The organism is Paenibacillus sp. JT22N12, from assembly GCF_056269365.1.
On the sequence record NZ_JBWDNU010000001.1, the window covers coordinates 115,344 to 173,014 of the forward strand.

40 protein-coding genes (1 of these 40 only partly in view) are annotated in these 57,671 nt (G+C 53.6%); 6 read left to right on the forward strand and 34 right to left on the reverse strand.

Annotation, left to right across the window (positions count from 1 at the left end; translation table 11 throughout):
• From AC0YOA_RS00475 to AC0YOA_RS00525, 11 genes are all read right to left on the reverse strand, one after another.
• Entirely contained in the window at positions 1 to 1,092 is a 1,092-nt protein-coding gene (locus AC0YOA_RS00475; RefSeq protein ID WP_475784928.1) for a Gfo/Idh/MocA family protein, read from the reverse strand.
• Positions 1,093 to 1,119: 27 nt separating this feature from the next.
• Complete coding sequence (locus AC0YOA_RS00480) at positions 1,120 to 2,103, reverse strand: aldose epimerase family protein (RefSeq protein ID WP_475784929.1); 984 nt, start codon at positions 2,101 to 2,103, stop codon at positions 1,120 to 1,122.
• Between the two features lie 27 nt (positions 2,104 to 2,130).
• On the reverse strand, positions 2,131 to 2,454 hold the full coding sequence (locus tag AC0YOA_RS00485; protein WP_210040264.1) for a MocE family 2Fe-2S type ferredoxin: 324 nt from the start codon (positions 2,452 to 2,454) through the stop codon (positions 2,131 to 2,133).
• Between the two features lie 75 nt (positions 2,455 to 2,529).
• Positions 2,530 to 3,549 (reverse strand): LacI family DNA-binding transcriptional regulator, encoded by a 1,020-nt coding sequence (locus AC0YOA_RS00490; RefSeq protein ID WP_210040265.1) that lies wholly within the window; start codon positions 3,547 to 3,549, stop codon positions 2,530 to 2,532.
• A 217-nt stretch (positions 3,550 to 3,766) separates the two neighbouring features.
• Positions 3,767 to 4,840 carry a glycoside hydrolase family 88/105 protein gene (locus AC0YOA_RS00495; protein WP_475784930.1) on the reverse strand — a complete coding sequence of 358 codons (1,074 nt, stop codon included), beginning with the start codon at positions 4,838 to 4,840 and terminating at the stop codon, positions 3,767 to 3,769.
• 47 nt (positions 4,841 to 4,887) lie between these two features.
• On the reverse strand, positions 4,888 to 6,060 hold the full coding sequence (locus tag AC0YOA_RS00500; RefSeq protein WP_475766890.1) for an oligogalacturonate lyase family protein: 1,173 nt from the start codon (positions 6,058 to 6,060) through the stop codon (positions 4,888 to 4,890).
• 45 nt (positions 6,061 to 6,105) lie between these two features.
• Entirely contained in the window at positions 6,106 to 7,680 is a 1,575-nt protein-coding gene (locus AC0YOA_RS00505; protein ID WP_475784931.1) for an extracellular solute-binding protein, read from the reverse strand.
• A 48-nt stretch (positions 7,681 to 7,728) separates the two neighbouring features.
• On the reverse strand, positions 7,729 to 8,604 hold the full coding sequence (locus tag AC0YOA_RS00510) for a carbohydrate ABC transporter permease (protein ID WP_475784932.1): 876 nt from the start codon (positions 8,602 to 8,604) through the stop codon (positions 7,729 to 7,731).
• A gap of 17 nt (positions 8,605 to 8,621) precedes the next feature.
• The gene (locus AC0YOA_RS00515; protein ID WP_475785774.1) at positions 8,622 to 9,566 is read right to left on the reverse strand and encodes an ABC transporter permease; all 945 of its coding nucleotides are present in this window, start codon (positions 9,564 to 9,566) and stop codon (positions 8,622 to 8,624) included.
• A 184-nt stretch (positions 9,567 to 9,750) separates the two neighbouring features.
• On the reverse strand, positions 9,751 to 12,048 hold the full coding sequence (locus AC0YOA_RS00520) for a helix-turn-helix domain-containing protein (RefSeq protein ID WP_475784933.1): 2,298 nt from the start codon (positions 12,046 to 12,048) through the stop codon (positions 9,751 to 9,753).
• A 453-nt stretch (positions 12,049 to 12,501) separates the two neighbouring features.
• Entirely contained in the window at positions 12,502 to 13,494 is a 993-nt protein-coding gene (locus AC0YOA_RS00525) for a D-2-hydroxyacid dehydrogenase (protein WP_475784934.1), read from the reverse strand.
• A gap of 485 nt (positions 13,495 to 13,979) precedes the next feature.
• Between AC0YOA_RS00525 and AC0YOA_RS00530 the strand changes: the two genes are divergently transcribed.
• The 4 genes from AC0YOA_RS00530 (at position 13,980) to AC0YOA_RS00545 (ending at position 19,626) form a co-directional block, all read left to right on the forward strand.
• A complete protein-coding gene (locus AC0YOA_RS00530) occupies positions 13,980 to 16,010 on the forward strand; it encodes an alpha-amylase family protein (RefSeq protein ID WP_475784935.1) in 2,031 nt (676 codons plus the stop codon).
• Positions 16,011 to 16,138: 128 nt separating this feature from the next.
• Positions 16,139 to 17,665: an extracellular solute-binding protein gene (locus tag AC0YOA_RS00535; protein WP_475784936.1), complete on the forward strand. Its 1,527-nt coding sequence runs from the start codon at positions 16,139 to 16,141 to the stop codon at positions 17,663 to 17,665.
• A 122-nt stretch (positions 17,666 to 17,787) separates the two neighbouring features.
• On the forward strand, positions 17,788 to 18,711 hold the full coding sequence (locus AC0YOA_RS00540) for an ABC transporter permease (RefSeq protein ID WP_475784937.1): 924 nt from the start codon (positions 17,788 to 17,790) through the stop codon (positions 18,709 to 18,711).
• A gap of 6 nt (positions 18,712 to 18,717) precedes the next feature.
• Positions 18,718 to 19,626 carry a carbohydrate ABC transporter permease gene (locus AC0YOA_RS00545; RefSeq protein ID WP_475784938.1) on the forward strand — a complete coding sequence of 303 codons (909 nt, stop codon included), beginning with the start codon at positions 18,718 to 18,720 and terminating at the stop codon, positions 19,624 to 19,626.
• Positions 19,627 to 19,633: 7 nt separating this feature from the next.
• Here the strand turns inward: AC0YOA_RS00545 and AC0YOA_RS00550 are convergent, their stop codons facing one another.
• The 8 genes from AC0YOA_RS00550 to AC0YOA_RS00585 form a co-directional block, all read right to left on the reverse strand.
• Positions 19,634 to 21,886 (reverse strand): helix-turn-helix domain-containing protein, encoded by a 2,253-nt coding sequence (locus AC0YOA_RS00550; RefSeq protein WP_475784939.1) that lies wholly within the window; start codon positions 21,884 to 21,886, stop codon positions 19,634 to 19,636.
• A 168-nt stretch (positions 21,887 to 22,054) separates the two neighbouring features.
• Positions 22,055 to 23,479: an MFS transporter gene (locus AC0YOA_RS00555; protein WP_475784940.1), complete on the reverse strand. Its 1,425-nt coding sequence runs from the start codon at positions 23,477 to 23,479 to the stop codon at positions 22,055 to 22,057.
• Positions 23,480 to 23,593: 114 nt separating this feature from the next.
• The gene (locus AC0YOA_RS00560) at positions 23,594 to 25,153 is read right to left on the reverse strand and encodes an extracellular solute-binding protein (protein WP_475784941.1); all 1,560 of its coding nucleotides are present in this window, start codon (positions 25,151 to 25,153) and stop codon (positions 23,594 to 23,596) included.
• Positions 25,154 to 25,188: 35 nt separating this feature from the next.
• Positions 25,189 to 26,052, reverse strand: a complete 864-nt coding sequence (locus tag AC0YOA_RS00565; protein WP_475784942.1) for a carbohydrate ABC transporter permease — start codon at positions 26,050 to 26,052, stop codon at positions 25,189 to 25,191.
• 16 nt (positions 26,053 to 26,068) lie between these two features.
• Complete coding sequence (locus AC0YOA_RS00570) at positions 26,069 to 27,034, reverse strand: ABC transporter permease (RefSeq protein ID WP_210040278.1); 966 nt, start codon at positions 27,032 to 27,034, stop codon at positions 26,069 to 26,071.
• Positions 27,035 to 27,233: 199 nt separating this feature from the next.
• Positions 27,234 to 28,124 carry a sugar phosphate isomerase/epimerase family protein gene (locus tag AC0YOA_RS00575; RefSeq protein ID WP_475784943.1) on the reverse strand — a complete coding sequence of 297 codons (891 nt, stop codon included), beginning with the start codon at positions 28,122 to 28,124 and terminating at the stop codon, positions 27,234 to 27,236.
• A complete protein-coding gene (locus tag AC0YOA_RS00580; protein ID WP_475784944.1) occupies positions 28,121 to 29,026 on the reverse strand; it encodes a Gfo/Idh/MocA family protein in 906 nt (301 codons plus the stop codon). Before AC0YOA_RS00580 ends, AC0YOA_RS00575 begins: the two co-directional genes overlap by 4 nt.
• Before the next feature lie 5 nt (positions 29,027 to 29,031).
• Positions 29,032 to 30,075, reverse strand: a complete 1,044-nt coding sequence (locus AC0YOA_RS00585; protein ID WP_475784945.1) for a Gfo/Idh/MocA family protein — start codon at positions 30,073 to 30,075, stop codon at positions 29,032 to 29,034.
• 331 nt (positions 30,076 to 30,406) lie between these two features.
• Between AC0YOA_RS00585 and AC0YOA_RS00590 the strand changes: the two genes are divergently transcribed.
• Positions 30,407 to 32,668: a helix-turn-helix domain-containing protein gene (locus tag AC0YOA_RS00590; protein WP_475784946.1), complete on the forward strand. Its 2,262-nt coding sequence runs from the start codon at positions 30,407 to 30,409 to the stop codon at positions 32,666 to 32,668.
• Positions 32,669 to 32,704: 36 nt separating this feature from the next.
• On the opposite strand, the gene AC0YOA_RS00595 is transcribed toward AC0YOA_RS00590, so the two are convergent.
• The 12 genes from AC0YOA_RS00595 to AC0YOA_RS00650 form a co-directional block, all read right to left on the reverse strand.
• On the reverse strand, positions 32,705 to 33,784 hold the full coding sequence (locus tag AC0YOA_RS00595; RefSeq protein ID WP_475784947.1) for a Gfo/Idh/MocA family protein: 1,080 nt from the start codon (positions 33,782 to 33,784) through the stop codon (positions 32,705 to 32,707).
• Positions 33,785 to 33,806: 22 nt separating this feature from the next.
• A complete protein-coding gene (locus AC0YOA_RS00600) occupies positions 33,807 to 36,515 on the reverse strand; it encodes a beta-N-acetylhexosaminidase family protein (RefSeq protein ID WP_475784948.1) in 2,709 nt (902 codons plus the stop codon).
• A gap of 107 nt (positions 36,516 to 36,622) precedes the next feature.
• Positions 36,623 to 38,287 (reverse strand): hypothetical protein, encoded by a 1,665-nt coding sequence (locus AC0YOA_RS00605; protein ID WP_475784949.1) that lies wholly within the window; start codon positions 38,285 to 38,287, stop codon positions 36,623 to 36,625.
• A 17-nt stretch (positions 38,288 to 38,304) separates the two neighbouring features.
• The gene (locus tag AC0YOA_RS00610; RefSeq protein ID WP_475784950.1) at positions 38,305 to 40,542 is read right to left on the reverse strand and encodes a glycosyl hydrolase family 95 catalytic domain-containing protein; all 2,238 of its coding nucleotides are present in this window, start codon (positions 40,540 to 40,542) and stop codon (positions 38,305 to 38,307) included.
• 52 nt (positions 40,543 to 40,594) lie between these two features.
• On the reverse strand, positions 40,595 to 41,911 hold the full coding sequence (locus AC0YOA_RS00615; protein WP_475784951.1) for an alpha-L-fucosidase: 1,317 nt from the start codon (positions 41,909 to 41,911) through the stop codon (positions 40,595 to 40,597).
• Positions 41,912 to 42,079: 168 nt separating this feature from the next.
• Entirely contained in the window at positions 42,080 to 42,859 is a 780-nt protein-coding gene (locus AC0YOA_RS00620) for an SDR family NAD(P)-dependent oxidoreductase (RefSeq protein ID WP_475784952.1), read from the reverse strand.
• A gap of 92 nt (positions 42,860 to 42,951) precedes the next feature.
• Positions 42,952 to 44,523 (reverse strand): extracellular solute-binding protein, encoded by a 1,572-nt coding sequence (locus AC0YOA_RS00625; protein WP_475784953.1) that lies wholly within the window; start codon positions 44,521 to 44,523, stop codon positions 42,952 to 42,954.
• 191 nt (positions 44,524 to 44,714) lie between these two features.
• The gene (locus AC0YOA_RS00630) at positions 44,715 to 45,614 is read right to left on the reverse strand and encodes a carbohydrate ABC transporter permease (RefSeq protein WP_475784954.1); all 900 of its coding nucleotides are present in this window, start codon (positions 45,612 to 45,614) and stop codon (positions 44,715 to 44,717) included.
• Between the two features lie 24 nt (positions 45,615 to 45,638).
• Positions 45,639 to 46,625, reverse strand: coding sequence for an ABC transporter permease (locus tag AC0YOA_RS00635; protein ID WP_475784955.1), 987 nt, complete (start codon positions 46,623 to 46,625; stop codon positions 45,639 to 45,641).
• Between the two features lie 276 nt (positions 46,626 to 46,901).
• Complete coding sequence (locus AC0YOA_RS00640) at positions 46,902 to 49,136, reverse strand: helix-turn-helix domain-containing protein (RefSeq protein ID WP_475784956.1); 2,235 nt, start codon at positions 49,134 to 49,136, stop codon at positions 46,902 to 46,904.
• Between the two features lie 304 nt (positions 49,137 to 49,440).
• Positions 49,441 to 50,445 carry a hypothetical protein gene (locus AC0YOA_RS00645; protein WP_475784957.1) on the reverse strand — a complete coding sequence of 335 codons (1,005 nt, stop codon included), beginning with the start codon at positions 50,443 to 50,445 and terminating at the stop codon, positions 49,441 to 49,443.
• Positions 50,446 to 50,479: 34 nt separating this feature from the next.
• On the reverse strand, positions 50,480 to 52,639 hold the full coding sequence (locus tag AC0YOA_RS00650) for a hypothetical protein (protein WP_475784958.1): 2,160 nt from the start codon (positions 52,637 to 52,639) through the stop codon (positions 50,480 to 50,482).
• 176 nt (positions 52,640 to 52,815) lie between these two features.
• On the opposite strand from AC0YOA_RS00650, the gene AC0YOA_RS00655 reads away from it, so the two are divergent.
• A complete protein-coding gene (locus AC0YOA_RS00655; RefSeq protein ID WP_475784959.1) occupies positions 52,816 to 53,712 on the forward strand; it encodes a helix-turn-helix domain-containing protein in 897 nt (298 codons plus the stop codon).
• Between the two features lie 700 nt (positions 53,713 to 54,412).
• Here the strand turns inward: AC0YOA_RS00655 and AC0YOA_RS00660 are convergent.
• The 3 genes in view from AC0YOA_RS00660 to AC0YOA_RS00670 are tightly spaced (at most 47 nt apart) and all read right to left on the reverse strand, a layout consistent with a single transcriptional unit that may run on beyond the window.
• The gene (locus AC0YOA_RS00660) at positions 54,413 to 55,492 is read right to left on the reverse strand and encodes a sialidase family protein (RefSeq protein ID WP_475785775.1); all 1,080 of its coding nucleotides are present in this window, start codon (positions 55,490 to 55,492) and stop codon (positions 54,413 to 54,415) included.
• A gap of 47 nt (positions 55,493 to 55,539) precedes the next feature.
• Complete coding sequence (locus AC0YOA_RS00665) at positions 55,540 to 57,132, reverse strand: glycoside hydrolase family 28 protein (protein WP_475784960.1); 1,593 nt, start codon at positions 57,130 to 57,132, stop codon at positions 55,540 to 55,542.
• Positions 57,133 to 57,145: 13 nt separating this feature from the next.
• Positions 57,146 to 57,671, reverse strand: the 3' portion of a protein-coding gene (locus tag AC0YOA_RS00670) for a sialidase family protein (protein WP_475784961.1). Its footprint extends 470 nt past the window's final position; only the last 526 of its 996 coding nucleotides appear in the window; the start codon falls outside the window, past its right edge; the stop codon is at positions 57,146 to 57,148.

Genomic DNA, 57,671 nt, shown 5'->3' on the forward strand with positions numbered 1-57,671 from the left:
TCAGGAAAGCGCTTCCGAAAATGTGACCGTACGCCCTTCGGCAATCGACTTGTAGCAGGCTTCAACCAGTGCCATCGTCCGCAGATTGTCCCTGCCGCCTATTTCCGGTTCTGAATCCGTCTCGACGGCGCGGAGCAGCTGTGCCATCGTCCCTTGGAATGCATCGGGAAACCATACGCCCTCCCATGTTGGCCGGAACCATTCGTTCGGCGACTGCTTGGTGGTGAATTCCAGTGTGCTCTGCGTTCTCTTGGGATAATCCGGCCAGCCGATGATACCTTGAGCCATGCCCTCCAGCCCTTCGACCCTCCATTTGATATAAATATCCTTCTCGGCTCCTTCGCCTGGCCAAGCCCAAGTGTCATCAAGACTGGTCGCCATCAGCTCGCTGCCATACTGGAATGAATATTGAGAAATGCCGTCGATGTGCTTGAACTTTATCCGGGGATCCCGCCTTGTAACGGCTGTAATCTTCTCGGGGTCGCCGAATAGATAGCGAAAGGCATCGATATGGTGTATGCCCATATTAAGAATGCCGATGGTGTCGTAATTGGCGAGGAAATCCTGCCAATGCGGAATTGCCCTCATTTCAATCGTCGCCAGAACAGGTTCGCCCAGGTAGCCGCGCTCAAGTACCGTCTTTAAAGCGCGAATCGACTGGTCGTATCTCATATTGGAATTTACCCCGAGCTTGATCCCGGCTTCTCCGCAGAGCTCGACAATCTCCCGCGCCTCTCCGATATTCATCGCGAGCGGCTTCTGGCATAAAATCCCTTTGATGTGAGGGTACTTGACCGCATAGCGCACGATTTCCAGCTGACGGTCCGGCGGAACCGCGATATCCAGTATCTCCACCCGGTCGTCCTGAATCAGTTCTTCCCAGGTCCGGTACACAAGAGGAATTCCTCTAAGCTCCGCAGCCGCCTTGGCGTTCTCAAAGGTTCTGGAGCTGATCGCAAAAGGATGAAAGCCCGCGTCTCGGTAAGCCACAAGATGGCAATCCCGCATGATAAAGCCGGAGCCGATGCAGCCAATCCGATAATCCTTTCGCTCAGGCATTTCCGGTTCAACATTCAGATTCAAATCGATCATTCCCACGACTCCTCCTACTGATTGGTTTTAAACGGAATCAACCCAAATGCTGGCCGACAGCTCGATGACTTCCCCCGGCTCGATCCCTCGCGCTCCCGTCCGCTCCTCCCCATAGGGCAGGTTAAACGCGTCCGTCAGGCATGTGTAGGGTTCTATGGAGTAAGCTGCTCCCCAGTCCGGACGGAACAGGACAACATACGGAAAACCTTCACCTATACGAAAAGCGATCGAATAACCCTGTTCCCCGATTCCGATCCGGCATGTTCGCTCCCCTTCGCTTAAGGCGATTAATGAACAGTCGAGCGGCGGAATCTCTGCGAGCGCGGCTCCCTCATTCAGCGCAGCGGCGAATGGCGTCACGGAAGGCAGTCCCGTTACGAAAGCCTGATTCGTTACCGGCCATTCTTCCTTGGCGGGAGCGGTCAGGGTCAGGCGTTCACCCGCATCGAAGGGGATGTTGAAATAGGGATGAAGTCCGAATGCGAATGGCGCCGCTTCCTTCCCTTCGTTCACGATCGTGCCGTGAAAATGCAGCCGTCCTTCATAAAGGCGGTACTTGACAGTGAAGACGAGCTCATGCGGAAAGTACGCCAACAAATCCGGATGGTCCACATATCGAAACCGGCTGATCAGATAAGCCCCTTCCTCCTGCGAGGCCCCGCTCCCGACAACCTCCCAGGCTCTTGAGCACAGCTCCCCATGCAGATGATGATCGGGCGGCTCGTTGATCGGCAGACGATAGCTTTTGCCCCGGAAACGGTATGTTCCATTCTTGATCCGGTTGGGCGGGAACAGAATCGGCGTACCGTATTTGAAGCTCGCCAAAGGCTCGCTTTTCAAGGCGGGCAGGCTGTCCGGAGACATAATAATCTGGCGGCTGTCACATTCGAAGCGGTAGAGATTATTGCCCGCCTCCGGTATGATTTCTATGGTTGAACGGCTTTGGGAATCGGTTAATTCATAAATCTGATGTCCCATTTTTTCCAACGGTTTTGCTGAATACGTTTTCATTTCATGGCGCTCCACCTTTGCATGAAGTTAACTGCCTATCTGTATCCAAACCTTGCCGTCCTCGATCTTCACGGGGTATGTGCGCAAATCAACGCAGACGGGAGCGCGCTTGGCCTGGCCCGTGGGAATATCGAATTTGCCGTTATGCTTCGGGCATTCGATGATTTGGCCGATGACGAGCCCGTTCGATAAATGAATTTGCTCGTGGGTGCAAAATCCGTCGGTCGCGTAGTAATCTCCCTTATCCGTACGATAAATCGCATACGTTCCCTCTCCATGGTCAAACCGGATGACGTCCTCGACCTCAATGTCGTTATCCGCGCATGCTTCAATCCAATTCTGCAGGCTCATCACATTAGCTCCTTCTACTAAGTTGAAATGATGCTTTTTTATTCCGTGCCCGGGCACGATTTGAGGTAAAAAAAATCACATACTCTCCGGGATAATAATATGTGTCTCTGTAAAATAGTATTCCTGCTCCGGAGGCTTGCCCAGGAAGCGGTGATCGAACAGAATTCGCAGCGCCCGGTAGCCCTGCATGGATGGATTCTGAACGATGGTAAAGTCGATGATGCCTTCCCTCATGCCGCGCTCCGTTTCCGGCAGCAGATCATTGCATACGACTCTCACTTTCCCCTCCCTTTTATGGCGTTTTATGGCATCTATACATGCGCCGACATCGCCGGTTGCCATATAAATTCCTGCAATCCCGGGTTCCTGCACGAAAGCCTGGTCGATCTGGGAAAAGGTAAGCTCGTATTGATCGAACCCTTCGGCTACTCTCACGATTTCGATGCCGCTCTTCTCCAGGTTGTTCTCGAAGCCCTCCACTCTGGAACGGTGAGCGTGGAAATTCAAGCTGCCGGTGACGACGAGAACCTTGGAATGCGTTTTCAAAACCCTGCTCATCAGGCCTGCTGCAATCCGTCCGCTTCTGGAAAGATCCTGGCCGACAAAGCAAATTCGCCTTGAGTGCTCCACGTCCGAATTGAACGTGACGACCGGTACTCCCTGGCTGGCCGCGCGATCGATGCTGGCTCTGGTAAGATCGTCATCCATCGCCGCAAACAAAATGCCGTCCGCCCCCATGTCTACCAGTTTGTCGATGGCGGAAGCGCCCTCTTCATGCTTGCGGTTGTCCACATATTCGTATTCCAGACGAATTCCCAAGTCCTTCAATTCCTCGGCGGCTTGCTGAATCCCATGTCTGACTTCGTCAAAAAAGCTGATCTCCCGCGGCGGCATCACCACCCCGAATAATATGGGCTTCTTGCTGTAAGCCAATGCTTTCGCGGCCACGTTCGGCGAATAATCCATCTCCTTGGCAATCGCTAGTATTCTCTCTCTAACGTCCGGCTTGACGCCTGCGCGTCCGTTGAGCACCCGGTCTACCGTGCCCCTCGAAACTCCGGCCTTGTCGGCGATATGCCTGATCGTGATTGTCATTGTTTCTCTCCTTGGTTGTCTTCGTGCCCGCGCACATTTCCAATTATGAGGGAGGTCCGGAAGGATTTCAAGCATTTTTTTCGTTCGCCGTTATTTCCGGCCAGAACTACCAATCGAGACCATCCGTACTAAAGCACGCTGTATTCTATCGGCAGGGATAATAAAAGAAGAAGTCCGGGCGCATTCAGGCCGCAATCGGACTTCTTCCAATTCGTGTTCAGCCGCGTTCAACGATGGGACCGTTGTCCTCCGTTTCCTTCCATTCATACGTCAGCAACGAGGCAAGGAATACAAGCGCCAATCCCTGTCCCCAGCCTTGAACTCTTCGGCGGGGCACCTCTTTATAGCCGTCGGCGTTATTCATCACAGCTGTTCCCGCAGAAACATCCGCAACAGAACCGTTTTCCGTAATGCTCCCGAGAATGCCCGCAATCGATTTTTGAATATACATATTGTAGAGAGGGCTGCCTATTGCTTCGTTATAGCGCACCAGCGCAGCCGCAATACCGGACGAACCCGACACCTCGGCATAGGAGCTCTCATCCTGCAGAACCGTATGCCACAAACCTTCGTCCGACTGCAGCCGGACAAGCGTGCTTAACTGGTCGCGAAGCGAATCGTATATTCTCATATAGGAGGGATGGGTGACTTCCACCTCCTTCAAAGCCATAGCCATCGTATAGGCTGCCCAGCTGTTGCCTCTCGCCCAGAAGATGGCCGACATATTGTTCTGAGCCAGATGATCCCAGCCGTGATAATACAGATTCGTGTCGGCATCCTGCAGGAAATCCTCATGCCCGTGATACTGCAGCAGGCCATCTTCCATATAATCGCTGTTTTTCAGCAGCGCTCCCATCCGCACCAGAAAATAACCGGCCATAAACATCGTATCCACCCAGGCTTGCTCCGGAAAGCTGTAGTTCTGGGAGACCGTATGCTGAAAAATGCCGCCCGCAAAACGTGGTGCTTCCGTCCGCAAATATTCCGCCATGCTGATTGCAGCATTCAAATATTTCTCCTGCTTCGTTTCTTTATACAAGTGAATCAATGTATGCCCGATCGAGACGGCATTGACCGTTAATCTCGGGATGCCCTCTTCCAGCTGCTCATCCGTCCAGCGGACCAGGGACTCCAGATAATGCTGCTGCCCGGTGGCTTCATGGACCCTGGATACCCCATATAATGCAACTCCTGCAGGCCAATCCCATGTGAAATCCATGCGGAACACCCGCTCCGTCACCCGGTTGATCGCCTCTTTAACCGCTATCTCGTCAAGCTGCAGCTTTGGCAAACTCCAAACCTCCCTTTCGAAACCCGGTCATAAGCTTTCCCGGTCAATCAGACTATTTTTGGAAATCTGTAGTTTTCGGGCAGCACAAGCTCGGGCAGCTGCGTGATATCCTCGGGAATATCCGCCAGATAGAGATTGCCGTAACCGTTCTTGTCGCTTGTGTACAGAAGCTTGTTGCCATCCGGCGTAAACAAGGGATGCGCATGAACCTTCTGCACATGGAAGCTGCAGCGGTGATCGAGCAGGACGCGCGGCCCGGCGAAGCTGTCTCCCTCCCTCTGCCACAGGCACATGGAAGTGACCGTATCCCGGCTGTCGACAACGACGCGGGAGAAATCGCTGGAGTACGAGTGCCAGGTCGTAAACGGGAATTCCACTTCTTCAAGTCCTGTATTGTCCGGTCGGATTCTGCCGAAGAAATTAACGCCGCTTTCCCGCATGCCGTGGTAGCCTACGTATTCTCCTCCAGCCAGCCAGTATTCATGGCCCACCATCTCCATCGGCTCGGTCCTGCTGCGGATTTTCCATTTCCGGCCCGTATCCAGATCCAGACCCCAGATCCGGTGATCGACGATATTCCAGGGGCCCTCATGGCAAAAGGTCAACAGATTCGATGCGGTCGGGGAAGCGTTGATATGGCCGATGAAGCATTCATCCTCGAACACCGTCTCCACTTCTCCGGTTTGCAGCGATATGCGAAGAATGCGGCTCAGCGGGCGTGCCCGCATGACCTCTTCGAAGCCGACATAGCCGTTCTTCAAATCCGACTCCACCCTGGAGGAAATATCTTCGCCCAGCGCCAGCAGCAGGTGACCGCCGTCCGCCGTACAATTGAAGCTGCCGATATTGAAGCCCTCCGGCTTCTCATATAAGGTCCGCTGCTCCAATGTCTCCAGATCAAGGGCAACCAGGGAATGGTTATGGTGAAAATAGACCTCGCTTCCTTGCGGATGAAGACAAGCGCTCAGGTAGGAAGGTCCTTTCCCCAGATCGGTCAGCTGGAGAATATGGCCGGTTTGCAAATCGATGCTGAACAGGTTCGAGGTATTGTCCCGGTCAGACCGGAAGACCAGATTTCTTCCCTCGTTATACCACCCCTTCTCCGTAAAGTAGAGATGATAGCTGTGGCCCATATAATTCGTTAATTGGCAGATGTTCACGCCTGTCGTCCGGTCCTTGGCGAAGGACCATTCCGGCGCCCATATTTTACCTTTGCCCATATTCGTCAAACCTCCTGTAATTGTAATCGGGATCATATCTTCTCCTTATTTCTGCTGGCTGGCGGCATAGGCTTCGTTCATTTCCTTCACGTACTCATCCCCGCCGCTCTTCTTCCACAAATCCATATCGGCTTGAAATCCCGCTTCGTCGATTTTGCCGACGATAAACTTGATTCTGGCATCGGCCGCGATCGTATCCAGTTGTGCGCCCTTCTCCGTGTAGGTTGCCGAGTATAACGGCTCGCCGGGATTCGGCACAACGATGTCCAGGTTGGCTTCCTGCACCTCCTGCACTTTGCCGCGCAGCGGGGTAGCCGGTTTAAAGGCGGTTGTGAGCACATCCGGAACTCCGATCAACAATTGGTTGAAGCTCTTGATATTGATATCTGCGGGCTGCGGGTCCGTATTCAGCAGGATCGGAATCATTTTGCCGTCCTCTACCTTGTAATGCTTGCCTTCAATGCCGTATGAAATCAGAATCTGCATATCCTTGTCTTCGATTTTGTCGAAGAAGCCCAGCACCTTTTTCAGATCCGCTTCTGTATTCACGGATGACTTGGATATAAGGAAAACGCCGCCGTATCCGGTTGTCGGGAGGTTGTGCAGCCCTGTCGGTCCGCTCACGGCTCCGAACAGATCAATCGAGGCGGTCGTGTCGGTCTTAGCCGTCTTCATTGCTTCTTCGATTTGATAGGAGCGGTCGGCTACGTCAACGGCAACCCCGGCCTGATCATTGATGATCGGGTCGTTCCACTTGGCGGAATCATAGACGGCAAAATCGGGATTGACCAGCTTCTCGTCATACAGCTTCTTGAAAAATTTAAGCGCTTCCATATACTCCGGCGTAAATTCCGCTTTTACCAGCTTGCCGTCCCCGCCTACGCCCCATTGATTCGGAACGCCGAACCAGGTCTGCATAATATCCCACGGCCCCGCATATTTCGTGACGACCATGCCATACGTATCGTTCTTGCCGTCCTTATCCGGATCGTTGTTCGTAAAGGCCTTCAGCATGTTATAGAAGTCGTCTATCGTTTTTGGTTCCGTAAGCCCCACATTGTCGAGCCAATCCTTGCGGTAGGATACGCCCAGTCTGCCGAGCGCCCTGGAGGTATATAAGCCGTAAACCTTGCCCTCTGTGGATACGTTGTTGAGAATGGTCGGATTCATTTGACTGAGATTCGGATAATCCTTCAGGTAGGGGCCAACCTCCCAGAAGGCGCCTGATTTGATCGCATTAGCTATGCTCGAAATTTTCACGTTGGGAGCGAACATTACCATCGGCATCGAACCCGAGGCCAGCGTAATATTCATCTTGTCCAGATAGCCGGCATCCGGCGTGAATGAAATAGACAGCTTGGTATTGGTATATTCCTCCGTCTGCTTCCAGATGGTGCTCTGCGATGTAATCATGTCATTATTAAAGCTTCTCATCATTACGCTTATGGGAAACGGAGCTTCTTCATTCGCCTGCGTTCCGCCCGCCGCCTGGTCCCCATCAGGTGTACCCGCTGTATTGGCGGTCTTCCCCGAGCTGCATCCTGCCGCGGATACAGCAAGCGCCAGCACCAGGCTTGCGAGAACAATAAATGATCGTTTGGACTTCATCTTTTTTATCATTTTCATCGTTCCTCCCTTTATTATGGATCAAGCAGCTGCTGAGCCCTTCTAACCTTTCACGGCGCCAATCAGCACCCCTTTGGCAAAATGCTTCTGTAAAAACGGATACACCAGCAGAATGGGCAGGGTGCCCACGACAATGACCGCCATTTTGATCGATTGATCCGGTGGTTTGACGTAGTTCGGATCCATCGTCGAGATATCAAGCGCTCCGGAGGAAACAAGAATGATTTGCCGGAGCAGCACCTGAATCGGCCACATTTTCGGATCGTTCAGATAGAGCAGCGCATTGAAGAAATCATTCCAGTTCGTCACCGCGTAGAAAAGCGCGAAAGTGGCGATCACCGGCTTGGATAACGGCAGCACAATGCGCCATAGAATGCCGATATCGGAGCAGCCGTCTATTTTCCCGGAATCGATCAGCTCTCCCGGAATCTCCTGAAAGAACGATTTCACGATAATCAGGTTAAAGGCGCTGATCGCAGCGGGCAGCAGCACGGCAAAATATGAATTCAAGAGACCCAGGCTCTTCACGACCAGAAAGGTTGGAATAATTCCGCCGCTGAATACCAGGGTGAAGATGATCATATTCATGAATACGGTTCTCCCCAGCATATCCCGGCGGGACAGCGCATAGGCCATCGTAAAAGTAAAAAAGAGGTTAATCAGCGTACCCGTAGCCGTGACGAATACCGATACAAGCAGGCTTCTGGGGAAGGTAGCGTCGTGAAAGACATACTTGTACGCATCAAACGAAATGGTCTCCGGGATGATGAAGAAAGCCCTCTTGATCATATCCGCTTCAGTTGCAAACGATCCCGCCGCGATGTACATAATCGGAATGATCATTACTGCCGCAATAACCGCAAGCAGCGCATAGTTGGCGGCATCGAATATTTTCCCGCCTATCGTGTTGTTTCTCATGATCCTCTCTCCCCCGATCAGTAGATGCCCGGATGGCCTGCCCGTTTGGCAAGATAATTAGACAGCAGGACAAGCATGATCCCGATCGCCGCTTTGAACAATCCGGCAGCCGTACTGTAGCTGAACGCGCCCTGCGTGATCCCGACCGTATAGACATACGTATCGAATACATTCGCGACTTCCCGGTTCAGCGCATTGCCCATCAGCAAAACCTGCTCAAAGCCGCGGTCCAAAAAGTTCCCTGTGCGCAGGATCAGCAGCACAACAATCGTTCCCCGGATGGCGGGAAGCGTAATATGCCATAATTGGCGGAGTCTGCTTGCGCCATCCACGATGGAAGCCTCATACTGCTCCTGGTCGACTCCCGCAAGTGCGGCAAGAAATATAATCGTTCCCCAGCCGGCTTCTTTCCAAAGCGTCTGGCCGATGATCATCGGACGAAACCAGGCTTCGCTCGTGAGAAAGTCAAAACGGTGACCCAGCAATTTGAAAAGCAGCTCGTTAATGACGCCTCCCTCCGTCGTCAGGAGGAGAAAAGAAATGCTGGCCACGATCACCATGGAAATAAAGTGGGGAACATAGATAAGCGTTTGAATGAACCGCTTGTAGCCGGAGATGCGGATTTCGTTCAACATCAAGGCCAGAACCAGCGGAGCAGGGAAGAAGAAAATCATGTCGTAGAGGCCAAGCAGGAATGTATTGCGCATTAAATTCAGAAAAATCGGGTCCTGTATAAATTGTCTGAAGTTGTCCAGTCCTACCCATCCGCTCTTGAAAAACCCGAGAAACGGCTGGTAATTCTTGAAGGCGATCAAGAGCCCCCACATCGGCAAATACTTGAATACGATAAAATAGATAAGTCCCGGCAGTACAAGCAGCAGCAGCCATTTATCCTTCTTCACGCGTGAAAGCAAGCGCCGCCGGTTTTTATGGGGATCGGCTCTTTGGATCATGCTCCCCATGGGTTCGATACGCCCACTCATTGTTATCACTCCTTCGCATCTTATTTTGGGATTGCTCTGCCTTCGGTTTCACCATACGCACTGGCCGTTTTTCCCGCAACCGTACTTTTTTGATCAGGTGATTACTGGCCTGAACAGCCCGATAGGATTATTTTTCCGGACTTTGCCTTTATTGCAAAGGCCATTATATTTCCCTGCTGGACTCCCGGTACTGGCCGGGCGTAATGCCCTGCTGCTTCTTGAAGATGCGGTTAAAATAACTCTGCTGGTAGCCCACGCCTTCGGCGACGTCGTTGATTTTCAGCTGCGTATCCCGCAGGAGCTCTCTGGCCTTGTCCATGCGCAGCTCCGTCAAATAATCGATGAAATTTTTGCCGGACACCTGTTTGAAAATCTTGCTTAGCGTGACCGGATTCGTCCCGATGTGCTCGGCGCAGCTGTCAAGCGAGATATCCTTCATATAATGGTTCTGCAAATAAATCATGCCTGCCTCGACCATTTTCTTTACATGCACATCCGCTCTGGCTTCGAATTCCCGCACAAAGGTTTGCACCACGTTAAATTTGAACCAGTTGAACATTTTTTGCGGCTCGCGGATTTGCGACAGCTGCTCGTACATATTGACCGATTTGAAGATACGGCCCGGACTCATCCCCGATTGGCGAATCGCATGCTGAATGCTGCCCAGCAGCTGCAGCATCCCCTGCTGCACTTCGATCTCATTCGAGCCTGTCAGTATAAGCGCGTCCATAAAGGCGGTGATGAAACCCTCCGCTTCCTCCCGTTTGCCGGTCCGGATCGCCTGGATAATTTCCCGTTCCAGCACAAAAGGATAACGGAGCTCGCCCGAATCCTCCCAGACATTCTGTGATTTTAAATCGATGAGCTGATTCTGGCTTCCGAATCTCCGGTAGCCCGAGGCCTGCTTCGCCTCTTCAAAAAGGGAAGGAATTGCAATAATCGAGTTGGAGGATTGTCCGATGGTGATGCAAACATGCAGTTTCAAAAGCTGATTAACCGCCTGCGTCAGTTCTTCGCTGAAAGCGCTGACCGCGTTATGGAAGGGCTTCTCATCCGGCAGCATCATGATCAAGCCGATCGTTAAGTCGTGGAAATTAATAACATCCGCCTGCTCCAGCATATTGGTTGCCACCTCAGCCGTAATATTGGCGGCCGCGAATGTAACCAGACCTTCATCCCCTTGCGTGAACCGGTCCTCCAGATTCTCGAAGCCTGTCAATTGAATATGCAGCACGAGGAATTGGCGGCCATCTATTGCCCAACCGTAACTGCGCATCCTCTCCCGTATGTCCTCTTCGGAGTAGGAGTACAGAAACCCCTGGAGCAGCTGCAGCAGAAAACCCTCCTTCACGTGGGGCAGCTGCTGCGCAAGCTTATGCTGAAGCGTTGTGCTCTCCCGGGTCAGATGCTGCCACTGCTTTTCAATCATCAGAAACTCGTCCCGGTGCTCCAGCATTTCGCCGGCAAGCGGCTTGCCGCCTGTCAACAAATGAACCAGCCGGTTCACGGGAGAATATATTTTTCTGGAGGCCAGCCAGGACAGTAATGCCGCAAGAAGCAGCGAGGCCATGCTTAAGGAAATAATAAATTTGGAAATCAGCACAACCGGCTTGGTGATAACGCCGATCGGCGCTGCCGAAACGTATTTCCAGTTGACGCCAATTCTTGAGAAGGTTCCATACGATACGGTATAGGTATTGTGATTCCAGCTGTAGAGAAACGATCCTGCCTCGCTGTCCTGCAAGAATACCTGCTTTTTCAAAGCTTCATCGAAGATGGAGGAATCGACTGTGCTCGAGTTGGAAATCAAGGTGCTCCCGTTTTCCTCCATCATGAAGGTGTCGCCGTCGTTATACGGCGTTAACGTTTTTAAGAGGCCTGCTGCCTTGTCCTGATCGAGACGGACCATGATAAAGCCGATCGGATGCAAATCATAACCCGGTATTTTATGAATGAGGGCCAGATCGGAGGTGCCGGGATTGTCCGGACTCGCCGCCTCCATCGACCAGAAGACCTGGTTTCCTTCCGTCAGCAGCGCATTATAACTCTGCGCCAGCGGCTCATCGCGCATTACATCGTATTCCGGCGTGAATCTTACCGGCTGATCCTTGTTAATATACAGCTCCACCTGCCTCGCCAGGGGGTTCGAGCCCTGCATAATCTGAAGCGTCTTGGTAATATCCCGGGCCACTTGAAAATCCCGGATAAAGTCAACATTTTTAATGCTGTTGGAGAACTTGGGATCGAAGGCCCAATGAGCCAGCGATAATTCCAAATACGAAAATTGATCGTCCATATTGGAGGCTCTTTGCCTGATCTGATTGGCATGCAGCTTCAACAGCTCGGTCTCCATCCGCCCGCCGGCCAGCCAATAAATAATGCCCCCGATAATGAGACCGGGTATGCTGGAAATAATCAGGATCAGGATCAAGCTTTTGCGATAATGCCTGCTCTTTAACAATTCATTTCACCTCCGGCTAAAATGACGGCATGATTTTCAGACGGATACATGTTGCGGGAACAGATTAACAGTAAGCGTTTACATTTATTCGCTTGACAAGCATCTAATCACCCTTTTTGCAGCTTCATCCGGAGCCTCCTTTCTTCTCACAGGCTGTCAGTCGCGTTTGTTAACTTTCAGTATGTAATGCAGCGCTTTTTCCTGCAAGTGGACTTTTTTGAAAACTCGCATTATCTTGTCCATTCCTTCGCTGCGGGTTGATTCGGCGGGCATTCGGACCCTTGGCAATACCGCTGTTACTCAAGTTCCTGAAGAGGCGTACCAAAAGCGACAGGAAAAAGCGCCCCCTTAAGCTTAGGGAGCGCCAGCCCTATAAATGCGGCATTCTTCACAGGAATCCGGGGAAACCGGTCAACTAAAGTTCGCCGTCAAGGACAGCGATAGACGTTTCAATCAGATTGTTGAAGGTGTGTAGACATCAGCCGGTTTCAATGCATTAAGCATTGGCGCTCCAGTGCGATACCGCCTGACGTTCTCGCAGATAATATCCAGAGACCGTCCAGTGCGGTCAGGAACCTGCGGCGAAGTATGAGGTGTAATAAGCGTGCGCGGAGCATCCCATAAGGGATTATCGGCCGGAAGCGGTTCCTGTGCGAAGGTATCCAGACCGGCTCCGCCCAGCTTGCCGGCATTCAGTGCAGCAATCAGGGCAGCTTCGTCGACTACCGCTCCGCGGGCCATATTGATGAGGTATGATCCAGGCTTCATCAAAGCAAGCTCCCTCTCGCCAATGAGATGATGTGTGGCGTTCGTAAGCGGCAGGGCGAGCACAACAAAATCGCACTCCGGCAGCATATCCTCCAATCTCCCGCCCTGCTCCTGGCAGAACAGACGATCAACTCCCGGCGGAAGCTCGCCCGGGCTTCGGCGATAACCGAGGACCTCCATGCCCATCGCCTTCGCCCGGATGGCCAGTTCCGTGCCGGTATGACCCGTGCCGACAATTCCGATTACCCTGCCAAACAATCCGCGCAGCTGTTCCTGATCCGCAATGCCCCACCGGCGGGCCCGCTGCGCGTCCAGGAAATCCGGATACCGGTATGCCAGAGCCAGCATGAAGAACAGAGCATGCTCCGCCAATGCCGGCGCAGACCGTCCAGCAGAACTGGTCACCAGAAGACCGCGCTCGAACAATTCGGGCCATGCGCATTTGTTCAATCCTGCATGGTCGCAATGAATCCACCGCAGCAGCGGCGCATTCAAAAACCGCTTATCCAGATCGCCGCTCAGAACGGCCGCGTCCGCCCGTTCCAGGGCCGCTTCGATTCCTGAAGAATCGTCCGGACGAAGCCGGATGATTTCGGCTGGCGCGAAAGCTTGGCAGAGTCTGTCCCAATGCTCATTCTCATACGGCACGGTTGTCAGGACAACATGAATAGGATTCATTTTTTACCTCCATTAGTGAAAATATATTTTCAGCCTCTTTATATACTATACTGGCTCCGCTATCCGGCATCATATAGTCATTTTATGATTTCGTCCTTTTCTTGCAGATTATATTACACGCCGGAAAGTATAAAATTTGGCCAATAATTGACGCCGGCAGGTCATTATGGGGCATATATTCCCTGCAATACAGGATATTTTTCCACTTCACCTCGCCTATCCTGGACCGTTTATTACCTTTCATCCCTGAAACCTGTTTATTTTGACAATGTCATAGGAAGTCCATTGAATGCCGGAGGGTTAAACCAATATGCTTATTATGCGGACTTGATCTACGACCAATAAAACGAATCAAGGAGGGATCCCGCCTGCTTTTGGACGATCGCAGTAACAAATGTCAGGGAATTATTCTTTGCATGATGGTGCAGCGGACCAAGAGTCACTAAGGAACAATAATCCATGAATGTATCGGAGGTATTCGTTCAATGTCCAAATCAATAGAAGCGGAAAGCAGACCGAACTGGTGGGCCAAGCGCCCATGGAGACAAATTCAAACGAACTTGCGGGAAATCGATATGATGGATATCAATGCCGAACAGTTCGTCGCGGATCTCCAGGAATTTAAAGCAACCTCTGTATTGCTTAATGCAGCGGGCATTATCGCCAGTTATCCGACCAAGCTTCCCTTTCAATTCCAAAGTCCGTTTCTGCAGGGAGACAGTCTGCAGGACATCATTGAAGCCTGCCATAAAGCGGATATAGTCGTGACGGCCAGAACCGACTTCTCCAAGGTCCGCAGACCGGTCTATGAGCAGCATCCCGAATGGGCATACAAGAGCGTCCAGGGGAATATCGTCGATTACAATGGCGATGTCCATGTGTGCCTGAACAGCGACTACCAGCAGGACTATGCAATCGAGATCATCCGCGAATTGCTGACCACTCATGACTTTGACGGTATTTTCTTCAACATGGGCGGCTACCAGGTGAAGGATTACAGCTACAACTATCATGGAATCTGCCAATGCGACAACTGCCAACGGAAATTCAAAGCTATGTTTGACCTTACGCTGCCCACTAAGGAGGACATGAAGGATCCGGTATTTCGCAAATACAAGGTATTCAAAAACATTACGCTGCAGGAACACTCCAAACGAATTTATGACGCGATTACAAGCATCAATCCCGACCTGCTCATCTCCAACAACCTTAACCAGCGCAGCGTGTACAGACAGGAATCCAACACGGCGATTGCCCGATCCCTGCCCCATTGGCAATATGATGCTTCCGATAACACCAAATTTGTGCTCGGCTCCTATAAGCCCATGATTTCATTAAATACTACGGTTGATTTCATAGATTATCAATACCGTCATGTCGCCGTATCCCCGCATCAGCAGGAGCTCAGGCTGTACCAAAACCTGACCAACGGCGGCGGACTCGATTATTATCTGATTGGGCGGCTCGACAACCATGAGGATAAATCAGGCTATGAAAGGATCAAGAAGGCTTTTCATTACCATGCCGAGCATCAGGACGAATACAAGGATATTACCTCCAGGTCGACCATTGCATTGCTTAGAGGTCCTGACGGCAGCACAAGCGAATATCAAGGCTGGTTCCGGTTCCTGGCGGAAAATCATTATATGTTCGACGCCATCATGGTGCCGGTGGCCGCCGAGGTGCCGTGGGACAAATTCAAAGCGGTCATTGTCCCGGATTACCAGGCGATCAGCGACGAACTAGCACGTAAGCTCGACGCATTCGCTGAAGAAGGTGGCATTGTCATCTCGGTATCGCGCGGCGGATTTTCCGATGACACCTACGAGAGACGATCTTCTCCCGCTCTCAAGTGTCTGGGTATTGAGAGAGTAAACGAGATTGTAGAGGATATGACCTCCTCCTGCTTCAAGCTGACCGACAAAACCGGATTTAGCCGTTTCCCTGTGGCGGACCTGGCTTATATCGACGGAAGCTATATTTACGCTGACTATGAAGACAAGGTGGAGAAGCATCTGTCCCTGATTCCCCCTCATATGTTCGGACCTCCGGAACGCTGTTATTATACGCAGGTTACGGATCATCCCGGATTTACAGTCAATCCGTACGGCAAAGGAAAAGGCATCTTCATTCCCTGGCGGCCAGGTTCTCTGTTTCACCGCCAAGGGCATACAAACACGATAGATCTGATCGCGGATTTGCTGGAGCATACCGCCGGGTTGAAGCGCATTGAGGGCAATCTTTCACCGATGGTCGAAGCCGCCTTGTTTGCCAAGGAGGACGGTTCTTCGGAGCTGCTTCATCTGGTGAACGGGTCGGGGCATTTTGGCGTAACCTTCTATGCTCCGGTTCCGATGTACAATCTTGTAGTCACGATTCCATATGATAAGGAGCAAAAACCGCAATCCGTCAAAAGCCTTGTCACCGGCAAAGATTACGAGTTTACAGCAGGCAGCGGGTCTTTATCGGTTAAGGTCCCGAGTCTTGAGCTGTTCGAGGCAATAAAAATCAACTGATGGAGAGGCTGGCCGCAAGCTGCTATTGAACGGACTCCCGGCCCGGAGATCTGCTGCAAAGAGGGCTCCTTCGGGTCGGGAAACAGGATCCGTCGTGGATCACACTAACTCAATCGAGGTGTTCCGAGATGACAAGGAAATGGGTCAAAATCAGCCTCCCGTTCATTCTCAGCCTGCTTGTTCTAAATGGCTGCAGCGGAGGCGCAGGCAAGGAGACTGAAGGGACAGCCGACGGGACGGGTACGGCGGCTGAAACAGAGGCGGGGCCTTTGCCCATCGAAATCATGACCAATTTTACCAATACCATACCCAAGCTGGATAACGCGTATTATTCCGAATTGCAAAAGCTCACAAATACCAAGCTCAATATTACTTTCGTTCTGGATGGAAGCGATTACAATTCGAAGCTGGATCTTGTGCTTGCTTCCGGAGATATTCCCGAAGTATTGAAGGCGGATTTTACCCGGCCAACTTTGGTCAACGCGATCAAAGAAGGCGCCTTTTGGGATTTGACTCCTTTTCTCGGCGATTTCTCCAGCTATCCGAATTTACGTGACAATATGGTTCCAGGCTCCTGGAATTACGTCAAGTATGACGGCAAAATTATGGGAATTCCGAGAAGCAGGGCGCAGATCGATAATACGATCATGATCCGTAAGGATTGGCTGGATAAAGCCAATATTCCGATGCCCGCAACCGTCGACGAGTTTAAAGCGGCGCTGAAAGCAGTCGTGAAAAACAACCCGGCCGGCGGCAACGGTACGATCGGTTATGACATTGCCGATGCGGTGAGCTCCCCTTCCCTGAATGCGGCATTTGGCGTGCCTGAACCGACCTATGATGCGGATGGCGGTCTGATGTATTCGTACTTGACTCCGCAGTTCACCGAGCTGGTGGAGTGGTTCAGGGAGCTTTACGCGGAAGGGCTGATCGCGAAGGAATTCTCCGCTCTCACGGTCACGCAGCAAAAAGATTTGTTCAGCTCGGGCAGAGCATTCGCATTCGATGCCAGCGCCTATTACAGCTTCGTATATACGGATAACGTGAAGAAAACCCAGCCCGAAGGAAACGTAGTGTCCCTGCAGCCTTTGAAAGGTCCCGGAGGTGACGGAGCGATGCTTGATATCGGAACCCGCGGCGGCCAGTACATCAGCAAGAAGGTACCCGAGGAAAAGGTATCGAAAATATTGGATTTCTTCGAAAAAACCGCATCCAGGGAGATCACTGATCTGGGTTACTACGGAAAGGAAGGCGTGCATTACGACAACGTCAATGGCGAGAAGGTCTTGACCGACCTGGGTAAACAGGAAATTACGGTCGACAGCATTGCTGCGCTGACTCCCGCATACTCCAAATGGGGAAAAGTGGCTTATGCCGGAGCATCCAAGGCTGCAAACGAGGCGAAACAAAAGGATATGGAGATTTATGGCCAAATCGGCAGGACCGACGTGTTCGGGTATTTATATTCCCCAACCTGGGTCGATGTATGGCCAACCTACGAAGCGGAATTGAAAAGCACCCGAATCAAGGCCATTGTGGGCCAAATTACAATGGATCAATATAAGCAATATGTCGATAAGGTGAACGCCGATCCGAAAATCAAGAAAGCTTATCAGGAATTTGCCAAGGATCTTAAGTCGCGTACACAGCAATAGCCGAATCATGATCTCAATTTAAAGACTTCTGTAAGAAGGGTTGGATCTGTCAAGGTCTTTTAAAGTCTTTTAAAGACCCCAGCTTATCCAACTCTCCTTACCGTTTCGAATGGAGGCTTGTAATGGAGCGAATACTGCCAAATCATAAACGATGGGCCAGAATAAAAAGGAACCGCTACATTTATCTGATGATGTCGGCGGGAATCATCTATTTCTTCCTGTTTAAATTTATACCTGTCTGGGGCCTTCTTCTCTCGTTTCAGGATTATAGCCCCTTCAAGGGCTTCTTCGGCAGCAGTTGGGTTGGATTCAAGCATTTCTCCGATTTATTTCAAAGCGAGCAATTCTATATAATGGCCAGAAATACATTTGTTATCAGTATATTCAACCTTGTTTTCTTCTTTCCTTTGCCTATTCTGCTGGCGTTAATGCTGAATGAGGTAAGACATGAATTATTCAAGAAAGTGAATCAGTCGATTGTCTATCTCCCCCATTTTTTATCATGGGTCATATTGGTCAGTCTCACTTTCTTTGTGTTCTCTTCGGATATCGGCATCGTCAACAAGCTGATTGTCGCTTCAGGAAACCAGCCCGTTTTATTCCTCTCCGAGCCCAAGTTCTTCTGGATCCTGCTGACGCTGCAAAATATATGGAAGGATGCCGGATGGGGCACGATTATTTTTCTGGCTGCCATCGCCGGGGTCGATCCTGCCCGCTATGAAGCTGCCGTAATTGACGGAGCCAGCCGCTTTCGGCAGATCTGGCATATTACACTTCCGGCGATCCGGCCCACCATTATCATTTTATTGATTCTTCGTTTTGGAAACATGGCGGATGTCGGGTTCGAGCAGGTTCTGCTAATGATGAATCCATTGGTCAGCTCCGTGGCGGATGTGTTTGATACGTATTCGTATACCCAGGGCATTGTGGGCGGAAAAATCAGCGTAGGCATAGCCGTCGGGATGTTTAAAGGAGTAGTCGGACTCGTTATGGTTGTAACCGCGAATAAAATTGTCAAAAAATTGGGATATGAAGGAATTTACTAGTTTTTCATGGATCAACCATTTAACGCGAAGAAGGTGGATTGGATGAGCTTCGTTTACAAAAAAAGGCTGACAGCAGCAGATTGGGTCAACTACAGTGTGCTGACTGCCCTCTCCTTGATATGCATCTTTCCGTTTATCTATATTTTCAGCGTTTCATTCACGGACCCTGCCGTTTATGTGCCTTTGAAATTTTATCTTTTTCCTCCCAGATGGTCACTTGATGCTTATCAATACATTTTGTCTACGCAAAGCTTTATAAATTCCATCAAGAGCACGGCTTTTATTACAGTGGTAGGCACCATTCTGCAGGTTGCCGTTACGTTTACAATGGCTTACGGACTGACGAGGAAAGATCTGGACGGAAGAAAAATCATACTTGGCTTTGTCATCTTTACACTTGTTTTTCACGCAGGTATCGTGCCGAACTATCTGGTTGTGAAAAGTCTCGGCCTGCTCAATTCGTACTGGTCGCTGATCTGGCCCAATCTGACCAATGCATGGACGCTGATTGTCGTTAAAAGCTTCTTGGATTCACTGCCTCCAGAGCTCGAGGAATCGGCAAAGATTGACGGAAGCAATGATGTCGGCATATTTTTCAAAATTGTTCTCCCCTTGTCCATGCCCGCCATTGCAGCCTTCACTCTGTTTTTTGCCGTTTCGCAGTGGAATATTTATTTTAATGCCCTGATCTATATATCCGACGCCAATAAGTGGACATTACAGGTCCTGATTAAAGCGCTTGTGCTGGATTCCACACCGCTCGGCGCTTCCGGGACAGCCGCAGACGGCATTCCACCTTTGGAAACCGTCCGTATGGCCGCAGTAACCTTCGCGATGGCGCCGATTCTGATCGTTTACCCGTTCCTGCAAAAGTATTTCGCCAAAGGCGTTATGCTCGGCTCGGTCAAAGGATAAAGCAAGCCTAACGGTGATGGTTCCGGTAATCGCTGGGCGACATCTCGAATAACCGCTGGAAGACGCGATTGAAGGAACGGTGCGAAAACCCTGTTTTTGCGGCGATTTGACTGATGGCTTGGTCGCTGTCGAGCAGCAGCCTTGTGGCTTCCTTTAACTTGCATTGGGTCAGATAATCATGAAAGGAAACACCTGTTTCTTTTTTAAACAACCGGCTCAAATAGGAGACATTGATATGGAACAAGGAAGAGCATTCCGTCAGGGAAATGTCTTTTTCGAGATTCTCGCCAATATATCTGCACACTTCCTTCACTGCTGCCTTGCCTGCCGTATTATTGCTCTCTCTCATGATCTTCAGATACAAAGGCAACACCGAGTCGATAAACCATAAGCATATTTCTTCCGAGCTCTGATACGTTCTCAATTGATCAAACAGATCGTATTCCAATATACCCAGCGCTGTGCCGCATTTTTTCTCCGCCGAAGACACAAGGGCAGCCAGCAGAACATGATAGCTTTGGTAAACGAAATAGTAGGACTCCGTTCTGATTACGGTTTCGTTGAATTCCCGTACTCCTTGTTCGAATTGGCCGGAGTCGCCGTTAAACAGCGCTTCCGTAATCAACGATTCAATCTCATGCGGATACTTGGGGAACGTCTGCTTGTCAGTCAGGCTGTCATCATAGGACAGAATGGATTCCGAATCCTTCAGCAAACGAAATTGCAAGGCAAGCTGCGCTTCGCGGTAGGACAACGCGATATCCGCAATATGCGGATAAGACCTCCCAATGCCTATGGATGCGCGGATATTCAGGTAGGTTTGCAAAGCGGATTGAATCCTTCCGGCATACTTTCCGGCTTCCTGCAGAACGAAGGCAGGCACTGCATCGCGATCGAAGCATAGAACAGCTATGCCATAGCCGCGGAAGTCATGCAGGACGTATCCCTTCTGAGACAGCAGCTCATTCATCACATTCGTTAAAGCGTAGATCAGCAGCGGTTTATCCTTAGACTGAAAACGTCCGCTTTTCCCGAAATCCTCAACTCTGACTAGCAGCACAATATAGGTACAGTCGGCATGAATGCCGTATTCACTGCAGTCTTTGTGCAATGTGCCCGGGGAGAAATAATCTCCTTCCAACAGCTGCTGCATGAATTTTTGGATCAGGGAGAGCTCCGATTTGGCGATCCGCGCGCTCGATAATTGGAGCTGATTGTTAAAATATTCAAGGCATTCGCCAATAAACGATATTTCTTCCTTGTGAATGCCGATCTTGTTTTTGCTCAGCCGTTTGCCGAAGTCTACTAATTGGCCAATCGGATGGTAAGCCCGCCTGGAGTTGAAAATAGTCAGAATAATGCCCAGCGCCAGAAATATCGTAACCGCAAAAATCGTTGTCCAGAATATCCAGCGCAGATCCTTTACAATCTCGGAGCGGGAAATAATGGACACGTACGTAATCCCAAGGCTGGACTTTCGATAGGAATAAAAGTATTCGTTACCATTGACATCCATAACCGAGGCATTGCTCGATTGCAGCTGGCTGGTAGCGATCGAACGCGTGACCTCCTCGCCCACCAGATTGTCAGCGCTGGTCTGCTTATTGGATTGAAACAAGATTTGGTCTGACCTGTTCACAACAAATATGGACTCGTTGCGGGTGAGCGACAAAATCGTGGAAAGATAGTTATTTATTTGTTCTACTTCCACCTGGGCCACAAGCATTCCCTGAGGATTCAGCGACGTTGTGGGCAATGTCATAATTAATGAGATATAACCGTCTCTTTGGCTTGCCGGAAGATATCGCCAATATGCGCTCTTATGAATATTGCCCAGAACAGCCAGATCATCTCTATACTTGAAATACGACTCATGCACATTACCCTGCTCGCTGGATAGAATCAGCCTTGAATTCATGTTCATGTAGTAGACGTTTTTGATGAACTTGTTGCGGTTAAGCAGCGCGGAGACCTCCGTCAATATGGAAATATTGTTCTGGACTCTCGATGGTTCATCCAGCGTTAAGAAGGATTCGTAAATGGCAGGCTCCAAAGCGCTCTTGGACAAATCCTCCACCACATTGAACATGGCATCATCGATAAACCGTTCAATGATGTCCAGCGAATCCTGGTTATTCGTCTGAATATGTGCAATTTCCCGCTTCATTGAAGTGTTGTAATAGACGATGCTGGCCAGCACAAGGGGCAGACAGACGGATAGACAGCCGAGCCAGATCAGACGATACAAGTAAGACTTCATACCGCACGTCCTCCTTTAGCACTTCATGCTACACAGCTTGATTCTATTCCCGGCAGCCGCCGGACTTCAATGGACAATTATTTACCTTACTCAATAATAGAGCGTTTTTGGCGGATTTATTGGTTTTTTCAACGTTTGGCCAGCCTGTCTCCTTATATATATTAATCTTCACCTTTTAATAACACGCGGGTGACGCAGCCGGTAAGCGGCAATCGCGGCTCCCAGGCAAGCCAGAAAGCATAATCCGAACAAAATTCTCAGGCGCAGCTCGCCCTTTACGGAGGCCCCGGCCTCCAGATTCAATTGCCCCAGCAGCAAAGCGGCGAGGCCGATTCCGGCGATTTGCCCGAAATAACGGACCATGGCCAGCAGGCTGCCCGCCAAGCTGATCTTGCCGTCCGGCGCTGCGCTCATGATATCGGCGTTGTTCGCGGAATGGAACAGCCCTGTGCCGATGCCGAATAAAACCAGCTGCAAGGCAATCGTCCACACGGTTATTTGCGGCATGCATGCGATGATCAGCATGGACAAGGCACAGCAGGCAGCTCCGCCAGCGATCGGCATCAGGCTGCCGTGCCTGTCGCGGAATGAACCGGCAAAAGGTGCGACAATTCCCACCAGCAGCGGCTGTGCCATGAGCACTCCGCCCGCAGCGGCCACCGACAAGCTTAACGGCCCCTGCAGATAAAAGGTGGTCGGGATCAATGAAGCGCTCAGCGCCATATTGATGAGAAACGAGCTGAGGTTGCCGAGCCGCACCGTCCGCACGCTCAGCAGGGCGCGGTCCAGAATGCCGGATTGGACGCGTCTGCCGTACAACGCCAGCACAATCAACACGGCGACGCCCCCCGCAGCCTCGACCGCAGCCATCGGGGATGTGCTGCCGCTGGCGGTGTCGGCAGCAAGCAGCAGCAGTATGGTGCCCAGCGCCAGAAGCAGCGTTCCGGCAATATCCAGGCGGGCGCCGGCGGATCTGACGCTCTCGCGGGGAAACAGGCGCAGCCCGAGCAGGAACGCTGACAGACCGATCGGGACGTTGATCCAGAACAGCCACTGCCAAGCAGCCCAGCTCAGCACGAGGCCGCCGGCGGCCGGACCCATTAATGTTCCCGCGGCAATGACAACGGCGTTAAGTCCGAGAGCGCGTCCCCGTACATGCTCAGGGAACACCTGGCGTACCATCGCCTGGCTGTTGGCCATAATCATTGCCGCACCGATGCCCTGCAGGCAGCGGGAAGCGATGATCGCGGCAAGACCGGAAGACAGTGCTGCGCATAAAGATCCTGCGGCAAACAACAGGAAGCCGAGGCCGTATACCTTTCTCCGGCTCCAGATGTCTGACAATCTTCCGAAGAAAGGCAGCAGTGCGGCCATGACGAGCAGGTAGCTGGTCGCGATCCACTGGATTTGAGCCAGGGAAATTCCAAGCTGCAGTGACATCGTCGGCATGCTGATATTAACGATGCCGACATCCAGTGTGGACATGAATGTACCCATGTTGACGATCAGCAGCACGGTCCATTTGGAGGAGGCTGACGGAATGACCGTTAACGTTTTCTCCTTGCCGGTCACATTGTATTGACCTTTCTCCAACAGGTATCACCCTCTCCATTACCTTGTTCACACCTTGCCTCAAGAGAATTCAAAACAACCCAGCACCGGATTGGCGCTGGGCATACAGCTTGCAGGCTTGTACAGTTCTCCGTCTTATTTCTGGGCGCTCAGGGAGCGGTCATAGGCCGTTTGATAAACACTGACGACTTTGTCGACGCCGATCTCTTTTAATTCCTCCACATAGCTGTCCCATTCGCTCAAACTCCGCTGGCCGGTAATAAATTTGGCCAGATTCTGGTCGCGGGTTTTCTGCAGCGTTTGGCCTACGGTCGAAATCATCTCCAGCTCCTCCTGCGTCATCGCGGGCCGCGGCTGCTGCTCGCTGTCATATTTTGGCGCCTGCTCGTAGGCATCCTGAAGCTCCGGCGACGAAAGCGAGAGATGCGCGTCATAATCGAACCACGTGTACGTTCCGTCCGTGGAGAGACCGGTTTTCTTGCGCATGTCGGACACATCCGTATAGCCGCCGGTAAATTGCTTCTTGCCGTTGTCGTCCTTGTACGTTTCGCCAGCCTTACCCCAGCTGACCAGCGTCTTGCCTTCCTCGGAATAGAAGAAATCCATATAATGCATGATTTCTTTAATTTTTTTCGAAGTCGTCGTCACCATTATGCCATTCTCCAGGAACTGTGTATAAGCATTTTTCTGCGGACCGTCCGGCCAGCCTGCCGGTGTCGGCATGAACAGCAGGTTGTACTGCGGATTCTGCTTGCGCATCGGCAGATTGAAGAAGTCGACACGGCTGATATAGTCGGCGGTGACAAAGGCGCGGTCGGTGGACATGAGGTCCTGCCACTGCTTCGTGTCGATGGTCAGGAAATCAGGCGGTATCAACCCTTCTTTATAAAAGGTGTTCAAATACGTAATCATCGTCTTGAAGTTGTCTTCGATTGGTCCGTAGCGCCATTCCTTCTTGTCGAAATCAAAATACACATCATTGGTGCCATCATTGCTGTTGGTGCCGAATGCCGGAGCAAAGTTCCGCAAATACTGGAGCCCCTGCCGCCATGCCAAGGGGAAGCTGTCCGGATACGCCTCTTTCAGCTTCTTCAGATCGGCGTGCAGCTCGTCCCAGTTGGCCGGCGCGGTCAGGCCGTTAGCCTCAAAAATATCGGCGCGGTACATCCAGTTCATCCGGTTTGTTTCGCCGATGCCGTTATTCGGGAAAATATACATTTTGCCGTCGGCTGACATGGCGTTCTGCGAATCGATCGGGAACTGCTCCATCCAATTTTTCAGGTTGGGCATCTCATCCAGGTAATCCAGGATGTTGACAAGCGCCCCCTGCTGCCCGAATTTATCGGCTGTCTGCTTGTTTTGCGTATACAGCATATCCGGCATATCGCCTGATGCCACGGTCAGGTTAAGCGCGTTGTCCAGCTGCGCGTCGGGAGGAACCTGCACATCCAGCGTGACCCCGGTATGTTCCTTGATGTATTTCCATACCGGCCAATCCTTGTTGTACGGCCAGCTGGCGTTGGAATAATCAAGGAACGTGAACGTTTGCTCCTTGGGGGCAGCTGCCGCATTGTCATTGCCTGGCGCCGCCGCGTTGCCTGACGATGGTTCGTTGCTCCCGCTTTGATTGGCGCACCCTGCCAGCATGGCCGTCGTGAGCGAGGCGGCCAGTACCCACATCTTCATCTTCTTCATCGCGATCAATCTCCTTTTTGGTTTCATCTGCACCTCTACCCCTTCACCGATCCGATTAAGGCTCCCTTGACAAAATACTTCTGGAGAAACGGATAAACCAGCAGGATGGGAACCGTTGAAACGATAATGGTCGCATACTTGAGCGGCTCGTCCAGAACCTGGTTGTCTCCCACATTGGTGCCGCCGCTTGTGACCATCTGCGAAGCCATGACGATATTGCGCAGCACCACCTGAAGCGGATACAGCTGGTCGTTGCGCAAATACAGCAGAGCCGAGTAAAAATTGTTCCAGATGCCGACGGCGTAGAACAGCCCGATCGTCGCGAGAGAAGCGGTGGACAGCGGAAGCACGATGCGCACGAAGATGCCGATATCGTTCAGGCCGTCGATTTTGCCCGACTCCTCGACCTCCCTCGGCAGGCCGAGAAAGAAGGTGCGCATAATGATCAAATTCCACGTGCTGATCGCCGTCGGCACAATCATCGACCAGAACGAGTCGACGAGGCCCAGGCTTTTGACGACGAGGAAGGTGGGAATCATCCCCCCGTTGAAGAACATGGTGAATACGACGAGCATGGTGAACGATTTGTGGAACACCATTTCCTTCTTGGCCAGCGCATACGCCCCCGCCGCCGTAACCAGCAGGGAGAGCGGCGTCCCGACTGCTGCATACAGGATCGTATTGCGGTATGACGACCACAGCCGGGGATCGGTCAGCACGGCATCATAGGCACGGAGGTTAAGCCCGCGCGGCAAAAAATTGATCTGGTTCTTGATCACATACACGTCGCTGCTTAGCGAAACCGAGATCATATAAAGAAAGGGATAGACCGTGGCAAGAATGACGCCAAGCAAGAAAATAACAATCAACACACGGGATACGGACCAGCTGCGATTCACAGGTTACTCCCCCTCTCTACCACAAGCTCGTTTCGCTGATTTTGCGGCTTATATAATTGACCGTATAGATGAAGAACAGGCTGATTATACCCGTAAACAAATCTACCGTCGTGCCGTAGCTGTAATTGCCCAGCGTCAAGCCCGTCCGGTACACGAACGTGCTGAAAATATCGGCGGTCTCATACGTGGCAGGGTTCATCAGCAGGAACACCTTCTCGAAGCCGATGTCGATAATATGGCCGACGTTCAGAATCAGCATAATGACGATGGCCGGGGTGATGCCCGGAATCGTCACATTCCAGAGCTGCTTCCAGCGGCTGGCCCCGTCAATCTCCGCCGCTTCATACAGCTGAGGGTCAATCGCGGTGAGCGCGGCAAGGAAAATGATGGACCCCCATCCGGCATGCTGCCAAATATCGGCCAGCACATAGATCGGGCGGAACCATTCCGGCTGCACCAGCAAATTCACGGGCTGCAGGCCGAACATTTTCACGAAGTGGGCGACGATGCCGGTTGTGGGGGACAGAAACATAACGACCATCCCGACCACCACAACGTTGGAAATAAAATGAGGCACATAGCTTACGGTCTGCACGAACCGTTTGAACAGCACCTGCTTGACTTCATTCAGGCACAGCGCCAGGATAATCGGCATCGGAAAGCCGAACACGACGTTGAAGACGCCAAGCAGGAACGTGTTGCGGAACAGCTGGAAGAATTCGGGGCTTTCGAAAAACATATGGTAATACTTCAGCCCCACCCAGTCGCTGGCCCAAACCCCTTTAAACAGATTGTAATCCTTAAATGAGATAACGAGGCCGAACATCGGCAAATATTTGAACAGGATGTAATACACAAGACAAGGCAGGAATAACAGCAGCAGGTATTTGCTCTGGTTCAGCCTCTTGAAGAATAGGCTCCTCCCGCCACGCTGCGAAGCGGGTACCGTCCATGATTGATCCGCCGGTTTGACCTGCTCCATATGCTTGCCTCCCTTTACGTTGATGAATGCTCCTCCTCGATTGCCAGGAACTCATTGTGCGGAGAAGACGCTGATAATTATCGCGGCTGCTCCTGCCGCCTGTGCCAAACTTCTTGCTGCCGGTTATGTAACCACTCCTGCAGCTGCCGCTCGCTTTCACGGGAGCATATCCGGATTTGAGGCATTTGCTTATCGCTTGTCACCTTCCGGCTCGTTGTTCCATGCCGAGTTCGCCAAGCAGAGCAAGCAGGCTCTCTACACACTGCGCAGAGGCTTCCCTGCCGCCGTCCGAGAACGAATTGCCCATGGGGCGCTTCAGCTGCTCCTCGGTCAGCTTCGAGTGCAGGCGGTAGTGGGTCTCGACCATGACGCAGCCTTCATACCGGTCCTCTGCCAGCCTCCGGAACAATGCCCTGTAATCGACTTGCCCTGTCCCGAGAGCTACCGCCTCCGCGCCATTTGCTGTCTTCACCGCATCCTTGAGATGTATATGGCCAATCTTCCCCGCCAAATAATCATATCCGTCCGGGTACGGGAGCTCGCCGTCCGGGTCCCACATGTCGTTGCCCGGATCATAGAGCGCCTTCACGGCAGGGGAGGCAACGGCGTCGACGAGCAGGCCGACCTTGCGCGCATTACAGGCGTGCACACCGGGATCGAACTCCAGCACGAATGTAATGCCCGCTTGTTCGAAGCTAGGCGCAATCCGCTTGATCTGTTCGGCGACCCGCGGCAGCGCCTCCTCGAATGGAGCGCTCATCCAGAAGCTGAAGCCTCTCACCAGCTTCACCTCCAGTTGACTGGCAATCGCGATATACCGCTGCGCCAAGGCGATATGCCTCTCTACCTCTGCCGCATCATTCAATTCACATTTGAAAATCGGAGCCGACAGCGCGCAGACCGCAAGGCCGCTGTTATCCGCCAGAGCCTTTACAGCCCTGATCGCCACATCATCCAGCTCGTGAACAGGCTTGTCGTTCACCGAGCGGAGCTCTATCGCTTCCAGTCCGTACTGTTTGGCGAAGGCTATCGCTTCGCCTGCGTCCTGGGACACCTCATCTGTCAAGATACCCAGACGAAACCGCCTCATAATGCCACCGTCAACCCGCTAACACGGCTTTCATTGGCGGCTTCGAGGAAACGGATGATTTCCTGCGTCTCTACGATGCCAACGTCGGGGCTGCCGCCCTTGAACATCTCCATCACATGTTCAAGCAGACTGGCGTAATAGGGCCTGCTTGAAGCGTTATAGTCGACGAAGGATGTGCCTTTCTCGCGATGCACCAGCCCTCCGAACGTCTTGTTCCCTTTGCGGTTGCCGCGAATCGTCCCGACTCTGCCGTCCGCCCACACTCCGACCACCTGGTCGTGATCGTCGTTCTTCGTTACCGTCACCCGGGCGCATCCCGTTCCGAGCGTGCGGTACAGCATCTCTGCGGTATGAATGCCGTACCAGAAAAATCCCGGCTGAGTAGGCTGGATTTCCATCGGACCATAATAATCGGCGCCAATGATGCTTCCCTCCCCGTCAGCCAGAAGCGCCTGGCTGAGTGCTTCGGCATACCGCAGCGCCGAGCAGCTCATCAGGGGAAATCCGTATTCGGCGGCGAGCTCAGCCATCCCGCGGGCATCCTCCGAGCTCACGGCAAACGGTTTGTCGACGAAGACCGGCCGCCTTAAGGGGGCGATCCGCCGCAGCTGCTCCAGGTGAACGCGGCCGTCAACGGACAGCACCAGCACCGCGTCGCTCTGCTCGGCAGCCTGCTCGGGAGATTCCACAATATTGACGCCGTAAGCGTCAACAAGCTCTTTCTTAAAGCCCGGCAGCCGCGACCAGCTCATCTCAAAATCAGGCGAGCCCCCCGGGAAAGCAGCCGTCACACGTCCTCCAGGGACATGGTGCTGCTGCCCGGGATCGTTCAGAAGTCTGGCAAAAGCCGTTACATGCGACGTATCGAGGCCAATCATACCGATATTCAACAGCTTCTCCATACGGCTCACTCCTTGTCTCTTTCATTGAGTTTGATCTCTGTTCCCGTTCTTGCCGATTCGTAAATGGACAGAATGAGGTCAACCGATTTTCTGGCTTCCTCCCCGTTCACGAGCGGCTCGCGGTTATATTTCACCGCGCTTAGAATATCGTCGACAAAGATATAATGTCCGTCAGTCGACATATCCTCCGGCTTCGTGCGTCCCATGGTTGCCAGTGATTCTACATGCGGAGCCTGCTCGTCCGTATCCATCATTTTCCACTGCAGGATGCCGCTGTCGCCCACGATGATCGTCCCTTTCTCGCCGTGCAGCTCGAAGCGCGTTTCCTGATTCGGATACACCGACGTTGTACCCTGAATGACGCCGAACGCACCGTTGTTGTACTTCAATACGGCTACTGCCGTGTCTTCAACCTCGATATCACGGACGAGCGGTGCGGCGTAGGCAAATACGGAAGCCGCGCCTCCCATCAAATACTGAATCACATCGATGCCGTGCACGCCCTGATTCATGAGCGCGCCTCCGCCGTCCCACTGCCAGGTCCCCCGCCAGCCTGCGCTTTTGTAGTATTCCGGACTCCGGTAATATTTGAGGTAGGCATCGCCAAGCACCAGCTTGCCGAGCTTGCCCTCGACAATCGCCTGACGCGCCGCCGCTACCGACGGCATTATCCGGCGCTGAAAGACGCAGCCCAGCTTCACATTATATCGGCGGGCGGCATCAATCATCTGCGACATCTTCTCCTTCGTAATGTCGAGCGGCTTCTCGCACAGGATATGCTTCCCCGCCTGCGCCGCAGCGATTGCAATCTCCGCATGCATGCCGCTTGGTACGCACACTGACACGATGTCGATATCGTCGCGCTTCAGCAGCTCCTCATAATCGGCATATACGTTCGGAATGCCATATTCCCCGGCCATTTGCCGGGCTTTGTCCGGTACGACGTCGGATATGGCCGCAAGCTCCGCTTCCGGATGGTGAGCAATCGCTCTGGCGTGAAAGGGAGAGATCACCCCTGCGCCTATTACAGCAAATCGAATTTTGGACATTGTGCTTTCATCACCTCATCTTTCAGACTAAAATCTCATTTTCCGTTACTGCCAATTGCAGGCGTCACTCCGCTGCGGTAGCGTTGACCGAAGCCCAGGAGTGCTGCGTTACCTCCCCTTTCGCATGATCTTCATAACGCTGCGTACTGCAGCGAGCATGTACCTCGATTGTACGCACCAGGGAGCCCTGCGCCTATCGTCTATATTTCGGAATATTCTCTCTATTGCGAAAAATCCGCAAAATAGTGAAGTTTTCGTAAAAGAGAGGATCCGCAAATTTTTCTTCCTATGGTATACTTTGTACTAAATTAAGTTGAAGGGTGGGTTTTGCGTGGAGCTGATAAAACCTTTCCTGAAATTAAAAGCGAATTCGTTATTTATCAGGCTGTTTACAAGCTTCTTAATCGTGATCGTCATGCTGGTGTCCTTCAACTTCTTCTCGATGACCTTCTCCAAGAACAAGATCCACGACGAAATTATCAACTACAATATGCTGAACCTGACGACGACAACAGACAGCTATGAGAAAGAATTCGAGCTGATCCGCAACCAGTTGCTCACCTTCTTCTTTAATGAGAACGTGCAGCAGATTTATTTTGATCAGCAGGCCGTTAATTACGACACCGCAGCCAAAACGGTGCAGGACATTCGCCAAATGACCTTGAATCCCCTCCTGTACGTAAACAACGTTATTCTCTATTACAAGAAAACCTCGCTGGTGCTGGACAAGAGCTCGGTATCGAAAGACAGCACGTATTTCAGCAAATTTTACGCCAGCTTCGACTACCCGTCCGAGTTTTGGAGCAGACAGTTTGATAAAGACACACGCTTCGAGGTATACCCGCCCGCTTCCTTCTACGAAATCCCCTTCCAGGGTGAATACAATCCGTTGGGACAGCAGATCCCGGTCGTGGTGAAGGCAAGCCTGTATCAGGATTTCTATATGGCCGCCTTCCTGGATGTACAGAAAATGTTCCAGGCTTTTCACTTGTCCATCAACGACAACTTCTTCATCCTCGACGGCAGGGGCAGAAAGCTGTTCTCCTCCTCGTCAGCCTCCGATATCGGGTCCTTGCCGGCGTTCGATAACACCAAGACCTACCTCAAGAAGGGGAATTACTATTTCTTCTATAAGAAAGGATCCTTATCGGGGCTTACGTATGTAAACGTCGTTCCCGATGCCTATGTGGCGTCCCAGGTACGGCTCAATGTATCCCTTGTAACCCTGCTTATTTTCACAATCGGCATCAGTATCGTCACCTCGCTATTGTTCAGCATCAGCTTCAACAATCCAATCCAGCGCATAATCCAGTCGATTAAACAGCTTAACGCGCTCGTTCCGATACGCAGCCGGATCAGTGAATTCAATACGATCAGCAGTCAGATCAACAATATTCACAAAGACTTGAACCATAAAAATTCGCAGCTGAAGAGCTTCGCCTATATCAGCAGCCTGAAAAGAATCCACAATAACATCGAGATGGACTTTACGGACCAGTCGTTTGTATTCGTTGTTTTCGAATTAACGTATAAGGGGCGCAGCGGCGACTGGAAGCGGACGGAGCAAAATTGGGCGTACTATGTGAAGGAGTTTGTCGATTACAACTTCAAGCTGCATTTCCGGGAGCCGCTCACCTTCCAGATCGAAACCAATCAGGTGCTGTCGTTTGTTTTTATGGATGAAACGGACAAGCCGGCGCTGCAAGGCCTGCTTGAGAAATTGAAGCAGGTATTTGAAATCGACAAGGAGGAGGGCTTCATCACGATCGCGGTCAGCTCGCTGTATGCCCATGCGGCGCCAATGACCGAGGCATACGAGGAAGCGCTCAGTCTGATCAGGCAGCGCAGCCTGAACGGAGATACCCAAATCATTACAAGCGGGCAAGCGGCGGAGCCTGCGCCCATGCTGCTGTCGCCGCAGCAGGAGCAGGAGTTTTACTTGAATTTACAAGCCGGCAACGAGAGCGAAACGCTTCAGATCGTACAGCGTCTGCTGCTGCAGCTGAATAAACGGTCGGCTTCGTCCGCCCAGTTTTACCGCTTTGCAGAAGAAATTATCCAGAAAACGGTGAAGACGCTCACCAGCATGCAGGTTGCCTTCCATCATCTGACGACGCCGGTCCCGCTGCAGGAACGGCTGAGCTGCTGCTACAGCTATGAACAGCTCTCTTCCTTTCTCGATGAATTTCTGAGAGCGGCGACAGAGCTGGTTAACAAGAAGAAGGGGGAGCGTGATCCGATCACGGCTTTCGTGGTGGAATATTTGGAGCAGCATTACGACGGAGATATTACGCTGGACCTGATCGCCGACAAGCTCGGCATCACGAGCGGCTACTTATCGACCTACTTCAAGGATAAAACGGGGGTTAACTTCATTGACTTCCTGAACGACCTGCGGATACGCAAAGCCAAAGAAATGCTTCTTTATTCCAATTGCAAAATCCAGGAAGTCGCCCGCAAGGCGGGCTACCAGAATATGAACTCGTTCAACCGGATGTTCAAAAGATTTTCCGGCATTACACCTGGAGAATTCCGCAAATCCCCGTCGTATGGACAGGGAATCAGAGATTCAATCGTCAAAAAAGAGGCGTAATCGCTCACGCCTCTTTTACTGAAAATCAGCTTTCCGCTATGCAAGAGCATAGTCCTTCAAGATGTCTTTCACCTTCACAGGGGCGCCAAGCTCCATGCTTCGTTCCATGGCCGCCATAATTGCCAGCGTATGACAGCCTTCTTGCAGATCAGGCTTCGGCACCTCGCCCTTATCCAGACACTCCGCAAAATATTCAATGTAATTCTGATACTCGCCCGCATGATGGCTCTCCCGCTCGAAGCGGAAATAATACGGATGCTTGTCTTCGAACGAATGCGTAACAGCCGGCTCCGGCGGAAAATGAGTATGGTACAGCAGCTTGGAATAGACCGCGCGGCTTGTTCCCTTCGTTCCCCGCAGCGTGCAGCTGATTCCCGGATCGACGTTACGGAGAGCCGGCTTCGTATAGGAGCCGCTCACTTGGGCGATGCGTCCTGCTGTGTCCTTCAGGAGAAATCTCATTGTATCGGGAACAGTCAAGCCGAACTCCTTGTTTGTCGTGCTGGAATGCCCATAGCCGAATACCTCCTCAATATCCGGCAAATACCATGCAGCCAGATCCACCGCGTGAATCATAAAGTTGTACATCCAGCTGAAGCCCTGTTGCCGGCTCCAGCCCTTCTTCAGAAACCACCGGGAGTCCGAGATATAATACGTCTCCACCGTATCGATTTCGCCGTGGCGGCCGGCCAGATAGTCGCTGCGCTGATGAAGCATCGGCTCGAAGAAGCGGCTGCTTTGCCCGACAAACAGATGTTTTCCGGACGCCTCCGCACTCTCGAGCAGCTCCCTGGCCTCATCCAGTGAAGTCAGCATCGGCTTCGTCACGATGACGTGCTTGCCTGCATCCAGTGCCTGCTTGATATGACTGCCATGCAGCTGGTCGGGCGTGTATATCGCGATGACATCAATATCCGGATCATTCAGCAATTCCGCGTAGTCAAGGGTGTAACGGTCCAGCCCGAATTCGCCAGTGCGGGTTTTGCAGGCTTCTTCATTAATATCGCACATGTTGACAAGCTCCCAACGGTCGCTCTGGATCGCCGCTGACAGAATGCTGCGCCCTTCCCCAAGTCCTATAACGCCCAAACGGTATTTTTTTAGCATTGTGTCCATTCATCTCCATTGCATAATAGGTTCAGCCGTACAGCCAATCCAGGGAACGGGTGCTCTCGCTTAGCGGGGATACGTCCCGCTCATTTACAGGCTGGTCGGCCGGGATGATCCCGACAATTGTATAAGCGCCCTTGCCGAGATTAAGCGTATGCCGCCCGGCTTCATACAGGAATGCATGAACGTTGACGCTCGGGTAGAAGCCCGGCTTCACGCCCTTCCGCAGCAGCGGAGCGAGGCCTCCGCGGTCGTCGGCATGCGTATTCTCATCAAGCGTCGGCACCTGCAGCCATTGCTGCTCTGACGAGTTGAAGTACCCCACAAGCACGCGGGCGGGCACGTTTATTTCAAACTCGACGGCAATGCCCTTCTTTGCCGCCTCTTCGCGGCTGAACCGGATTCCAGTCAGTCCGCCCAGCTCCTCTGCGCAGCTTTGCGCAAACACATCCCCGTCGGTAAACAGACAGCTGTTTTTTTGGACTGTATACGTTTCGGCATGCGGAGACAGCAGCGTGAAGGCTGCCTGCCGGTACGGCTCGATTGTTTCCTCGCTTGTCACCTTCATCGGAAGCTTGCCTGCCTTCAAGTCATTCACGCGGGCGGTAAAATGGTTGAATTCGTCCTCATATACGGGAAGACAATCCGTCCAGTGCTTATACTTCTGCCCGTTCGGAACCGGAATTTTGCGGTGCGGCGTCTGCATGCTGTTCGCATACAGATAGGTTTTCCCGGTCAAGTCCGTAAGCTTCCGGTACCACTCCAGGCTCTCCTTCAAATAGACCGCCGCCTCTTCCAATATATCCACCCGCTCCGTGTAACTGCCGTTGACCGTATTCTTGAACAGCAGCACCTTGACGGCGGCCCGCACCTTGGCTCCGTATGAGGAGACCATGTATCGGATCGCCTCAATATCAGTTGCGATTCGTTCGAACTCCTCCGCGTTGCGGCTGACGTGAGGACGTGCCCGTACAATCGCCTTCCAGGCGATATCGGCAAACATCTCGGCCGCCTCCACCACATCAAGCGGCGTTTCCCCGATATGCGGCTCTCCCTTGACCTCCCTCTCGGCGTATAGCTCCAGTCTCTCGCCCTGCGGCGCATGGTCCTCCCACAGCGCCTTGTAGGGCGAGTACCGGTCCGGATTGGTCAGCTGGCTCATCGTCATGCCGAGCGACAGCGTCTGCCGGTTGCCCTCCGTAATGCCGAACCGGCGCAGCAGCCGGGGCGCGCATTCGCCAAACGCATCATAGGCTTCCAGCAAAGCGGCCCCCACTTCCCGCGAACCGAACCTGTCGGCGAGCTCATCTGTCCAGTAATACTGTTCGGTTTCCGCATCGCGGTCCGGATTCCAGGCATACCGTGCCCAGGCGGCGTACCAGATCCAATCGCGGTCTGCCTGCTTGAGTCTCGGCGCTACCTTATCCGCGCTGTACGGCCAGTCCCAATAGAACAGCGGGTAAACATGCAGGCCGTTCGCCTGCTGCCGGTGCTTCGCCGCCTGCATGCTCTTCTGAATGAAGGATGGCGCACCGTAGCGGAACGGCTCCAGATTCGCCAGAATGTGAATGTTGACGATATGGACAGACTGCATGGAGCTGAGATTATTATGCGTCTCTACCCACCCGCCTCTCGGCGTCCAGGTCGTCAAGGATTCCCCGTTGTATTTCGCTTCGGTATACAAATTCGAGTACAGCGGCAGCGCCTCCTCGATAATCGGCTCGGCTTTGACCGCATGCGCCCTGAGAATAATCGGAGGATTCTCCTTCACGCTCACATCCTTGAGCCCCTCCTTCATTCCAGCAATGATCGTTTCCCTGAACCATTCGGAGCCGTATACGCCCCCATGAAGCGCTTCGCCCAGACAAAGCATGATGCCGACGTTCGGGAACGACCGGACGAATTCGGCGATGGATTTGCGAGTATAATCCGCGGTAATCGGGAGCGGTTTCGGCTGATGCAGATCGAGCCCGTGCTTCTCGGCAAAGGGGAGGGGAATATGAATATTATAGAAATTCAATACGACCCAAATCCCGCGTTTGTCCGCCTCGGCCGTCAGCCAATGGAACATCGAAACATTGAGCCGGTACTCCTCCTCCGTAACCTCCAGCGCCTCCGGATAGTCCTTAAGCTTCACCAGCGAAGCGAACGGGTGTCCCGACCAGATATAGACGACGTTGCTCCGCTGCCCGCAAAGCATATCCAGATAGTCCAGCCACATGTCCTTATCATAAAACCACGGGAAGCGCTCCGGCGTGATCGGGTACTCATAGGTTCGGCGCGGCGGCTCGATCAGCGTCTTCTGCAGGCCCAGCACCGGCCCTCGAAGCTTGAATTTCGGCGTTTCGCCCTGCGCGAGAAGCTCCGGAATCCGCCCTGCCCTGCGGATTTGCCGCGCCAGCTCCTGTGCGCCGTACAAAGCCCCGGTATCGCCTCCTCCCGCCACGACAACAATATTCCCCGGGAGCGTCGCCAGGTAGAAGCCTTCCTTGCCCGGCGCTTCCGAATGATAAATGAGAACCTCCTGTTCCTCCAGCGCGCGGATGAACGCCGACTCTTCCCGGCTGCCGACATAAATCTTGATTCCTTGCTGCTCCCGGTATGAATAGGCCGTCCATGGCGCGTCCGCCCGCTCTGCCCGATAGCCGCAATCCTGCAGACCTTCCGTCAACAGCTTCAAGCCGTGAATCAATCGCGGCGAAGCATTGTCCTGTACGTTCAGATATACCTTCTGCATGCCTAACCTCCAGCGTTATGATTGAACTTCCGTACCGGCCAGGATCCAATATTCGGGCCGGTTTATACGATTCCCCGCATCAGCTGCGTCTGCTCCCAACAAAATCACTATTTGGCGGTATGCACTTCGGCGTGCAGGGTCCGCCCGGTCTCATCTGCTTTGCAGAACCGGATTTCGGTATCGCCAAACCGCTGGCGCCAGCTGTCTGCTGCCCCCAGATAGGGGGCGGCAAGCTCGCGCACGTCATCGCTCAGAAAATCCCTGGCGGCAAGCCATACGCCGCCGTTTGCGAAGCGCCGGCTTTCCTTCATGGAAGCGGGGAAAAGCCACTCGGCGGCGATGACGACGGCCCCTTCCTCCGACCGGCGTCTGATTGCGGCGAGCGTACCGGCCGAGAGCCGGGAACCTGCCGCGATGATCAGCTTCGGGCTGCCAAGCTGCTCTTCCCGGACATGCTCGTCGAAGACAAGGACATTGTTCACGGGATGGAACAGCTGATGCATGGAAGTCTGAGGCAGCTCCATGCAGCCGCCGGGAAGCGGATAGGCCTCCGCCGGCACCCGCGTCTTCAGCTCATGACGCGGAAACGAATAACCGGGGATATGCATGCAGCTGCCGTGCGGCGGGATCGTCCCATGGCTGAGCAGATGCCATACCGCGAACAGGCTTGCCGACGTCTGCGGCGCGGCAAGCTCCCGGTTGCCGTACAAGCGGTCGTTCTGGCCGTAATTGCTGTCCTCCGAGACTATGACGGCAATATCCGCATCGGCTTGGCTGTGCCGCCAGGCAAGCGGATGATTGGGTACATAATCTTTGACGAACCGCTCCCATATCTCGCCGAATTCCGTCAGGGCAAACCGGTTGTCCATGCGGTGCAGCAGCACGTCGACGTTCTCCGTGAAGAGATGCGTCGGGGCCATCAGGTATCCCATCCGCAGAGCCGATTCGAACTCCTCCGGCGAATGGCCGGGAAAGCCCGATATGCGGGTAAACCAATGACCGATGTCGGGTCCCCACAAATCGGCGCAGATCCACATCGGACGGCCGTATTGCTTCGCGGCCCCCAGTGCGGTTCCCAGCTGGAGCGGCTGAAACGATTCCTTCATGATCTTCGGACATATGGCCATGCCGGCCCGCGCCTTCGCATGAAACAGGACCGGAAACACATGCTCCGATACAAGCGGTGCCGCTCCGGCATCCAGCCCCTGCTCCGCCAGCAGCTGCCGGACATGCTCTGTCCGGCGGCTGACCTCTTTCACCACATGGGTATACGACTCTTCAAGTCCCATCCCGTCTGTCGCTCCCCAATGCGGGAACCAGCCGTCCTTCCGGTACTGCCTTGCATTGATTTGCAGATGCTCAGGCTCATCGTAGAGGAGCCCGATCAGCCGTCCGCTCCGGGCCGCTTCCAATATGGCTTCGTCCGGCACATCCCACCGGTTCGTCCCTTCCGTCCACGGACCGTTGATATTGCCGTATTCGTTGCCGAGGCAGACGTCCATACCGAGCCGGACCATGTCGCGGAGCATATCCGTATGGCCCTCCAGCCCCGGCAGCATATGGTGCACATAGAAATCCGCGCCCAAACTCTGGAGAGCCCTGACAAACTCTTCCCCAGTCGGCGCCGGATCCTGTGACAGATAAATCCTTCCCGTTCCGGTGCGCATAATCCGATCGGAAGCCTCCCCCGCCCACGGATCCTGCCACGCCAGGACCGGACCCTGGATGCCAAGCTTTGGCCGCCGCTCCGGCTGAGACGGTAATTGCACCATAATTGTCCTCCTTCCTATTATTGGGCTGCTCCCTCGAATATCACGGTTTCGCCGGCACGAAGCGCAAGCACGATCCTCTTCTCCGCTGTCCCGGCCATAACGCCGTCCCGATGCCAATTCGCCCTGCCCTCGAACGGATTGACCAGCCGCAGCGTTTCGTCCCGTTCACTGAATACCGTGACGGAGCGGACCCGACCGCCTTCCTTCAAGCCCGACAACAGGAACGCGCCTTCCGCGCGGATGCCGGAGAACGAAGCGTCCCCGAAGCGCCGGGCGAGCCCGCTGAACACGCGTACCTCCCCCCGGACGCACTGCACATACATTTCGAGAACGGCAGCCGCTGCAGCGATCGAAGCCTCGACCTGCATGGTATCGCCGCCGGTAAATTGGCAAAATCCGTTATAATTCGCATTGTGCCGCGTCGCGTATCCCGGCATCATGTAGACGTCCCTCAGCAAACGCAGCGACATAAGCGCCATATCGGAGCTGCCAAGACGGTTGTGCAGAATGGAAGCCCATGGCATCGACCAGCCTGCCCAACGGCCCATCCCCCGATCGACCCACGACTTGTAGGAATTCGATATAAGCTCCCTCTGCTCCGGATCCGACAGGTCCATCGTATCGAACGGGAATATCCCGGCAAGATGCGAATGGTGGCGGTGGGATTCAGCCAGAGGCTGCCCTTCCCACAGATACAGCTCAAGGCCCGGCCTGCCCCCGAACTCCTGATACTGCCGCGGTCCTGCCGTGTATGGGGGCAGCTTCGTCCGAATGTTGGCGACGAACGCAGCATAATCCGCGTCCAGCCGGTATTTTTCCTCAAGCTCCAATAGCTTCTCGCACAGGAACCGCACATTTACGAGGAAGAAAGTGGAATTGCGTCCAAGCCCATTGGGCGATGATCCGCCGTATTCCGGGGAAACCGACACCGGTAGCGAATAAACCCCGTCTTCCTTGTCCATCATTGCATGAAACACATTGAGTGTTTTCCTCATGAACGGATACACCTCGCTGACGAGGTATTCCTCGTCTCCCGCATATCTGGCGTACTGCCACATCAGCTGCGCGACCCAAGAGGTGTTCGCCTGATCGATCGTGCCCGTCCACATCCCGCCGACCGGCCGCCCGCGGTCATCGACGGAATGCCCGAGCATATAGCCGTCGTCAATGCCGGCGAACTGCCTGGCATTCAACCCCAACACGGGCTTCCAGCCGTCGATCATCCTGAAGAGCGGCTTCAGGATGTCCAGCAAATTGGAGCCGTATGCCGGCCACAAGCATTCCTGGACATTGATATTAAAATGGTAATCGCAGCTCCAGGGAGGATTGCGGTACTCCTCGGCCCATGGACCCTGAAGCGTCGGGGCCAGCTTCCCGGGCATCGAGCATCCGAGCATCCGGTATATTCCCAAATAGTACATGTTCTCAATCTCGCGGTCCGGCAGCGCGATGTCAGCCGCCTGATCCCACAAGGCGCGCCAATGCCGCTTCGTTTCGTATAAAGCTTCTTCATAGCCGGCCCGCTTGACGGCATCCAGATGAGATTGGGCCGCCTGGACGGCCAGTTCCGCTGTTTCCCCGTATTCGGCGGAAATTGCCAGCAGGTTTCCTGACAGCCCCGGCAATACCGCGCACGCCGGATCCTCCGGCAGCTCCTGTACCCATCCGTTCCCGTCCGGCAAATGCAGCACCTGCGGGGCCGGAATGCCGAAATCGTCAAAATAGGCCTTGACCTTCGCGAATGAATAGGATGGCATAGCCTCAACGCACTCAACCATGCCCGCGTCAGCCGTCAGCAGCAGTACCGGCCGGTCGATTGGTATGCTGATGCGGATGGTTTCCGCCTTCCCGTCCAGGAGGCAGAGAATGACTGCCTCTCCTTCATCCAGAACGAGCGAGGCGGATTCAATCTTCACTCCCGGCCGCAATTTAATGTCGTACCGGCCCATCGCGAGCCTTGTCGGCCGTTTTTCTTTGCCGTTCATCTCCATCGTCGGATAGAGCCGGCGGGCACCTTCGAAGTCGCCGCTTTGCAGCAGCGTTTTCAAGCGGTCGTACGTACAATCATCAGCCCGGACGGTTCCTCCGCGGTGATCCCAGTAGTCGGCCCTGTTGACGGTGAGCCTGACGGTTTGCTCCTGAAACCAGACCAGGGCGCCGAACACGCCATTGGACAGCGGCATCCCTTCATGGCAGTGGCCAGTTGCGAGCGGCCATTGTATTTCATAAGCCGGTTTGATCGGTATGGCCTTCATACCGCTCCACTCCCTTCCAATCCTTTCTCTACAAGACAAACGGCAGATAAGCTCAAAACAACCCGGGCTTCAGAAACAGCTCGATCACCGGCACCGCGACATCAGGCTTCTTGACGGGAATGCTCAGCGAGACGGTCCCGGCATCCCGGCCTTCGCTGAATGCTCCCGCTGTCATCGTGCTCTGTCTTGCGCCCTGCTTCATACGGATTTCCGAAGCGTCGTTAAGCAGCTGCGCATATTCGATTTTTCCCGCCAGGCCCTTCAGATGGATCGTCTTGAACGGCCAGCTTAATACGTGCAGGTAAAGCCGATTGGTCACGGGATTATATGTAAACCGGCAATCGTCTGGAGGAGCAATGCCTTCCGGTGCGGCCGTACAGCCATAGATCGACCGGCTGTGGCGTCTCATCCAGGCGCCTATTCCCTTCAACCGGTCCAGCGCCCGCTCGTCTATTTCGCCCCGTCCCGTGGGACCGATATTAAGCAGCAGATTGCCGCCCTTGCTCACGCTTTCGATCAGCATTTTGATCAGCATATCGACACTCTTCCACGACTCCTCGTCGCGGTAATATCCCCACGAGCCGCTGAACGTATGGCAAGCCTCCCAGACGACGGGACGGCCGTCCACCTTCACCCACTCCTTCGGCATGTACTGCTCAGGCGTGGTGATGTCGCCCTGCACTTCCAGCCGGTCGTTCAGCAGAATGTTCGGCTGCAGCCCGCGGACCATCTGCACGAACTTCTCGCTCTGCCACTCGTTCTTGCCTTTGCCGGGGAAGCCTTCCTCGGCGGCAATGGAGAAATCGAGAAACAGCAGATCGATTTGCCCGTAGTTGGTAAGCAGCTCCCGCGTCTGCCCGAACATATAATCCACATAGCGCTGAAATTGGCGCTCCCGGTCCAGCGCGACATATTCGCTGTTATAGCGCAGCGGATGCTTGACATCGACGGTGTAATCCGGATGATGCCAGTCGAGCAAGGAGTAGTACAGGCCTGTCTTCATATTCCGGGCGCGGAAAGCGTCGACCATCGGCCTCAGCAGATCGCGCCCCGCCGGAGTGCGAGTCGCTTTATACTCCGTCAGCTCCGAGTCCCAGAGGCAGAAGCCCTCGTGATGCTTGGTCGTCACGACGAAATAATTCATTCCCGCATCCGCCGCCGCCTGCGCCCATAGCTCGGGATCGTACAGGTCGGGGTCGAACCGCCGGAAATATTTGTCGTACTGCTCCGTGCTCATGAATTCACGCGACTTGAGCCATTCGTGACGGGCGCCAAGCGTATACAAGCCCCAATGGATAAACAGGCCGAACCGGTCATGCGTGAACCAGTCGGAACGTCCGGCCGTTTCAATATTCGTACTCGCAGTCATCTTCTAATATCCTCCTTCATTGCCGCTTGTTCTGTCCTGCAGCTTCGCTTTCTTCTGATTTCCCCCAATTGATACTGCCAATACGCCGGATCCGCCTGGCCCTGCTGCCCCGTCGATGTCCATTCCAAGCCCGGGCTTTGAGCTATTGGTACAAGCAGGATGCAGAACTTATTCCGCCTTCTGCAGCGCGGACCGGCCGCCGTCGACGACAAGCGTCGTCCCGGTAATGAACGCGGCCTCGTCCGACGCCAGGAAGGCGGCTGCCGCCGCTACGTCCTCCGGCTGTCCGAAGCGGCCGAGGGGACAGGTCGCAAGCATCGCCCTCGTCTTCTCCTCGCGGTTCGGAAACTGCCGCATATGCGCTTCCGAGAGCGGCGTTTCAATAAAGCCCGGGCATATGCTGTTTGCCCGGATGCCCTGACTGCCAAAATCGACGCATATTCCGTAAGCCATCGCAATCATGCCGGATTTCGAGGAATGGTACGGAAAATGATTTGCCTGCGTGCGGTAGGCATGCGTGGAGGAGATGTTCACGATGCTCCCGCCGCCGCTCTCAATCATGAACGGAATGGCGTATTTGCTGCAGTACCAGCTCCCCTTCAGATTAATCTCCATAATCCGGTCCCAATCCTCATCCTCGGCCAAGACGACCGACTTCCCTCCGGATACTCCGGCATTGTTGACGAGAATATGCAGAGCGCCGTAATGATCGTACGCCGCCTGCATCAATGAAGCCGCTTCGTTCTTCCGCCGCAGATCCGCCTTGAAGAACCGCGCGCTGCCGCCGGCTGCGGCTATTTCGCCGGCAACGTCCCGACCGGCATCGGCAATGTCGTTCACCACGACATTGGCCCCTTCCGCGGCAAAGCGGAGGGCAATCGCCATGCCTATACCGGAACCCGAACCGGTCACGACGGCCGTCTTGCGCTCCAGTCTCCCGCCGGACATAGTCTTCCACCTCTTTCTCCAGCCTTTATTTCGTCCCAAGGAGCAGGGCATCCCCCCGAATGGAGCGGATGCCCTGCTTCATCGATCGTTCCTTATTTCATCGCTTTCTCATAGATGGCCATCGCCTTGTCAAGACCGACCTTGTTCAGATCGGCGAGATAATCCTTCCAGACATCATCATTGTTGATGTCCACAACACCCATGATTGCCTTCGTCGCGAACTGGTCCGCTTCGCTCCAAACGCCGGTCATGACCGAATTCACCGTATTCGTCTCGTCTTCGGTCAGATTGGCGCTTTGCGCATACAGGGTCTCCATCGCTTTAAAGGCTGGTGCCGCCTCCTGATCAAGCTGGAAGGCGGGGTCGCCCTTCTGCGCATCGTCGTTCTTCGTCAGGTAATAGTCAAATCCGTACTGCTCGAGCACCTTCTTGCGGTCCAGACCCTCCTTGTAGACGGGAATTCCGTCCTTCATCTCGTAAGTCAGGCCCTCTACGCCCATCTGATTGAAGAGCGTGCCTACCGGCGTCGCGGACCAGTCGAGGTATTCGAGGAGACGGTTCAGCTTATCCGGCTGATCGGCCAGCTTGCTGCTGAAGATCGAGCCGAACAGCGCGAAGTCCGGTCCCTTGAACATGACGGGCGTCCTGCCGCTAGCGGGATCCTCGACGAAGTAAGACGAATATTCCCAGTCGGCGGCCGCATTGTCTTTCTCCAGGCTGATGATTTGGCTCACCCATTGGAAATCGATGACGTCCTTGCCGTTTTGCCGGTTCTGATTGAACTGGTCTTCGGTTGCTGTGGCGAAATCCTTCTGGATCAGGCCCGCCTTGTACAGCTTCGCCAGATAAGCGAGCAGCGCCCGCTGCTTGTCGGTTGCCGGGGCAAACACGAGCTGACCGTTAAAATCGGGATCATGCCAGAAGCCGGTCCAGCCATTCGAGCCTCCGAAATCTGGCGGAATGCGGAACGTATTGCCGAACGCCATTTCCAGATTTTTGACGCCTCCGCGCACTCCGATTCCAATGAAGCTGGGATTTTGCTCCTTTATTTTCAGCAGCGCCTCATACAGCTCATCCGTCGTTTTCGGGAAGGCCGTGATGCCTGCCTTGTCGAACACATCCTTGCGGTAAATCCAGGTCATCGGATCGAAGGTCGTCGTAATAAACGGCATCATATACACTTTTCCATTCACATTCGTGAATTCCTGGAGCATCTGCCACTGGTCGTCGGTGTACAGCTTGCGGTAGTTCGGCAGCTTGTCGATGTAGTCCCCGATCGGCAGCAGATAGCCGGCGGCAGCCCATTTCTTGACCGCATTCCATTGATTCATGTTCGGGATAAAATCGGGATAATCGCCTGATACGAACATGACATTGTACTTATCCATGCCGGCCGAAAGCGGGATCGCCTGATAATCCCATTTCATATTGAATTTCTGCCCGGTCTGTTTCGTATATTCGTTTGGAACCGAGTTTGGCGCGTATTTGGTTTGGCTGACGACCGTAAGATTGACCGTTTGGTCTGCGCTGTCCGCATTCGAGGCGGCGTTTGCCGGGCTGGTGGTTTCTCCCGTACCGCCGTTATTCGTATTCGAGCTGCATGCGGATACTGCGATCATCGCCGACAGGGCCAGCACTGTGGTGACCCATTTCCTTTTCCTCATTGTTCTTCGCCTCTCTCTGATTGGAATGAATGCCCGACTTCCCTTTGAATGTTCCTTCCCCGCCGCCGCACTGGAGTGCTGCACAATCCTGACACGGAATCGGCGGCTCCCGCTATAAGCGACGATCCCCCCTTTCTCCCCAAGCGTCCGGAATAAGCTGTGAAGACTTGCTCCGAATTTGCGCGGGCGGCTTATCCCTTGAGCGAGCCGATCATGATCCCCTTGACGAAATATTTCTGGATGAAGGGATAGATGATCAGCATGGGAATAATGGAGATGACAAGCGTCGCATACTGCACGCTTTGCGGGGTAATCGCCGACTGAACATCCTGCGCCAGCGTTACGTTCCCCTGAGCGGCCAGCTGCTCGGCCAGCGAGTTCTCCAGCACGATGTCCCGCAATATAAGCTGGAGAGGGTATTTTTGGAAATCATTCAAAAACATCATCGCCGAGAAAAACGAGTTCCAGTGAGAGACGGCATAGAAGAGCGAAATGGTGGCCACCGGGGCGGCTGATAACGGCAGCACGATGCGAATCAGCGCGCCGAAGTCGCTGCAGCCGTCGATCCTGGCCGCCTCCTCCAGCTCCACCGGGAACGAACGGAAGAAGGAAATCATGATGATCAGCCACCAAGGGCTCATCAGATAGGGAATAATGAGCGCCGAATAGGAGCCCACCATGCCGAGCGCCTTTACGACCAGGAACAAGGGGATGATTCCCCCGCCGAAAAACATCGGAATGACGACGTAGGTCATGAAGAAGCCGCGAAGCACCAAATATTTTTTGGATAAGGAATAAGCGGTAATCGTCGTCAGAATGACATTCAGGATCGTTCCGGCAACCGTGATGCCCACCGAATTGACGAATGACCTCGGAATGTGGACGTCTTCGAATAAAATGGTATGGTACGCGCTTAAATTGAACCCCTTCGGAAGCAGTGTAACTTCCCCGCTGGCCACGCTTTGCGGATCGCTCAGCGACACCGCGACGATATTCAATACGGGAAGCAGCGTTGCGATAACGACAATAACCATCACGATATGGATAACAATATCAAGCACCCTGGAGCCCAGCGTCGTGTCTCTGACCAATATCCTCTCTCCTCTCCCTCATGCTTACCATAGACTTTCCTCCGTCACCTTCCGGGCCAAGAAATTGGCGCTGACCAGAAAAATGACATTGATGACGGAATTGAACAAATCAACGGCTGCACCTAGGCTGAAGTCCATGCTGACCAATCCTTGGCGATAGACATAGGTCGAGAACACATCGGCGGTATCGTAGGTAAGCGGCGAATACATCAGCAGTACCTTCTCCGCGCCGACGCTGAGCACGCCCGACAAGCTGAGAATCAAGGTAATGACAATGACGGGCTTGATGGCCGGCAGCGTAATATGACGCATCTGCTGGAGGCGGGTCGCCCCGTCGAGAACGGCCGACTCGTACTGCTCGGCGTCCACCTTCGACAAGGCGGCCAGATATATGACAGCCCCCATGCCGAGATCCTTCCATATATGCGATCCGATGAACAAGCTGCGGAACCACCCCGGAACGCCGAAGAAGTAGATCGGCTCAAGCCCCAGCTTCATGAGCAGAAGATTGACGATTCCGGATTCGGGAGCGAGCATCAGCTTCATCATCCCGACGACGGCGACAATCGAAAGGAAGTACGGCAGGTAGCTGACAGTCTGGACAAAGCTCTTGTAATACCGGCTGCGGAGCTCGTTCAGCAGCAGGGCAAACAGGATGGGAACCGGAAAGCCGAAAACAATGGAATAGACGCCAAGCAGAAAAGTGTTGCGCAATAGCTGCCAAAAATACGGTCCGTTGATAAAGGTTTTGAAATTGTCCAATCCAAGCGTCCCCGCCCAGGGCGAAGAGAGAATGCTGCTGACAAAATTTTGTCCCGCCTGCAGCTGGAATTGTTTGAATGCGATCAGGACGCCATACATCGGCACATACGAAAAGAGAAAGAAATAGACCAGTCCCGGGACGAGCAGCAAAAGCAGCACTTTCTGCTGTTTCATCCGTTTCCACATATTCGCTTCGCGCCTTGCCTTACGGATCGTTCCGGCAGCAAGTGTATTCTGACCTGTACCCATGAACCAGTGGTCACCAGCCTTTCCAGTAGATTGAGCGTGAATGAAAACGCTTTATTGGCCCTAACTCTACCGGAACAAGGCTGAAATCGTAAAGGAACAGTTCATTTCGGGCATACTTTTTTTGCAAAAAGAGAGCGGAGACCCAGTAATGGCGCGGTTTTTTATAAGTTGGGCCGTATGCATGTCCTCACCTGGTGGAATTAACCCATTAGTGGGGGGAACATCTCATTTGCGGCATCCATTTCATTATTAGCGTTCTCTTTTCCCAGCTAAGCCTTAGGATTTGAGCGATTCCCGGTATGTGGTCGGCTGCAGCCCGACCGCACGCTTGAAGGCGCGCCGAAACGTCTTGTCGCTGTTATATCCGACCTCTGATGCGATATCATTGATGCTCTTCTCCGTTCCGTTTAGCAGCTGGCATGCCCGGTCCATCCGCAGCTTCTCCAGATAGTCGGAGAAGCTTTCGCCGGCATGCTCCTTGAACAGCACCGATATGAAGCTCTCGGACAGCTTGAATTGCATGGCAAGCTCGGTCAGGCAGAAGCCGGAATCCGTAAAGCGGTTATGAACGGTTTCCAGCATGGCATCCGCCATCCTGCCCTGCTTTTGTTTCTTGTTTGCGGCGACATGACCGCAAACAATGCGCAGCGCTTTCTGCAGCGACGGCCAGGCAGCTTCGGCCTCAAGCTCCTGCAGCCAAGGCGCAAGCTTTGCGCTCAGGTCTCCGAAGCTGTCGGAGCCGAACTCCATCTGCTCCAGCAGCTTCTGCAGCGTACCATGGACTTCATGGGAGAACTGCTTGGCCGTCGCAGCGTCCAGACGGCGTCCGGTAAAATTCTCTTCGCCCAGATGCCGGAGCAAATGCTCCAGCCCGTCCACATCCCCGTTCTTCGCAGTATGAAGCAGCTTAAGCTCCAGGTCGATGGGATAGTAATAATAGCCGGAGCGCTGCCCGCGGTCCCCGTACCAGATCGCTCGGCCCTGGTCGCCCATAACATGATAGTCCGCGGCTTGTCTCGCTTCATGATGGGATCGCCATATTTCGATCAATTTGTCCGTCCATCTGCCGACTCCAAGAATGAGCCGCATGCCGTTATTGCCCTGCAGCAGACGGGACTCCTTCAGCCATCTCTCCTTCAATCGCTCCCTCTCGGAATCCGCGACCGGAGCGGGGAGCGAAACGATCAGATCGGCATTGTCCGCGTTCATGTTCAACCCGTAATGAAAGCCCTCCATCAGACGTTCAATGCGGCTTAAGATAAGCGCCTGGGCTTCATCCTTATCGATGAAGCTGCCGTGATCCATCGTTTCCTTGTGGACGGACACCGTCACGGCAAAATAAGCGTCTTCCGGAAGCAGGATCCTCCCTTCTGCCAGATCAGCCCTTGCCTGCTCCTCCTCCTTGTAATAGCCCTTGAGCAGACGCTCAAGCACGGACGCCCGGAGCAGCGGCAGCTGCCGCTCTATTCTGCTGCTGAGCTCCCTCAGCGATGCGGTCAACTCGGAAAGCGGCTTGCTGTTTCTGTAGGCCATCCAAAGCGCCGCGAGGATGCCGATCCCCAGAATGACGGATGTGATGGCCAGGATCATCCGCTTGATATATTCCGCTTTGGCCAGCACGACGCTTGCGGGCATAGCCGCTACAAAGGTCCAGCCATTCTGGTCGGATTCCATATGGGAAACGAGCATTTTAGTACCGTTCAGGGTTTCGAAGGAGGAGCCGGATTTCTCCGGGTAATTCCCCGGCAGCTCCGCCATATCCACGCTCATTCCCGCGGAGAAGGCCGGAGCGATCATATGTCCCTGGTTGTCCCGGATGTAGGCGAAGCCCCCGTTCTTGGCGACCAGCCGGTGAAACAGGCGCGCGATATCGTTCTGATTGATAAAGACGATAATCGAGCCCTGCTCCTTGCTTTGAAAGCCGGTCGGAAGCGGATCCACGTAGGCGATGAGCTTCTCCGACGCATCTCCTCCGAAGGAGACATCGTTCAGATTAAAAAACTGCTTCTGGTCAATATGCCTGACCGCGTTGTCGATCCAGGACTGGAAGGGCTGCCCGTCGATCCGCATATAGTTGTCAGCCAAATCGAATGTCGTCCGGGTCGTCACGACCCACCGGCTGTTGTCCATCACGATGTATATATCCCGAAACAATTTGTTCGCGATCACATACCGGTTCAGACTGGTCCGCAGGAGCGAGAAGTTGTACATTTGCTCGGGAGTTGGCGGAATGCCTGCGGTCTGGGTCAGATTAATGATTTCGTTGTCTACCGAGAGCGCCGATACGAGATCGTCCGTCTCCAGCAGCAGCCGGTCCACGATATCCTGGCTCATTCTCAGCACCTCAAGATTCAGATCCGTAGCGTCATCAACCAGGACCTCCTGCGTCCGGTAGTATTGATAGGCACCAATCGCAATGGGAATAAACAGGATGAGCAAATATGACAGCGCAAATTTAACGAACACCGATTGTTTCGCTTCTCTCTTCGGCAAACTGGGCCAACTTCGCATACGGAACGACTCCCCTTTTCGAAACCCCTTTTAAACCGCTTACATAAACCCGTTCTAAAATATCCGATTCAGGTTTAGCGGCGATTTTGAAAATCCAGGGTTGTTTCCTTCATTATCCATGCTATCATTGGATGATTTTGAGAGTCAATTTGTTTTAAGCTTAAATCCCTCCTGTTTTTAGTTTTCTGTTAACTAAATTAAACTAAACTATTCTAAACGTTTTATTCAACTCAAACGCACTGTCCGCAGTACACCCGGCTTGCTGCCGTCCAAATTGGGATGCCGACATGATCAGCGCGGCCTGTTACTCCGGCAGCTTCCGGGAAGCCGCTACCGTTATCGTGCGGAACTCCGGAAAAATATTGCATGTCCGGTCGCCTTCCTCCGGCCGTCTGCTGGCCGTATAGTAGTGATAGAGTATACCATTATCCGTAATGACCGACGGCTTATGCGCAAAAATGGAATCAAGCTCCCCTTTCTCCCCGACTGTAATAATCGGCTCCGGATATTTACTCCAGCTCAGCAGATCGTCCGATAAGGCAATTCCCTCCTGTGCCTGCTTATAGTCGTAGCCGAAGAAGAACATAACCCAGCGGCTGCCGTCCCGCAGCACGCATGGATCGCTGACAAAGCCGCTGTCCCAGCGGTCCGGCGTCACCCTGATGACGGGATTGTGCCCATGCCGCTTCCAGTGGACAAGGTCGGTCGAGGTGGCAAGACCGGTCTGCTCAACCCAGCGTCCGTGATTCCGGTCCTTGGCATTATAGAACAGGTAGAAGCTCCCCTCATGCTCAAGCAGGCATTCCTTGTACAATCCGCCCCGCTCCCACGACTCGCCGTCCTCCGGGACCAGAACCGGATCCTTGACCCGGGTCCAATCAAGCAGACTTTCATCCTCTGTCCAGGCGAGGCCGATTTTGGCCGAGCCTTCCTCGTAGCCGTCTCCGGGATAGGAATGATAGGCGAGCCAATATTTGCCGTTCCATTTCTTGAGCGTGCCCGGCCCATGTATATCGTTGTCGCGCATGATCCAGGTTCCGGCGATATTTTTCGAATCCCATTCCGAGCCTTCGTCCCGGCGCAAAATCGTGGACAGATGCTCCCAATTCAGAAGATCGTCGCTTATGGCGAGCGCCGTTTGGTAGCCTGCCCCGTCAAAGCCGACGTACATCATATAAAAGCGGCCATTATGGCGGAATACGAACGGGCAGTCGACCGCGTGATAATCGAAGGCGCCCTGCACGCCGGAGCCGACCAGCACCGGCCTCTTCCATTTATAGGGCGTCAGGCAGCTGGCGATATCCATCATTATTACCCCCTCCTATACATTTCTTGCGCTGCTGTCAAGTGAATGCAGGCTCCGTCCCGTAACGCAGCCGCAGCGCATTGGACAGAACAAGCGCGATAATCCAGGAAGGATTCCACACATTGCTGTGGCCGCGCTGATGGTAATGAGTCTGGTAGAATCCTTCTCCCTGCTCCCCGACAACCGTAAAACCCCATTCCCCCGGCTTCGTGCAGATGCCCTGTCCCATCGCTTCCATTACGGTTTTGGCGATTTCCGAATATGCCTTGTTCCCGGTCATCCGGCCGAACCACCACAATTCAAAGGTGGGAAAAAACACATCCAGATGATGATTCTGAACACTGACACCCGGCCAGCCGACAGCGTTGAATTGGTTCTCGCGAAGCGGCGCGCCCGGGTCGTACTCTGGACTCCAGACATAAACGAACGTAAGCAGCCAATCGGCAGCCACCTCCGCCCACTGACCGTAACGGGCTTCTCCGGTGAGATCGAACAACTCAAACGCCGCCAGAAAATAATACATTCCGGCTTCCTTGTCCTCGCACCTTGCGTCCAGCGTCGACCGTGCGAACGGCCGTTCGAATGTGCGGGCATGCAGCTCATAATAGCGCTCCAATACAGCCCCGGCATGGTCAAGATACTTCCGGTCGCCGGTTGACCTGTATGCTTTGGCTGCCGCAATGACGCATGGAACGCCTGCCCCTGTCACCATGGCGTCGCAAGGACTGCCGTCCTTCAGCCAGCCTGTCGGATAGATCCCGGACGGCAGCGCAGCGCGGCAGAAGAAATCTGCGGCCTCGCGCAGCTCTGTGATCCATTGCGTGGGCACGTCCCTGCCATGCTCGCGGTACAGCAGGATGATATCGGCCAGATCCGAAATCGTCTCCCCGTAGGCCCGGCTGGCAACAACAGAGTCACCGTTCAAGGTAAAATTCCCCCATGTCCGGCTCTCCAGCTCATACGAGCAGCTTCTCAATCCCGGCACCCCGGTCCCGCTTCCCTGCAAATAAAAAGCGACCGCCTGCCCGCACCTTGCAATGCGCTCCTCGTCGCCCTGAACAAAGCCAAGCATCGCATCGCACCAGGCCAGCTTCAGACATTGTCCCGTCCATCCGTACAGAAAATGAAGAGGATGCCGGTTCACTTTGCCGAAATCATTGGAATCGTTGAATTTGATATAACCGGCAGCTCCTTCGGAGCTGCGCCAGCGGTCATCCAGCGCATTCGTCTTCAGCCGGATGATCTCGTCCAGCGTCAGCGGGCTCGCTCCCTGCGGCTCGAACAGCTGCCAGCCCTTCCGCACGGCCTCGCGGAATCCCCAGCCCGTCTGCGGGAGCCTGCCCCAATCCAGCATATAATGCTTGGTTAAGGCGTAATCCGCAGGAAAGTCCAGGTAACCGCCGGTATAGGGCTCCGTTTTGCTTTTGCCCACATAATAGACGTCCTTCCCGCCATTAAACATCAGAACGCCGCTCATGGCAGCAATCGCTGTACGGCCGTCATTACGCAGGACGCCAAGCGAGCCATAATTGCCATCTCCCTCCTCCGTGTATGCGAGGGAAGGTTCGGAAAAAAACGAAATATAGCTTGTTTGCTCCTTCTCCGTCCATTCCACGTTGACGCAGGGTATCGGCAGCCGGTGCTCCTCGCATACGAATCCCTCTTCCGCACCCAGCTTCGGGACAATTCTCCGGGGATCGGATGACGGATTATTGTTATAGATCATATGGGGAATCGTTATATTCTCCTTCTCCCGCTCCGGCAGCTCGAATACGATGCCGACGGCCGTATCGGCCAGCAGCTTCCCGCTCCTGTTCCTCCAATTCACGTTCAGATGCAGCACCTGATGCAGGCCGAACGATAATTCGACCGTCACGTCAAGATCCCTGATCCGGCCGTTTATCAGAATCGATGCAGGAGTGGATGAAACGCGGGGCTGATCCAGAAGGACGGGCTCGGCATCCCACGGTTTGCCATATGAACAGATCAGCATCCTGCTCAGCATTCCCGCAAAATAAGGGGTTGTGAGCCCCACTCCGCGCAGAATGAACCGGATGCCGTCCGGACTTTCTATAATTTCCGCTATTTTACCGTTATCTTCGCTTGTTAAGGCATGAATGGTCATAAAATCTCCTTTGAGGGTGTAGAATTTCCGCTTGCCTGGCAGAGCCGGATTTTCTACTATTATACGGTGCATGCGAGCGGCCTCTATAGGTGATAACGGCTTATTCTATAGGCGAAATGCACTCCCCGCTCCGCCGCAGTAACGTATTAGCCCTATTCTGTATGTAAAATGATCTATATCATTCCTTGCCTATCCTCAATAGAATAAAAGGGAGCTTAAGCCTTTATTACATTAGCGGGGTGAGATTTATGAATGGACGATTGCGGCATCTGAAGGGGGATCGTTTTTTCAAAGAGAAAACCGGCATTTATTTAAACCGGATCAGAGAAGCGTTTTTGACGCCCAAGCATACACATGATTTCATCGAAATTTGTTATGTCGACGAAGGCTCCGGCTATCATCATGTCCATAACCAGGTATACCGGGTCAAACGCGGGGATTTGTTTGTCATTCCGGTCGGGACCTCTCATGTCTTCCGGCCGTCATCGCCGAATCAACGCGAGCCGCTCGTCGTGTACAATTGTATTTTCAGGCTGGATGTACTGGACAAATGGAGGCATCTGCTCCCCTGTGACTCCAGCGTTCACTGCGTTATTTTCCACCCTTCAGGGATGGAGATCCCGTATCTGCACATAGGCGACAAGCATGATCAGATCCGGCCCCTGATTACCAGCATGCATATGGAATACCTGCGGAAATATGAAGGCTATGAAGTGATTTTGTCCAGTATGCTCATGCAGCTGCTGACCTTGGTCCACCGCATCGGGCATGAAGAAACCGTCACCCATGACGTTCCATGCCGAAAGACAGGCAAGCTGGACGATGCGATGCAGTTTATCCGCGAGCACTATTGCGAATTTCTTACCGTCAAACAGCTGGCAGACTTTATGTATATGAGTCAGAGCCATTTTCAGCGTTCGTTCAAGAGGTCGACAGGCCTCACCTTCACGCAATACCTGCAAAATTTACGCATTCAAAAATGCTGCGAGCTGCTGGAGACGAGCGATCAGCCCGTTCATCAAATCGCAAACATGATCGGGTATAAGGACATGAAATTCTTCCATGCGCTGTTTCTGAAAAAAATGGGAATGACCCCGCAGCAGCACCGCCGGATCCACCAGGCTGAGGGTTATCGCGCTATTTGAGCACTGGAATGATGCGCCGGTCCAGGAAATCCACAGGTATAAGATATTCAGCCTGTCCTTTGCCAGGAAGACAGGACGAGCGTTTTGCCCAAGGATCATGCGCTTCCAGGCCGGTTTTTCCGGTTTACAGCATGCTTCCGCTGCTATCCTGCCGATCCAGCAAAAGGTAAAACCTTATTACAGCGGCTCCCTGGTTGTTTTCACTGGTCAAATCTCTGTTTAGGCCGGTTTTTCCCGCTTACAGCATGCCTCCACTGCTATTCTGCCGATCCAGCAAGGTAAAACCTTACTACAGCGGCTTCCTGGTTATTTTCACCTGTCAATTCCCTCTCCAGGCCGGTTTTTCCCGCTTACAGCATGCCTTCGCTGCTATTCCGCCGATCCAGCAAGGTAAAACCTTATTACAGCGGCTTCCTGGTTATTTTCACCTGTCGATTCCCTGTTTAGCCTCTGCTCACAACACCAGCAAAATTCAAATGAACGTTCTGGTAAGAAAACTGCAAAAACCTTATCATATATTTTTCGAGAAACATAAAAATACCATTTTATGAAACAAAATCTTGTTTACCCCTTAAAAATACTATAGAAATTTATAAGACAAAAGCAGGCTGCCCAAAACTTCTTGCAGGCAGCCTGCTTCCTTTATGATGCCTAAATATTCAATATGGCTGCCTATCCGCTGGTCTGTATGCCCTACGGCTTAGAGGCCGGTAAAACTGAGCTTGCTGGCCCATTCCTCACCGACGCGGACATATTTGATCGTTTTGCGCAAATAGGAAAAGGCGATATGCAGCTTCCCGTCGCCGGTGGAAATAATGCTTGGATAGGAATAGCCCACTTCCCTTTCCTTATATTCCAGATCGGCCGTTTGAACGTTTCGGATGTGGGGCCACGTCCTTCCCTCATCCTCCGATACGGCCAATGTGAGCGGCGTCCGAAGCGTCTTGCGCCGGAAACCGTCCCCTTTCTTCACCCAGCGGAACTGGTCGCGCTCAATCGAGGAATTGTTGAAGATGAGCGCCCAGCGTCCGTCCGGCAGAGCAGTTGCCTGCATGGAGGAGTTGTTGTTCGGCAGCATGCTCTTCTCGGGAACCGACCAATTGCGTCCATCCGGAGAGACGCTTGTATAGATCCGGTCGGCATGGCGGCTGCGAAACATGGCGTAAAGACTGCCGTCACTCCGCTTGATGACATTCATCTGCACGCAGTGAAGGCTGTTCGGCACCTCGTGCTCCTCCCAGGTGCCGCCCTGATCCGGGCTGATTTTGACGACGCTGTAATGCCCGCCGGATTTGCAATAATAAGCCGGCAGCAGCCAGGCTCCGTCCCTCAGCACAACAACCGGATGCCGCAGGAAAATGCCCGGTCCGTCAAACAGCGTTTCCGTCGGTCCCCAGGTATGCCCGCGGTCCTCCGAAATGCGGCTCACAACTCTTGAAGTCTTCTGATCATGGGGCTGATTGGACGTATGGAACAGCCATACCTTCCCGCCTCCCGGCTCCTGAAACAGGACGGGATTCTGCTCGGAGCGCACCGGGTCGCTGGCCAGCACCTCCGGTTCCGACCAGCAGCCCGTGCCAGAGGGCAGTCTCGACATGACGACATTCGTATCCGGGTTCCCTTCCCCGCTGCCTGAAAACCAGACGCACAGCAAATCGCCGTTGTCGAGCGCCAGCAGATTGGCCGAATGGCTGTCCGCTTCATATTTTATCGGAAGGAAACCTTCCATCACTTCCGGATCGTTCTCCGATGGCGCAATGACTCCGTTAAACCGTTCCATTCCGCTCACACTCCTTAATGTTTCGCCCTGCTGCCGAAAATCCGCAATCATTCCGCTTCACGCTCCTCTCCTGTATAAATCCGAATTTGCGATGCATCCGTTTCCGGTGCGCATTCCACCCTATATGATTCCGCTCCTGTGCCGTGGATCTCCACATTGGACGTTCCGGCGCCGCCAACCTCCATAAACGGCTGGTCCGTAACTTGCGGCGATACCCTCTCCAGCCGGATTTCGCCGCATTCGCGAAGCGACAGCAGCGGACCCTGCCCAGTCGTGACCGTCACATCGGCAAAGCTTGCATTTCGTACAAATTCCATGGAAATCCCTTTCTTCGAGACGATATTCACATCGTGAAACCGGATGTTTTCAATCGGCATTTCCGCAAGCCCCTTCATATGAACCGCTTGGTTGGCACCCGTACAATAGATATGCTCGAACAGAAAATCGCGGAATACCGGGGTTCCCTCCGATACCGGCTCGACAACCGGGTGTTCCGAGCCTGCATGGCTGTAGAACATGCTGAAGGTAATCGCTTCTTTGGGAATGCCGACCATCCTGATGTTTCGGACCCGGATGTTCTCCACTACACCGCCGCGTCCCCTTGCCGTCTTGAACCGCAGACCGTTGTCGGTGCCCATGAATAAACAATCTGTGATGGAGACGTTTCGTACGCCGCCGGACATCTCGCTGCCGATGACGAAGCCTCCGTGTCCGTGATATACGGTGCAATCATGTATGCTGATATTCTCGCATGGCGCACCGAGCTCCCGTCCGTCCGCATCCTTGCCCGATTTGATGCAAATGGCATCGTCGCCAACGTCGAACTGCGAATCGGCAATCTCCACATAACGGCATGAATCGAGATCCAGACCGTCTCCGTTCTGGGAATACCACGGATTTTTGACGGTGATGCCGCGGATCGTGACATGCTCGCAAAGCCATGGATGCAGGCACCAGCTGGGGGAATTTTGAAACGTTGTCCCCTCCAGAAGTACACGGCGGCACCGGTCCAGCTGCAGCAGCGCCGGTCTCAGGAAGTCCCGCGCCGGCAGGTAAGCCTCCGGTTCAGCTGCGCCACCCTCAATCAATTGCTTGGCAATTGCTGCTCCCCGAATTGCCTGCTCCGTCGGCCACCACATCCGCCCATTGGCGTCCGTCACGCCGCCGGAGGAGGTGAGCGCCCTCCACTGATGCTCGGTCATCTTCATCCGTTTGACCGGACGCCACGCATCCCCCGATCCGTCGAATACGCCTTTTCCCGTTATGGCGATGTCATGCAGATCCGTTCCGTAAAGCGGCGAGATGCAGCGCATCGTTCTCAAGCCTTCATAGCTTGTATGGATGAGCGGATAATCGTCGAAGCTCCTGCTGAACAGCACCAGCGCTCCCCCCTCCGCATGGAGGTTGATGCCACTTTGCAGCCTGAGCGGACCAGTCAGCCAGATGCCCGGCGGAATCCTCACCGTTCCGCCCCCAAGTGAAGAACAGGCTTCAATCGCGCTGTTAATGGCAGCGGTATTCATCGTCGCTCCGTCCCCGACCGCGCCGAAGTCGTCGATGGAATACACCTTATTTGGAAATGACGGCAGCTTCGGGTGATTGTTTTGGATGCCGGGCTCCGACAGGGACCAATGTGTCAAGTGAAACTCCTCCTCATGTCTTGTCTGCCTGGCGGCACAGGGGTATCCGGCAGAAAGCGATTCTTTCTCTTTTCCATGTATACGTCACATACAGATGATCTCCGCGAGCCACAACGGCCGGATAGGAATACTGCTTCTCGCCCTGATCGAGCAGGAGCTCGGAGTGCCATGTTTGTCCGTTGTCTTCGGATAGTCGCAGGACAAGCGGGGTTCGGGGTCCTTTGGTGCTGCCCTCCTCCGGGCGCACGGGATTGTAGACTAGCGCGAGCAGCCCGTCATCCGCCCTCACCAGATCGATTCCGCTGTTGTTGTTGGGGAGGTCCGTCGGATACGCCGGACTCCAGGTTTTGCCGCCGTCCCGGGAATCGCTCCGATAGATGGCGCCTTCCGTACTGCGGGTCAGCATATGTACAATGCCTGGATGAGATTCCCATATTGCCGGCTGGATGATGCCTTTGCCAAGCAGAACGCTGTGGTCAAGAGGAACTGTTTCGCTGCGGACCCATGTCTCGCCTCCGTCCCGGGACAAATCCACAAAG

Excerpts from the sequence above, each read along its gene's own strand:
- AC0YOA_RS00475 (WP_475784928.1), bottom strand. The coding sequence starts at position 1,092 with ATGATCGATTTGAATCTGAATGTTGAACCGGAAATGCCTGAGCGAAAG.
- AC0YOA_RS00480 (WP_475784929.1), bottom strand. The coding sequence starts at position 2,103 with ATGAAAACGTATTCAGCAAAACCGTTGGAAAAAATGGGACATCAGATT.
- AC0YOA_RS00485 (WP_210040264.1), bottom strand. The coding sequence starts at position 2,454 with ATGAGCCTGCAGAATTGGATTGAAGCATGCGCGGATAACGACATTGAG.
- AC0YOA_RS00490 (WP_210040265.1), bottom strand. The coding sequence starts at position 3,549 with ATGACAATCACGATCAGGCATATCGCCGACAAGGCCGGAGTTTCGAGG.
- AC0YOA_RS00500 (WP_475766890.1), bottom strand. The coding sequence starts at position 6,060 with ATGGGCAAAGGTAAAATATGGGCGCCGGAATGGTCCTTCGCCAAGGAC.
- AC0YOA_RS00505 (WP_475784931.1), bottom strand. The coding sequence starts at position 7,680 with ATGATAAAAAAGATGAAGTCCAAACGATCATTTATTGTTCTCGCAAGC.
- AC0YOA_RS00510 (WP_475784932.1), bottom strand. The coding sequence starts at position 8,604 with ATGAGAAACAACACGATAGGCGGGAAAATATTCGATGCCGCCAACTAT.
- AC0YOA_RS00515 (WP_475785774.1), bottom strand. The coding sequence starts at position 9,566 with ATGGGGAGCATGATCCAAAGAGCCGATCCCCATAAAAACCGGCGGCGC.
- AC0YOA_RS00525 (WP_475784934.1), bottom strand. The coding sequence starts at position 13,494 with ATGAATCCTATTCATGTTGTCCTGACAACCGTGCCGTATGAGAATGAG.
- AC0YOA_RS00530 (WP_475784935.1), top strand. The coding sequence starts at position 13,980 with ATGTCCAAATCAATAGAAGCGGAAAGCAGACCGAACTGGTGGGCCAAG.
- AC0YOA_RS00535 (WP_475784936.1), top strand. The coding sequence starts at position 16,139 with ATGACAAGGAAATGGGTCAAAATCAGCCTCCCGTTCATTCTCAGCCTG.
- AC0YOA_RS00540 (WP_475784937.1), top strand. The coding sequence starts at position 17,788 with ATGGAGCGAATACTGCCAAATCATAAACGATGGGCCAGAATAAAAAGG.
- AC0YOA_RS00545 (WP_475784938.1), top strand. The coding sequence starts at position 18,718 with ATGGATCAACCATTTAACGCGAAGAAGGTGGATTGGATGAGCTTCGTT.
- AC0YOA_RS00550 (WP_475784939.1), bottom strand. The coding sequence starts at position 21,886 with ATGAAGTCTTACTTGTATCGTCTGATCTGGCTCGGCTGTCTATCCGTC.
- AC0YOA_RS00560 (WP_475784941.1), bottom strand. The coding sequence starts at position 25,153 with ATGAAGAAGATGAAGATGTGGGTACTGGCCGCCTCGCTCACGACGGCC.
- AC0YOA_RS00570 (WP_210040278.1), bottom strand. The coding sequence starts at position 27,034 with ATGGAGCAGGTCAAACCGGCGGATCAATCATGGACGGTACCCGCTTCG.
- AC0YOA_RS00575 (WP_475784943.1), bottom strand. The coding sequence starts at position 28,124 with ATGAGGCGGTTTCGTCTGGGTATCTTGACAGATGAGGTGTCCCAGGAC.
- AC0YOA_RS00580 (WP_475784944.1), bottom strand. The coding sequence starts at position 29,026 with ATGGAGAAGCTGTTGAATATCGGTATGATTGGCCTCGATACGTCGCAT.
- AC0YOA_RS00585 (WP_475784945.1), bottom strand. The coding sequence starts at position 30,075 with ATGTCCAAAATTCGATTTGCTGTAATAGGCGCAGGGGTGATCTCTCCC.
- AC0YOA_RS00595 (WP_475784947.1), bottom strand. The coding sequence starts at position 33,784 with ATGGACACAATGCTAAAAAAATACCGTTTGGGCGTTATAGGACTTGGG.
- AC0YOA_RS00600 (WP_475784948.1), bottom strand. The coding sequence starts at position 36,515 with ATGCAGAAGGTATATCTGAACGTACAGGACAATGCTTCGCCGCGATTG.
- AC0YOA_RS00605 (WP_475784949.1), bottom strand. The coding sequence starts at position 38,287 with ATGGTGCAATTACCGTCTCAGCCGGAGCGGCGGCCAAAGCTTGGCATC.
- AC0YOA_RS00610 (WP_475784950.1), bottom strand. The coding sequence starts at position 40,542 with ATGAAGGCCATACCGATCAAACCGGCTTATGAAATACAATGGCCGCTC.
- AC0YOA_RS00615 (WP_475784951.1), bottom strand. The coding sequence starts at position 41,911 with ATGACTGCGAGTACGAATATTGAAACGGCCGGACGTTCCGACTGGTTC.
- AC0YOA_RS00620 (WP_475784952.1), bottom strand. The coding sequence starts at position 42,859 with ATGTCCGGCGGGAGACTGGAGCGCAAGACGGCCGTCGTGACCGGTTCG.
- AC0YOA_RS00625 (WP_475784953.1), bottom strand. The coding sequence starts at position 44,523 with ATGAGGAAAAGGAAATGGGTCACCACAGTGCTGGCCCTGTCGGCGATG.
- AC0YOA_RS00635 (WP_475784955.1), bottom strand. The coding sequence starts at position 46,625 with ATGGGTACAGGTCAGAATACACTTGCTGCCGGAACGATCCGTAAGGCA.
- AC0YOA_RS00640 (WP_475784956.1), bottom strand. The coding sequence starts at position 49,136 with ATGCGAAGTTGGCCCAGTTTGCCGAAGAGAGAAGCGAAACAATCGGTG.
- AC0YOA_RS00645 (WP_475784957.1), bottom strand. The coding sequence starts at position 50,445 with ATGATGGATATCGCCAGCTGCCTGACGCCCTATAAATGGAAGAGGCCG.
- AC0YOA_RS00650 (WP_475784958.1), bottom strand. The coding sequence starts at position 52,639 with ATGCACCGTATAATAGTAGAAAATCCGGCTCTGCCAGGCAAGCGGAAA.
- AC0YOA_RS00655 (WP_475784959.1), top strand. The coding sequence starts at position 52,816 with ATGAATGGACGATTGCGGCATCTGAAGGGGGATCGTTTTTTCAAAGAG.
- AC0YOA_RS00660 (WP_475785775.1), bottom strand. The coding sequence starts at position 55,492 with ATGGAACGGTTTAACGGAGTCATTGCGCCATCGGAGAACGATCCGGAA.